51 protein-coding genes (2 of these 51 cut by a window edge) are annotated in these 57,671 nt (G+C 36.3%); 18 read left to right on the plus strand and 33 right to left on the minus strand.

Annotation, left to right across the window (positions count from 1 at the left end):
• Positions 1-531: the 5' portion of an ABC transporter ATP-binding protein gene (locus FNW21_RS05720; protein ID WP_144255782.1), read on the minus strand. The gene continues 147 nt to the left of window position 1, outside the view; the window shows 531 of its 678 coding nt (coding positions 1-531); the start codon lies at positions 529-531; its stop codon lies off the left edge, out of view.
• Positions 532-697: 166 nt separating this feature from the next.
• On the opposite strand from FNW21_RS05720, the gene msrA reads away from it, so the two are divergent.
• Together msrA and FNW21_RS05730 are read left to right on the plus strand one after the other, a co-directional pair.
• Positions 698-1,246 (plus strand): peptide-methionine (S)-S-oxide reductase MsrA, encoded by a 549-nt coding sequence (msrA, locus tag FNW21_RS05725; protein ID WP_144255783.1) that lies wholly within the window; start codon positions 698-700, stop codon positions 1,244-1,246.
• A 41-nt stretch (positions 1,247-1,287) separates the two neighbouring features.
• Positions 1,288-1,590, plus strand: coding sequence for a hypothetical protein (locus FNW21_RS05730; RefSeq protein WP_144255784.1), 303 nt, complete (start codon positions 1,288-1,290; stop codon positions 1,588-1,590).
• A gap of 4 nt (positions 1,591-1,594) precedes the next feature.
• Here FNW21_RS05730 and FNW21_RS05735 read toward each other — a convergent pair whose 3' ends face one another.
• The 6 genes from FNW21_RS05735 to FNW21_RS05760 all read right to left on the minus strand — a co-directional run bounded on the left by FNW21_RS05735 (position 1,595) and on the right by FNW21_RS05760 (position 6,421).
• Positions 1,595-1,900: a DUF6787 family protein gene (locus FNW21_RS05735; protein ID WP_144255785.1), complete on the minus strand. Its 306-nt coding sequence runs from the start codon at positions 1,898-1,900 to the stop codon at positions 1,595-1,597.
• Between the two features lie 31 nt (positions 1,901-1,931).
• On the minus strand, positions 1,932-2,360 hold the full coding sequence (locus FNW21_RS05740) for a DUF6146 family protein (RefSeq protein WP_144255786.1): 429 nt from the start codon (positions 2,358-2,360) through the stop codon (positions 1,932-1,934).
• A gap of 79 nt (positions 2,361-2,439) precedes the next feature.
• A complete protein-coding gene (locus FNW21_RS05745) occupies positions 2,440-2,997 on the minus strand; it encodes a DUF937 domain-containing protein (protein ID WP_144255787.1) in 558 nt (185 codons plus the stop codon).
• 102 nt (positions 2,998-3,099) lie between these two features.
• The gene (locus tag FNW21_RS05750) at positions 3,100-4,050 is read right to left on the minus strand and encodes a D-2-hydroxyacid dehydrogenase (protein ID WP_144255788.1); all 951 of its coding nucleotides are present in this window, start codon (positions 4,048-4,050) and stop codon (positions 3,100-3,102) included.
• A 117-nt stretch (positions 4,051-4,167) separates the two neighbouring features.
• Complete coding sequence (serC, locus tag FNW21_RS05755) at positions 4,168-5,238, minus strand: 3-phosphoserine/phosphohydroxythreonine transaminase (RefSeq protein ID WP_144255789.1); 1,071 nt, start codon at positions 5,236-5,238, stop codon at positions 4,168-4,170.
• A 91-nt stretch (positions 5,239-5,329) separates the two neighbouring features.
• On the minus strand, positions 5,330-6,421 hold the full coding sequence (locus FNW21_RS05760) for an acyl-CoA reductase (RefSeq protein WP_144255790.1): 1,092 nt from the start codon (positions 6,419-6,421) through the stop codon (positions 5,330-5,332).
• Between the two features lie 129 nt (positions 6,422-6,550).
• Here FNW21_RS05760 and FNW21_RS05765 point away from each other — a divergent pair, with 129 nt between their 5' ends.
• Positions 6,551-6,901 (plus strand): 4Fe-4S dicluster domain-containing protein, encoded by a 351-nt coding sequence (locus FNW21_RS05765; protein WP_144255791.1) that lies wholly within the window; start codon positions 6,551-6,553, stop codon positions 6,899-6,901.
• Positions 6,902-7,134: 233 nt separating this feature from the next.
• On the opposite strand, the gene FNW21_RS05770 is transcribed toward FNW21_RS05765, so the two are convergent.
• Complete coding sequence (locus tag FNW21_RS05770; RefSeq protein ID WP_185963892.1) at positions 7,135-7,416, minus strand: DUF2752 domain-containing protein; 282 nt, start codon at positions 7,414-7,416, stop codon at positions 7,135-7,137.
• 158 nt (positions 7,417-7,574) lie between these two features.
• Here FNW21_RS05770 and FNW21_RS05775 point away from each other — a divergent pair, with 158 nt between their 5' ends.
• Positions 7,575-7,760 (plus strand): hypothetical protein, encoded by a 186-nt coding sequence (locus FNW21_RS05775; RefSeq protein ID WP_144255792.1) that lies wholly within the window; start codon positions 7,575-7,577, stop codon positions 7,758-7,760.
• Complete coding sequence (locus FNW21_RS05780; RefSeq protein WP_144255901.1) at positions 7,750-8,298, plus strand: Smr/MutS family protein; 549 nt, start codon at positions 7,750-7,752, stop codon at positions 8,296-8,298. Before FNW21_RS05775 ends, FNW21_RS05780 begins: the two co-directional genes overlap by 11 nt.
• 75 nt (positions 8,299-8,373) lie before the next feature.
• Here the strand turns inward: FNW21_RS05780 and FNW21_RS05785 are convergent, their stop codons facing one another.
• Complete coding sequence (locus FNW21_RS05785; RefSeq protein WP_144255793.1) at positions 8,374-9,318, minus strand: hypothetical protein; 945 nt, start codon at positions 9,316-9,318, stop codon at positions 8,374-8,376.
• Positions 9,319-9,486: 168 nt separating this feature from the next.
• Here FNW21_RS05785 and FNW21_RS05790 point away from each other — a divergent pair, with 168 nt between their 5' ends.
• Both FNW21_RS05790 and FNW21_RS05795 read left to right on the plus strand, forming a co-directional pair.
• Positions 9,487-10,407 carry an EamA family transporter gene (locus tag FNW21_RS05790; protein ID WP_144255794.1) on the plus strand — a complete coding sequence of 307 codons (921 nt, stop codon included), beginning with the start codon at positions 9,487-9,489 and terminating at the stop codon, positions 10,405-10,407.
• Between the two features lie 9 nt (positions 10,408-10,416).
• Positions 10,417-11,538 (plus strand): cysteine desulfurase family protein, encoded by a 1,122-nt coding sequence (locus FNW21_RS05795; RefSeq protein ID WP_144255795.1) that lies wholly within the window; start codon positions 10,417-10,419, stop codon positions 11,536-11,538.
• A gap of 61 nt (positions 11,539-11,599) precedes the next feature.
• Here the strand turns inward: FNW21_RS05795 and cysK are convergent, their stop codons facing one another.
• Entirely contained in the window at positions 11,600-12,514 is a 915-nt protein-coding gene (gene cysK, locus FNW21_RS05800; RefSeq protein WP_144255796.1) for a cysteine synthase A, read from the minus strand.
• A 153-nt stretch (positions 12,515-12,667) separates the two neighbouring features.
• Between cysK and FNW21_RS05805 the strand changes: the two genes are divergently transcribed.
• Both FNW21_RS05805 and FNW21_RS05810 read left to right on the plus strand, forming a co-directional pair.
• Positions 12,668-12,988: a type II toxin-antitoxin system HigB family toxin gene (locus FNW21_RS05805; protein ID WP_144255797.1), complete on the plus strand. Its 321-nt coding sequence runs from the start codon at positions 12,668-12,670 to the stop codon at positions 12,986-12,988.
• An 11-nt stretch (positions 12,989-12,999) separates the two neighbouring features.
• Positions 13,000-13,350, plus strand: coding sequence for a helix-turn-helix domain-containing protein (locus FNW21_RS05810; protein ID WP_221932050.1), 351 nt, complete (start codon positions 13,000-13,002; stop codon positions 13,348-13,350).
• A gap of 177 nt (positions 13,351-13,527) precedes the next feature.
• Here the strand turns inward: FNW21_RS05810 and lpdA are convergent, their stop codons facing one another.
• The 3 genes from lpdA to truA form a co-directional block, all read right to left on the minus strand.
• The gene (gene lpdA / locus FNW21_RS05815; RefSeq protein WP_144255799.1) at positions 13,528-14,916 is read right to left on the minus strand and encodes a dihydrolipoyl dehydrogenase; all 1,389 of its coding nucleotides are present in this window, start codon (positions 14,914-14,916) and stop codon (positions 13,528-13,530) included.
• A gap of 162 nt (positions 14,917-15,078) precedes the next feature.
• Positions 15,079-16,833: an ABC transporter ATP-binding protein gene (locus tag FNW21_RS05820; RefSeq protein WP_144255800.1), complete on the minus strand. Its 1,755-nt coding sequence runs from the start codon at positions 16,831-16,833 to the stop codon at positions 15,079-15,081.
• A 26-nt stretch (positions 16,834-16,859) separates the two neighbouring features.
• Entirely contained in the window at positions 16,860-17,609 is a 750-nt protein-coding gene (truA, locus tag FNW21_RS05825) for a tRNA pseudouridine(38-40) synthase TruA (RefSeq protein WP_144255801.1), read from the minus strand.
• 412 nt (positions 17,610-18,021) lie between these two features.
• On the opposite strand from truA, the gene FNW21_RS05830 reads away from it, so the two are divergent.
• Positions 18,022-18,513: a metallophosphoesterase family protein gene (locus FNW21_RS05830; RefSeq protein WP_144255802.1), complete on the plus strand. Its 492-nt coding sequence runs from the start codon at positions 18,022-18,024 to the stop codon at positions 18,511-18,513.
• A 3-nt stretch (positions 18,514-18,516) separates the two neighbouring features.
• Here FNW21_RS05830 and FNW21_RS05835 read toward each other — a convergent pair whose 3' ends face one another.
• The 3 genes from FNW21_RS05835 to FNW21_RS05845 form a co-directional block, all read right to left on the minus strand.
• Positions 18,517-20,208 (minus strand): tetratricopeptide repeat-containing sensor histidine kinase, encoded by a 1,692-nt coding sequence (locus tag FNW21_RS05835; protein WP_144255803.1) that lies wholly within the window; start codon positions 20,206-20,208, stop codon positions 18,517-18,519.
• A 17-nt stretch (positions 20,209-20,225) separates the two neighbouring features.
• Entirely contained in the window at positions 20,226-20,885 is a 660-nt protein-coding gene (locus tag FNW21_RS05840) for a response regulator transcription factor (protein WP_144255804.1), read from the minus strand.
• 172 nt (positions 20,886-21,057) lie between these two features.
• A complete protein-coding gene (locus FNW21_RS05845; protein ID WP_144255902.1) occupies positions 21,058-21,471 on the minus strand; it encodes a DUF4293 family protein in 414 nt (137 codons plus the stop codon).
• Positions 21,472-21,650: 179 nt separating this feature from the next.
• On the opposite strand from FNW21_RS05845, the gene rho reads away from it, so the two are divergent.
• Entirely contained in the window at positions 21,651-23,402 is a 1,752-nt protein-coding gene (gene rho / locus FNW21_RS05850) for a transcription termination factor Rho (RefSeq protein WP_144255805.1), read from the plus strand.
• Between the two features lie 78 nt (positions 23,403-23,480).
• Here rho and FNW21_RS05855 read toward each other — a convergent pair whose 3' ends face one another.
• The 3 genes from FNW21_RS05855 to FNW21_RS05865 all read right to left on the minus strand — a co-directional run bounded on the left by FNW21_RS05855 (position 23,481) and on the right by FNW21_RS05865 (position 27,073).
• On the minus strand, positions 23,481-25,142 hold the full coding sequence (locus FNW21_RS05855) for an MFS transporter (protein WP_144255806.1): 1,662 nt from the start codon (positions 25,140-25,142) through the stop codon (positions 23,481-23,483).
• A 190-nt stretch (positions 25,143-25,332) separates the two neighbouring features.
• Positions 25,333-26,040: a LytR/AlgR family response regulator transcription factor gene (locus tag FNW21_RS05860; protein ID WP_144255807.1), complete on the minus strand. Its 708-nt coding sequence runs from the start codon at positions 26,038-26,040 to the stop codon at positions 25,333-25,335.
• Positions 26,030-27,073: a sensor histidine kinase gene (locus tag FNW21_RS05865; protein WP_144255808.1), complete on the minus strand. Its 1,044-nt coding sequence runs from the start codon at positions 27,071-27,073 to the stop codon at positions 26,030-26,032. Before FNW21_RS05865 ends, FNW21_RS05860 begins: the two co-directional genes overlap by 11 nt.
• Positions 27,074-27,363: 290 nt before the next feature.
• Here FNW21_RS05865 and FNW21_RS05870 point away from each other — a divergent pair, with 290 nt between their 5' ends.
• The 5 genes from FNW21_RS05870 (at position 27,364) to FNW21_RS05890 (ending at position 37,441) form a co-directional block, all read left to right on the plus strand.
• A complete protein-coding gene (locus FNW21_RS05870) occupies positions 27,364-30,393 on the plus strand; it encodes a SusC/RagA family TonB-linked outer membrane protein (RefSeq protein WP_144255809.1) in 3,030 nt (1,009 codons plus the stop codon).
• Between the two features lie 10 nt (positions 30,394-30,403).
• Positions 30,404-31,984, plus strand: coding sequence for a RagB/SusD family nutrient uptake outer membrane protein (locus FNW21_RS05875; RefSeq protein ID WP_144255810.1), 1,581 nt, complete (start codon positions 30,404-30,406; stop codon positions 31,982-31,984).
• A 205-nt stretch (positions 31,985-32,189) separates the two neighbouring features.
• Complete coding sequence (gene nagB, locus FNW21_RS05880; protein ID WP_144255811.1) at positions 32,190-34,127, plus strand: glucosamine-6-phosphate deaminase; 1,938 nt, start codon at positions 32,190-32,192, stop codon at positions 34,125-34,127.
• A gap of 124 nt (positions 34,128-34,251) precedes the next feature.
• Positions 34,252-36,318, plus strand: a complete 2,067-nt coding sequence (locus FNW21_RS05885; RefSeq protein ID WP_144255812.1) for a beta-N-acetylhexosaminidase — start codon at positions 34,252-34,254, stop codon at positions 36,316-36,318.
• Positions 36,319-36,595: 277 nt separating this feature from the next.
• Positions 36,596-37,441, plus strand: a complete 846-nt coding sequence (locus FNW21_RS05890; RefSeq protein ID WP_144255813.1) for an NAD(P)H-hydrate dehydratase — start codon at positions 36,596-36,598, stop codon at positions 37,439-37,441.
• 159 nt (positions 37,442-37,600) lie between these two features.
• Here the strand turns inward: FNW21_RS05890 and thrC are convergent, their stop codons facing one another.
• The 6 genes from thrC to thrA form a co-directional block, all read right to left on the minus strand.
• Positions 37,601-38,890: a threonine synthase gene (gene thrC, locus FNW21_RS05895; RefSeq protein ID WP_144255814.1), complete on the minus strand. Its 1,290-nt coding sequence runs from the start codon at positions 38,888-38,890 to the stop codon at positions 37,601-37,603.
• Positions 38,891-38,973: 83 nt separating this feature from the next.
• Positions 38,974-39,273 (minus strand): type II toxin-antitoxin system RelE/ParE family toxin, encoded by a 300-nt coding sequence (locus tag FNW21_RS05900; protein WP_144255815.1) that lies wholly within the window; start codon positions 39,271-39,273, stop codon positions 38,974-38,976.
• Complete coding sequence (locus FNW21_RS05905) at positions 39,266-39,514, minus strand: type II toxin-antitoxin system ParD family antitoxin (protein WP_144255816.1); 249 nt, start codon at positions 39,512-39,514, stop codon at positions 39,266-39,268. Before FNW21_RS05905 ends, FNW21_RS05900 begins: the two co-directional genes overlap by 8 nt.
• Positions 39,515-39,608: 94 nt before the next feature.
• Positions 39,609-39,878 carry a hypothetical protein gene (locus FNW21_RS05910; protein ID WP_144255817.1) on the minus strand — a complete coding sequence of 90 codons (270 nt, stop codon included), beginning with the start codon at positions 39,876-39,878 and terminating at the stop codon, positions 39,609-39,611.
• A 5-nt stretch (positions 39,879-39,883) separates the two neighbouring features.
• The gene (locus tag FNW21_RS05915; protein WP_144255818.1) at positions 39,884-40,804 is read right to left on the minus strand and encodes a homoserine kinase; all 921 of its coding nucleotides are present in this window, start codon (positions 40,802-40,804) and stop codon (positions 39,884-39,886) included.
• A 59-nt stretch (positions 40,805-40,863) separates the two neighbouring features.
• The gene (gene thrA, locus FNW21_RS05920; RefSeq protein ID WP_144255819.1) at positions 40,864-43,311 is read right to left on the minus strand and encodes a bifunctional aspartate kinase/homoserine dehydrogenase I; all 2,448 of its coding nucleotides are present in this window, start codon (positions 43,309-43,311) and stop codon (positions 40,864-40,866) included.
• A gap of 648 nt (positions 43,312-43,959) precedes the next feature.
• On the opposite strand from thrA, the gene hutH reads away from it, so the two are divergent.
• Entirely contained in the window at positions 43,960-45,462 is a 1,503-nt protein-coding gene (hutH, locus tag FNW21_RS05925; protein ID WP_144255820.1) for a histidine ammonia-lyase, read from the plus strand.
• A 129-nt stretch (positions 45,463-45,591) separates the two neighbouring features.
• Here hutH and FNW21_RS05930 read toward each other — a convergent pair whose 3' ends face one another.
• From FNW21_RS05930 to FNW21_RS05955, 6 genes are all read right to left on the minus strand, one after another.
• A complete protein-coding gene (locus FNW21_RS05930) occupies positions 45,592-46,326 on the minus strand; it encodes a head GIN domain-containing protein (protein ID WP_144255821.1) in 735 nt (244 codons plus the stop codon).
• Positions 46,327-46,393: 67 nt separating this feature from the next.
• Complete coding sequence (locus tag FNW21_RS05935) at positions 46,394-47,455, minus strand: hypothetical protein (protein WP_144255822.1); 1,062 nt, start codon at positions 47,453-47,455, stop codon at positions 46,394-46,396.
• Positions 47,439-47,978, minus strand: coding sequence for an anti-sigma factor (locus FNW21_RS05940; protein WP_144255823.1), 540 nt, complete (start codon positions 47,976-47,978; stop codon positions 47,439-47,441). Before FNW21_RS05940 ends, FNW21_RS05935 begins: the two co-directional genes overlap by 17 nt.
• Positions 47,975-48,529, minus strand: coding sequence for an RNA polymerase sigma factor (locus FNW21_RS05945; RefSeq protein ID WP_144255824.1), 555 nt, complete (start codon positions 48,527-48,529; stop codon positions 47,975-47,977). The genes FNW21_RS05940 and FNW21_RS05945 overlap by 4 nt, the downstream gene beginning before the upstream one ends.
• A 662-nt stretch (positions 48,530-49,191) precedes the next feature.
• A complete protein-coding gene (locus tag FNW21_RS05950; protein WP_144255825.1) occupies positions 49,192-50,559 on the minus strand; it encodes a RagB/SusD family nutrient uptake outer membrane protein in 1,368 nt (455 codons plus the stop codon).
• Positions 50,560-50,570: 11 nt separating this feature from the next.
• A complete protein-coding gene (locus tag FNW21_RS05955; protein ID WP_144255826.1) occupies positions 50,571-53,558 on the minus strand; it encodes a SusC/RagA family TonB-linked outer membrane protein in 2,988 nt (995 codons plus the stop codon).
• A gap of 442 nt (positions 53,559-54,000) precedes the next feature.
• Here FNW21_RS05955 and cobA point away from each other — a divergent pair, with 442 nt between their 5' ends.
• Positions 54,001-54,777 carry a uroporphyrinogen-III C-methyltransferase gene (gene cobA / locus FNW21_RS05960; RefSeq protein ID WP_144255827.1) on the plus strand — a complete coding sequence of 259 codons (777 nt, stop codon included), beginning with the start codon at positions 54,001-54,003 and terminating at the stop codon, positions 54,775-54,777.
• 274 nt (positions 54,778-55,051) lie between these two features.
• Here the strand turns inward: cobA and FNW21_RS05965 are convergent, their stop codons facing one another.
• Together FNW21_RS05965 and FNW21_RS05970 are read right to left on the minus strand one after the other, a co-directional pair.
• Positions 55,052-56,482, minus strand: a complete 1,431-nt coding sequence (locus FNW21_RS05965; RefSeq protein WP_144255828.1) for a rubredoxin — start codon at positions 56,480-56,482, stop codon at positions 55,052-55,054.
• Between the two features lie 56 nt (positions 56,483-56,538).
• Positions 56,539-57,671, minus strand: partial view of a nitrate reductase gene (locus tag FNW21_RS05970; protein ID WP_144255829.1) — the 3' portion only. The gene runs 2,380 nt beyond the window's last position; the window shows 1,133 of its 3,513 coding nt (coding positions 2,381-3,513); its start codon lies off the right edge, out of view — the gene reads right to left on this strand; the stop codon is at positions 56,539-56,541.

Below are 57,671 nucleotides of genomic sequence, written 5' to 3' on the forward strand. Positions count from 1 at the left end.
TTCGGCTGAATGGGTGTCTAAATTCCCAGAAGGCTCATCGGCAAAAATAATATCGGGCTTGTTGATCAAGGCTCTTGCTACGGCAACTCGTTGTTGTTCTCCACCAGAAAGTTCGTTTGGTTTGTGGTTTATTCGATGCGAAAGCCCAAGGTATTCTAATAATTTTTTGGCTTCATTTTCGGTTTCCAATGGTTTTTTGCCAGCAATGTAAGCGGGAATACACACGTTTTCCAGAGCGGTAAATTCAGGTAAAAGTTGATGAAACTGAAAAATAAAGCCTAAATTTAAATTTCTAAATTTAGACAATGTTTTGTCATTCATTTTTAAAACATCTTGTCCATTGATAGTCAAACAAGATTCGTTTTCTATAGTGGGTTGGTCTAATGTTCCCAGAATTTGCAACAAAGTAGTTTTGCCAGCACCCGAAGCGCCTACAATCGAGACGATTTCTCCTTTTTGAATGTGCAAATCAACTCCTTTTAGCACCTCAAGTTGATCGTAATATTTGTGTATGTTTTTGGCCTGTATCATTTAAAACTATTTTTACAAAGAAACAAAGATTCTCTTGATAATGAAATGGAACGCAGCATAATTTTGTAGAACAGACTATAAATTAAAGTTAATAAATAGCCAGTTCGATTATATTGAATAACTTTGAAAAAGAAAAATCCATTCTTTTTTCAAATACAAATAAAATATGAATGATACGCAAGAATTCGAAATAGCAACATTGGCAGGAGGCTGTTTTTGGTGTACCGAAGCTGTTTTTTTGGCCCTTGAAGGAGTACAATCAGTAACATCGGGTTACATTGGCGGCATGACAACCAGCCCAACCTATGCCGCAATTTGCAATGGTAATACGGGTCATGCCGAAGCGATTGAAATTGTATTTGATTCCTCATTAATTAGCTTCGAGGAGTTACTAGAAATCTTTTTTGCCACCCACGATTCCACGACTTTAAACCGACAAGGAAATGATGTTGGCACACAATACCGCAGCGAAATTTTTTGTCATAACGAAAGCCAAAAAGAAGTGGCAATGGCCTATATCGCTCTGTTGAATGACCAAAATGTATTTGGAAAAAAAGTGGTAACCAAGGTTTCGATGGCAAGTATTTTTTATCCTGCCGAAACTTATCACAGTAATTATTACCAATTAAATTCCTCACAAGCGTATTGTAGTTATATTATTACCCCAAAGATGAACAAACTAAAAAAAGTATTTTCCAGTAAGCTCAAAAAATAATTGGCATCAGTTTTGGTAAACCGTATCTAAAATTAAATACTATGGAAGTGGTACCTAACACAAAGCAACTTGATTATAATTCCATTAGAAACAAAAAGTTAATGCTAGGATTACTTTTGGACGGAATAGGAATGCTTTCATTCACAATCCCATTGATTGGTGAGTTTTCGGATGTGGTTTGGGCACCGCTTGCTGGTTTTTTGATGACTATGATGTATAATGGACGCGTAGGAAAAGTGGCTGGAGTTTTGACTTTTCTCGAAGAAATTATCCCTTTTACGGATGTGATTCCTTCCTTTACTTTGACTTGGTTTTATACTTATTGTATCAAGAAAAATGTGTAGAAATTTACTTTTTTTTAAACAAAAATCCAAATCCTTGGTTTTTCAATAGTCTTTTCTCAAAAGCCCAAAAAAATTCAAATTGACCAAATAAAAAACCTATTGCCACTAGTGCTATTTGATACAAAGGAAAAATAAGTAATAACCGAACGGGTGTGAACCAAAAACCCAAACTTTCATTTGTGATGCCAAGCCAAAAGCAAAGCGGTTTAGACAACCAAGCCGATGCTGAACCTGTAATCGCAAATACAAGTAGTATCATTGTAAGTTGATAATTCGAACTAATTCCCCAACGTTGCTTTAATTTGTTCATTTTTATTTATAATGATTACAAATATAAAAAATTATCTTGTGGGAACTGTACCAAAGAGTTTTTGTTTATTCGTATTTTGAAAATAAATCATGTAGTTGTAAATTAAGTAATTTACCTCATATCCATACCGAAGCATTGGATCATAATTAATAGTCATTTCGTACAAATTAGGATTATATAGTTGAGGCTGTAGCACCCGATTATTCCATTCGCTCACGTACAATTGATTTTTACTTTCTAAATAATTCAGGGAATGGTATTTTCTAGGATAGGCTCTAGAGTCGAGCCAAGAACTAAATCCAGCATCAATAATTATGACTTCGTAGTCCAAAGAATCGTTTGCAATCCTGATGGTATCCTTTGTAGCAATAGTTTTTGTGACCATTACAACCTCTGGTTTTGAGGTGGAGCAGGCGAGTAGCACACAGCCTATAAGGATGAGGTAAAAACTATTTTTCATAAAACACCGATTGAATTTTTAAACTAAAAAAAGTAAAGAGTCATTTATACAAATGACTCTTTACTTACTGTAAATGGTGTTATTTGCCAAATAAACTGCCTAAAAAACCACCAATACCACCGCTGCTTTTAGTAACTGCAAGTGCATCTTGTAAGTCTAGTTTGCCATCCGCATTTTGATCTAAACCAAATTGTGTTCCGTATTTAGAAATAGTATCCATCATTCCGGAAGCTTGTGTGCTGTTGCCTGCAATGGCTCCAATAATATCCGAGATTTGAAAACTATCATTCGGATCATTGGCTTTATTCATCAAGCCGCCTAGTATTTTTGGTATCATACTTGCCGCCACTCCCGAAGCAGCTTCGCTACTCAATCCAAATTTTTCGCCCAGGCTACCCGTCAATTCTTGGGTAATTTGCTGTACTGCAGGATGGGACGAATCGTGAGCATTGTTGCCTTGCAGCAAACCCGCTAATTGTTCTATTCCGCCTTCGGAAGCCATTTTTTGCAAACTCGAAAAGATAGAACTACTGGTTTCGTCTACCACTGCTTGGTTGTGTTCGTTAGGAATTGAGGCATTGTTGACAACGGCATCATTGCCAAATTGCTGTGCTAATTGGGTTAATTGTTCAAACATAAGGGCTTTAGGGTTAAAATTAGACATCAAATTTAATTAAAAAAAAAGGGAATTTAGTAAACGATTTTACTAAATTCCCTTAAAATTTTTAAAATAAATGGACTATCCTAAAATCCCAATAATTTGAGAAGCTAGTTCTGTACCTATTCTATCTTGAGCTTCATCCGTAGCAGCACCAATATGTGGTGTCAACGAAATTTTAGCATGCATTAAAATTCTCATTTCTGGTTTTGGTTCGCTTTCAAAAACGTCTAAACCTGCAAAACCAACTTTACCACTATCCAAAGCATCGATTAAAGCAATTTCATCAATAACGCCACCACGAGCACAGTTTACAATACCTACACCATTTTTCATAGTTTCTAATTCTTTGGCACCTATAATGTAACCGTCTTGAGCAGGTACGTGTAAGGTGATAAAATCAGCTTCTTGAAACAAAGATTCTAATGATTGTGATACGATAGTAGTAGTAATGGATTGTCCGTCAAAAAACACCACTTTTACATCTACTTGTGGGATATAACTATCCGCAGCAATCACTTTCATTCCTAATCCAAGCGCCATTTTTGCTGTGGCTTGACCGATACGGCCTATACCAACAATACCAAGCGTTTTTCCTCTTAATTCGGTTCCGTTAGCGTAGGCTTTTTTCAAACCATCAAAGTTCGAATCCCCTTCTAATGGCATATTTCTATTGGAATCATGCAAGAAACGAACACCAGAAAATAAATGTCCAAAAACCAATTCCGCCACCGATTCTGATGAGGAAGCAGGCGTATTAATTACTTGAATTCCTTTGCTTTTGGCATATTCTACATCAATATTATCCATACCTACACCGCCACGACCAATAATTTTTAGTCCCGGGCACGCATCAATAATATCCTTACGAACTTTGGTCGCACTACGCACTAGAACTACGCTTACGTTATTTTCGTTTACAAAATTGGCCACTTGTTCTTGTGCTACTTTGGTAGTAATCACTTCATATCCGCCTTTTTCTAGAGCTAGAATTCCACTTTTAGAAATTCCGTCGTTTGCTAATACTTTCATTCTTTTTTTTATTTAAAGATTGAATGATTTAAAAATTTAAAGATTCAATCTGGATTATTTAGTATTTGGATTAAAAATTGATTTTTTCAAATCGTTTAATCTTTCAATATTTTAATTTTAAATTGCTTTCTCCAAAGCTTGCATAACATCAACCAATACCTGCACACTTTCTAACGGAAGTGCGTTGTACATAGACGCTCTATAACCACCTACAGAACGGTGTCCTGGCAATCCTGAAATTCCTGCCGCTTTCCATAGGGCATCAAATATTGGTGCGTGTGCTTCGTCATTTAACAAGAACGTAGCATTCATATTAGATCGATCTTCCATCACTGAAGCACCTTTGAACAAAGGATTTCTATCTATTTCTGTGTAAAGCAATTCAGCTTTGGCATTGTTTATTTTCTCGATAGCAGCAATTCCGCCAAGGTTTTTTAACCATTGTAATGTCAACAATGAGGCATACACTGGGAAAACAGGTGGTGTATTGTACATACTTTCGGCTTTGATATGTTTGGCATAATCCAACATACTTGGAATTACACGTCCGTTTTTACCAAGAATTTCTTCTTTGATAACCACTAATGTAGTTCCTGCAGGGCCCATATTTTTTTGAGCACCAGCATAAATAATATCAAATTTAGAAAAATCCAATACTCTTGAAAAAATGTCTGAACTCATATCGCATACAATTGGCATATCAAGTGCTGGAAATTCCTTCATTTGAGTACCAAAAATAGTATTGTTGCTCGTACAGTGAAAGTAATCAGCATCGCTAGGTACTTCATATCCTTTTGGAATATGATTGTAATTAGATTCTTTTGAAGAGGCTACAATAACGGTATCGCCAAAAAATTTAGCTTCTTTTATAGCGGCACTTGCCCATGTTCCTGTGTCTAGATAAGCGGCTTTACCACCTTCTCTCATCAAATTATAAGGAGCCATCAAAAATTCTAAACTAGCGCCGCCAGCTAGAAAAAGTGCTTGGTATCCTTTGCCTTCTAATCCTAAAAGTTCAATTGCTAATGCTCTTGCTTCGTCCATAACAGCAACAAAATCTTTGCTTCTGTGCGATATTTCCAAAATAGACAATCCCGAATCATTAAAATTCAAAATGGCTTGTGCTGATTTTTCAAAAACTTCTTGTGGTAAAATACAAGGGCCTGCGCTGTAGTTGTGTTTTTTCATGGTGTAGTTGGTGTACAAAATTTTAAAAGTGCAAATTTCGGCAATAGGACTTTAAAAAGCGTTAAATAATTCGAAATAATTACACAACTTTTTACTTTATTGTTATTAAAAAACGAATTGTATCCACGTTATCGGCGTAATCCCCTAATTTAGGCTGTTGGGTTTGTCCAAAAGGAATACTGTTTTCGACAAGGTTATTACTTACAATACATTGAATTTGTTCGCCTTCGGATTGTAATCGGGTTTGCAAATCGGGCAGGTTTTCATAAAATTCATAAAATACACTCGAAATGGGTGAACCATAGCTGGCATCTTCTTTTAGGGTCAAAAAACCATTGTCTAATAATTTGAAATTACTCATCAAGAAAACCGCTTTGTTGTAATCGTAATTATTAGCATATTTTTCATAATGAATCACGTCTTGGTACTTGAAAATAGCTTCAAAAAAAGGCACAAAGGAATAGCCTTTTGGTACAAAAATTTTGGAAACATTGCGGCATCCTAAACCAAAATACCGAAATATATCTTCGCCCAATGCAGCTAATTGTTCCGTAGTTTCCTGACCGTTTAATACCGCTATTGAATTCCTGTTTTTCCTGATAATACTGGGTTTGTCTTTGAAATAATAGTCAAAATAACGGGCGCTATTGTTGCTGCCTGTTGCAATAACGGCATCAAAATTTTCGAGTTTTCCCTCGACAAAAGTAATTTTATTAGCAAATTTAGGCTCGATTGCAATGATACATTTGGATAAAAAAGGCAATAAATGCTGGTCATTTGAGGATGTTTTTACCAATACATTGTGTCCCGCAATTAAAACCGACAAAAAATCATGAAACCCTACTAATGGAATATTTCCAGCAAGAATCAAGGCTATATTTTTGGGCTGAACGGCACTTAAATCGTAAGCTCCTACCCATTGATTCAAGTTATCCTCTGTTAATGCTTCTGACCAAGATTGAACAGAAAAATAGACTTGCTCGGGCGTGTACCAGCCGTTATGTGATTGGGATAAATGGATTAGATTTTGGAATTCTTCAAAAAACACTTGAGACAAAGTCGGATTGAGCGGTCCTAAATCATTTTCTACAATATCCTTTTTTTTAATCGTATCCTTTTCCGAAAATTGACTTAAAAATTTCCCTAACTCAATAAAAGCATTTTTTTTAGTATCTAATGTCATAATGTTTGTTTATGAAATGTTTTGATTGTAATTTTGCACAAAAATAAGCTTTAATTAGTTATAAGTCAAAAGTGAATGCGCAAGCGTAGCCACTTCTAACGGGTAACTTCTAACATCTAACCTAAAAACATGGCAATTATAATAACCGATGAATGCATCAATTGTGGTGCATGTGAACCAGAATGTCCAAATACTGCAATTTATGAAGGTGCCGATGACTGGAGGTATAAAGATGGAACGAAATTAAAAGGAAAAGTGATTTTACCTGATGGTACCGAAGTAGATTCAGACGCTGCACAAACGCCAGTTTCGGATGAAGTGTATTACATTGTTCCAGGTAAATGTACCGAGTGTAAAGGATTTCATGACGAGCCACAATGTGCTGCCGTATGTCCTGTTGACTGTTGTATTCCGGATGAAAATCATGTAGAATCTGAAGAAACATTGTTGAATAGACAAGCATTTTTACATAACGAATAGTCAATAAAACTGTTTGAAATATTAAAAAATTTCAATTAGACTTTCCCAAAAATGAAATCTAATTGCTACTAAATTGGAATAGTAATGAGCTCGATATTCTATCGGGCTCTTTTTTTTATACTGTTTGATTCTTGTATCTAGTTGATTCAAATCAAACTTTTGATTCTAAACTTTTACAACTCCTACTATTTTATAAACAGTATTGGTCTGATTCTATGTAAAAGGCGATGATTTTATAAAAAATGTTTGAAAGCGTACCCCGCAATCATAAAAATCCCATTGGTAATTCCGGTTGCCAAAAGCAATTTTTTTGTGAAGGTACTTTTGTCAAATACATACCAAGCTAGTGTCACAAAGAATAAAAGACTGCTGTAAATTGCAGGATACATTTGAAAAGCAGCTGCAAAATCACCTTTTATAACCAGTACAAAAGCGCGCTGAAAACCACAGCCCAAACACTCCACACCAAAGAGGGTTTTGCTCAAACAAGGAAGCAGGTATGGGTCGAAATTCATGGCTTTTATTTTTTACAATTTTACAAAAAAATAAGACACATTTTGACGATAATGTATTTGATTGTGAATTAAAGAAAAATGTTTTTCAGGAACAGTTTGAAAAATAGTGGAAGGCAATTATTTTATTTCATTACTTTTGAAATCTGAAAACCATACAAATGAAAAAAATACTAATTCCAGTTATGATTGCCGCTATTTTGGTTGCGCTTTATGAGCAATCTAAAACAACTAAAAATGTGTATGTCATGTGTGTTGCTATCGTCATTTTTATGTACGGTATGATGCGGTTGAGTAGTAAAACACCAAGTAAAAATCAAGATAAACAAGACGATGATGTTGTATAAAGGAGATAAAGTTTCGGTGCTGGATGAGGCTATAAATGGCGTTGTACTTTCGGTCAAAGACACGCAAGTAACGATAGAAACCGAGGATGGATTTACAATGGCTTTTGCTGCCAATGAGCTGATCAAAGTAAACAACACCAGTAATTTAATGGATACTATTAGAAGAATAGATGTTGATAAAATTACCAAAGAAAAAGAAGAACCCAAACCAAGAAGCTTTGTAAAAGAACGCAAGGAAAAGTATGAAACTTCGGCTCCTGAATTCGATTTACACATCGAAAAATTGGTGGCTAACAAACGAGGTATGTCAAATTATGATATTCTAACCTTACAGTCAGAAACGGCCAAACGGCATATTGAATTTGCCATAAAAAACCGCATTCCAAAAATCGTATTTATACACGGAGTGGGCGAAGGGGTGCTAAAATCAGAACTTGATTTTTTATTGGGTCGTTATGATAACGTGGTTTTTCAAGATGGAAATTATCAAAAATATGGTCAAGGAGCAACAGAAGTATACATTAAACAAAATAAATAGCAAAAGTCAGTAAAAAAAAGCGGTACTTAAAATAAGATTTATTTTAAGTACCGCTTTTTTTTGGAGTCAAATGACTTAATTGGTTGTCAATAATTCGCCAAAAGCAAAAGTATCTCCTAGCAGAAAATCATCGGTTCCATTTTTGAATTTTACTTTTTTGAGTACAATAGTATGTTTAAATCCGTTTGCATTTGTAGTGGTGGTCACTTCTATAATACCACTTACATCAGTCACGCCAGCGGCAGCAACCCACTCTTCGCTAACAGTAGGCAACAATGGAATTGTTGTTCCACAAAAATAACTAGGTGTCAAGATTCCATTAGTGTACAAGCGGTAAATGAGCTTGTTTACCGTTGCGCCAATAATTCCTTTTCGCGGACTGTCGAGTGGTGTAATTTCGTTTTTGATTAAATTGGGATCAATGGCTAGTGTCAATGCCTCGCTATTATTGTAGTTATAGACTTCTTTTGAGGTGCTACATTGTTCTAAAGTAGTATCGAAACCAAAAGCCAAAGCCGAAATGGTTGTTTTGTAATCACCAAATGGGAATGTTTCATACACTTGATTGCCAGTGCTTTTTGCAAAAGTAATGTTAGCAAAACTAATGGCGTGATTGTAACCTGTAATTCGGGTACTATTTGTGGTGGTATTGGTTGTTTTTATAGCTGTGGTATTGATTTTAATGGTGCCAGCACTGGCTGTCCATTGATCGATAACACTTGGAGTTGCGGGCGGAATGGTTTCGCAAATGTTGTCTGCAGCTACCGCACCACTATAAAAACGGTAAACTACACGATTGCTGGTGCTAATAAAGACTTCTTGAGAATTGGTTTTGTTTTCAAATGTCGTTGTGGGAATATCTATAATAAGAGATTCCTTATCATTCAATTTGTAAATGAGTCCGTTGCTACAAGAAGTAACTTCCGCTTTATCAAAATTAATGGTGTCTAGAATTAAATTTCCATCATCGCAACCGTTTACTATTAACGCCAAAAGCAATACACTTAACAATCGTTTCATTCTTATACTATTTTAAGCAAAAATAGAATTTTTAATTCGTTTCAAAAGCATTCCTTTTCAAAATCAGCCCAAGCATGGCTATATTTATGCTTTTTTTAGGTTTTAGATTCCAATCTAGTGGCTTAAAAAAGGCTAATTGAGTACATTTGTACCGATTTATTATTCAAAATGAAAGGCAAAAAATATTATTTAGCCGCTTTCTCGGCATTCTTTATTTGGGGATTTTTTAGCTTGGCTTTAAAACCGTTATCGGGTTATCCCTCGGTAACTATTTTATTTTATCGGGTGTTTTTTAGTGTTTTTTTGATGTCGTTCATCAACATTATTTTTAGGCGAAAAGTACTTTTAACCAATTGGAATTACTTTAAAATTCTAGCACCCGAACGAAAAAAAAGTGTTTTTTTCCTGACTTTAGGCGGGAGTTGTATTCTGGCTTCTAATTGGTTTATTTTTATTTATGTTGTCAATCACGTGAGTGTTAAGGCGGGATCTTTGGCGTATTTAATATGTCCTATTTTGACCACTGTTTTGGCTTTTTTTATTTTAAAAGAAAAGTTAAGTTCTTGGCAATGGTTGGCTGTAAGTATCAGTGCTTTTAGTTGTATCTTGTTGTCACTCCATGATTTTCATGATATTTTTTACAGCTTGGTGGTAGCCGCATCGTATGCGTTGTATTTGGTCAGTCAGCGTAAAAATCATGAACTAGACAAGTTTTTAGTACTCAATATCCAATTGTTGTTTATCGCGGCAATACTGCTTCCGTTTTACCCAAACTACAGTGGAGCGATACCTACTGCGGGATTGTTCTACATTTGCTTGTCGTGTATTGTGGTTTTTTTTACCATCATTCCTTTGTTTTTAAATTTATATGCGCTCAAAGGAATCAACTCATCATCGGTAGGAATTTTAATGTATATCAATCCAATAATTAATTTTTCATTGGCAATTTTTCATTTTAACGAAAAAGTAACGCTACTCCAAATTGGATCTTATTTCTTAATTTTAATCTCGATTATTATATTCAATAAAAAACTAATTTTTTTGGATAAAACCAAAATTGCTTCGCCTAAAATCGCCGATTCTAAATAAAATAGCAACATGAAAAAAGTATATCTTGATAACGCATCGACAACTCAAATCCGTCCTGAAGTACTGGAAACAATGACCGATGTTTTGGCAAATGAGTATGGAAATCCCTCCTCAACGCACAGTTTGGGGCGACAAGCCAAAAGCGTTTTGGAACTTTCCAGAAAAAGTATTGCCAAAGCATTGCACTGTACTGCGCCGGAAATAATTTTCACGTCTTGCGGCACCGAAGCCAATAACTGGATCCTTCGATCTGCGGTTAAGGATTTGAAAATTGATCATATTATTACGAGTAAAATTGAGCATCATGCTGTTTTGCATACGGTTTTGGCATTGCAAAAAGAGTACGGAATTCAAGTTGATTATGTTGCTTTAAAACCTAATGGGACTATCGATAAAACGGATTTAGTCGCCTTGCTTTCGCAGGAAAAGAAAACGTTAGTGAGTTTGATGCACCTTAATAACGAAACAGGAACGCTGCTAGATATTGCTGGTGTTGCGGTCATTTGCAAGGAGCACAATGCCTTATTTCATTCGGATACGGTGCAATCTATTGGTAAAATGGGGCTGAATTTAGAGTTGGTATCCGTTGATTTTATAGTCGCAAGTGCGCATAAATTTCATGGGCCAAAGGGAATTGGCTTTGCCTTTGTTCGAAAAAATTCAGGATTGCAACCCTTGTTTTATGGTGGCGAACAAGAAAAAGGCTTGCGTGCCGGAACCGAGCCAGTCCATCAAATTGCGGGGATGGCAAAAGCATTAACAATTTCATACGCTAATTTAGAGGAAGAAACGACTTTGATTTCAGGGCTAAAGCAGTATTGTATCGAGCAGTTGCAGCTTCATTTTTTAGATATAAAAATAAACGGAGCCGATGCTTTTAATACTATTTTGAATGTTCAATTGCCTTTTTCAGAGGATAAAACGGCAATGCTTTTGTTTCATTTGGATATGAAAGGCATTGCAGTTTCTAGAGGTAGCGCTTGCCAGTCGGGGAGTAGTAAACCCTCGCATGTTTTGGCCGAAATACTTTCTGACGCAGATTTGAAAAAACCTAGTTTGCGCATTTCTTTTAGCCATTACAATACCAAAGCCGATATTGATTGGTTGGTCGAAAGTTTGAAAACCATGTAATAAAAAAATCCATCTTTACGAGATAAAGACGGATTTTTAATTTTTTGAAATACTAATTTTTTTATTCAAAAAGACCTTCGATGCTTAAATAGCGTTCGCCAGTATCGTAACAAAAAGTAAGTACTTTGGAATCACTAGGAATTTCCAAAAGCTTTTTTGCGACAGCAGCAAGCGATGCCCCCGAGGAAATACCCAGAAGAATTCCTTCCTCTTTGGCTGCTCTTTGTGTGTACTCAAAAGCTTCTTCTTTGCTAACTTTGATTACGCCATCAAGCACATTAGTATGTAAGTTAGTAGGTATAAAACCAGCACCAATGCCTTGAATAGGGTGGGGTGCAGGCGAACCTCCGCTTAATACAGGCGATGCTTCTGGCTCAACGGCAAAAACTTTTAGATTCGGGAATTGGGCTTTCAAAATCTCGGCGCAACCAGTAATGTGTCCGCCAGTTCCAACGCCAGTGATCAAATAATCCAAACCATCAGGGAATGCCGTTATGATTTCTTGGGCAGTAGTTGTTTTGTGAATTTCGATATTGGCTGGATTTTCAAACTGTAATGGAGACCACGCATTAGGAATTTCGAGAGTCAATTCTTTCGCTTTCTCGATAGCACCTTTCATTCCTTTTTCGCGAGGTGTCAAGACAAATTCGGCGCCATAAATAGACATTAATCGGCGTCTTTCTACAGACATGGATTCTGGCATAACCAATATCAAACGGTAGCCTTTTACGGCCGCCACCATGGCTAATCCAATACCAGTGTTGCCAGAGGTAGCCTCTATAATAGTGCTGTTTTTTTGCAACAATCCTTTTTGCTCGGCATCGTCAATCATTGCCAATGCAATTCTATCCTTAATGCTAGCACCTGGATTGGCTCTTTCTAGTTTTATCCAAACGTTTTTGTTAGCTCCAAATAGTTTGTTGATTTTTACGTGTGGCGTTTGACCAATCGTTTCTAATATATTGTTGTATAGCATCTTGATGAAAGTTTTATATTGCTAGTAAATGTAGTTCAGAATTGGGAATTTACAAAAAGAAAGGGTGTTAATAATTTTTTAAAAATTTGGATTTTTATAAAACATACAATTACAATAGTTTGCAAATTGAAAACTTTCGTGTATTTTTGTCAAATGAAAATCTTGGTAAAGAAAACAATTTTATTTTACGTCGAAAAATATCCAATTGCCAAAACGCCATTGTTGATTTGGTGTATAGAATTCTCAAAGTTAGATTTTCATAATTTTAATGAACTCAAACGTGTTTATGGCAATGCAAGTATTGTAAACAGCGAAAGAGTTGTTTTTGATATCAAAGGAAATGATTTTCAACTAGTGGTTTCCATGAATTTCTTGCAAGCTGCATGTTATGTAATCTGGTTTGGAACACACAAAGAATATGATAAGATCAATATAGAGACGGTTGTTTTTGATACCGAAATTTTAAACTATTAATAATGAACCCTATGAACTGGAAAGTATTGAAAACCGACGATGACTACAATAAAGCAGCTATGCGATTAATGGAAATATTCCACGCACAACTAAACACACCCGAAAGTGAGGAGTTGGATTTATTACTCGTTTTAGTAAAGGATTATGATGATAAACAGTATCAATTACCTGAATTGGACGTTTTGGAGGTAATAAAATACAAAATGCAGGAATTGGGTATGAAATCCAAAGACCTGGAACCTATAATTGGGAGCAAAGGACATGTTTCCGCCATTCTTTCTGGCAAGCGCGAAATCACGTTGAAAATGGCACAAAAACTAAAGCGTTATTTTAGTATTCCTGCGGAAGTTTTTTTGGGTTAGGGGTAGGAGGAATGTAGTTTTTGATGTATTAGTTATTTATAAAAACTGAAATTTGTAACTGAATTAAATATAGCTTATTTATACTGCAAAAAAAATAATTTCAAAACAAAAAAAATCCGCTTTGCTTTCACAAAACGGATTTCTATATAATCTAAAATTTTTATTCTAATCAGCAATCTACAAGTGAATCACTTCGCCATACGCATCAGCCACAGCTTCCATAACCGCTTCACTCATAGTTGGGTGTGGGTGGATTGATTTAAGGATTTCGTGACCAGTAGTTTCTAGTTTACGAGCTACAACTGCTTCGGCAATCATATCCGTAACACCAGCGCCTATCATGTGACAACCCAACCATTCGCCGTATTTGGCATCAAAAATTACTTTCACAAAGCCATCAGGAGTTCCAGAAGCTTTGGCTTTTCCAGAAGCAGAGAATGGGAATTTACCAATTTTTAAGTCGTATCCTTTTTCTCTAGCTTGTTTTTCGGTTAATCCTACCGAGGCAATTTCTGGAGTGGCATAAGTACAACCAGGAACATTTCCGTAATCAATAGGTTCTACGTGCAATCCTGCAATTTTCTCTACACAATTAATCCCTTCGGCAGAGGCTACGTGAGCCAAGGCTTGTCCAGGAGTTACATCCCCAATGGCGTAATATCCAGGAATATTGGTTTGGTTGTAGGCATTGACCAAAATTTTATCTCTATCGGTGGCGATTCCTACTTCTTCTAACCCTATGTTTTCAATGTTGGTTTTAATCCCAACTGCCGAAAGTAAAATATCAGCTTCCAAGATTTCCTCTCCTTTGGCTGTTTTTACATATGCTTTTACACCAGCACCTGTAGTATCAATTTTTTCTACAGACGAGTTGGTCATAATTTTGACACCTGCTTTTTTCATAGAACGTTCCATTTGTTTCGAAATGTCTTCGTCTTCAACGGGAACAATATTAGGCATGAATTCTACAATTGTTACATCCGTTCCCATGGAGTTATAAAAGTGTGCAAACTCTACTCCAATTGCTCCCGAACCTACAATTATCATTGATTTAGGTTGAGTAGGCAAGGTCATAGCTTGGCGGTATCCTATTACTTTTACGCCATCTTGTGGCAAGTTAGGCAATTCACGAGAGCGAGCTCCTGTGGCAATGATGATGTGGTCTGCGCTGTATTCGGTAGTTTTTCCTTCTTTATCTGTAACGTCTACTTTTTTGGCTGGTTTTAATTTTCCAAAACCATCAATAACGTCGATTTTATTTTTTTTCATCAAGAATTGCACTCCTTTACTCATTCCCTCGGCAACACCACGACTGCGTTGTACTACTGCTGGAAAATCTTTATCGAAAGAGGAAACGGTCAATCCATAATCCGAAGCATGTTTTAAATAATCAAAAACTTGGGCTGATTTCAACAATGCTTTTGTAGGGATACACCCCCAGTTCAAACACACACCCCCTAAATTTTCTTTCTCAATAACGGCTACTTTAAAACCCAATTGTGAGGCTCTAATTGCAGTAACATATCCTCCTGGACCACTTCCTAAAACTATAATATCGTATTTCATTTTTCGTGTTTATTTAATTAGTATGTTAAATTATCAAAAAAGACAATTCAATAGTGCGTTATTTATTCGGTTGCAAAAATAAGGATTTATTCTGTTTTAAGAAAGTATCCTAGTATCAAAAAAAGGCGCCTTCTTTTTTTATTTTGTTTAAAATGGAACAAATCAATTTGCAACCAAAAACTGGGAGTCGTATAAGTTTTTATAATACCCTTGTTCTCGATTGATTAATTCCTGATGCGTGCCTTGTTCTACAATCAATCCTTTATCCATAACTACAATTTTATCAGCATTGACAATGGTTGCCAGTCGATGTGCAATAACAATCGAGGTACGTCCTTTGGTAATGGTTTCGGTAGCGCGTTGCATCAATTCCTCGGAATAGGTATCGATTGAGGAGGTGGCTTCGTCCAGAATTAAAATACTGGGATTGCTAACATATGCTCGCAAAAAAGCAATTAATTGGCGTTGCCCAGAGGATAACATGACGCCCCGTTCTTTGACATCAAAGTCATAATTATCAGGTAAACTCATTATAAAATTATGAACTCCTATTTTTTTGGCTGCTGCCAAAACGTGCTCGCGAGTTATCTTTGGATTATGAAGGGTAATGTTGTGAAAAATGGTATCGGCAAATAGGAAAACATCTTGCAAGACGACAGCAATTTGCAGGCGCAAGGAACTTAAAGTGTAATTTTCGATGTTGTGGTTGTCTATGAATATCGAACCGCTATTGATTTCGTAAAAACGATTTAACAAATTAATAATCGTTGATTTTCCTGCTCCTGTAGCACCAACAATGGCTACTGTTTGTCCTGCTTTTACATCTAAATCGATTCCTTTTATAACTTCCTCTTCGGGAATATAGCCAAACCGAACACCTTCAAAACGGATATCTCCTTTAAAAACAGGAGCTGTAATTGTTCCTGTATCTTGAATTTGGTCTTGGGTGTCCAGAATATCAAAAACCCGATTAGCAGCAATCATCCCTAGTTGCATTTCGTTGAATTTATCGGCAATTTGACGCAATGGATTGAACAACATACCAATAAACATGGTATAGGAAAATAAATCGCCAAAAGTGGTGAAATGGTCTCCGTTCAAAATTTTTATACCGCCATACAATACAATAAAACCAAGGGTTAAGGAGGAAATAATATCGGCAATTGGAAAGAAAATGGAATTGTAAAGAATGGTTTTTATCCACGCCCGATTGTGCTTGTCATTGATGTCTTTGAATTTTTCGTATTCCGTATCTTCTCTGTGGAATAATTGAACGATTTTCATGCCCGTAACGCGTTCTTGTACAAAACTATTCATATTGGCAATTTGGGTGCGCACTTCCTCAAAAGCGACTTGCATTTTCTTTTGAAAAACCCGAGTAAAAAATACTAATATAGGCATGGAAACAATTACAATCCAAGTGAGTCTCCAGTTCATATAAAACATAAATAAAAGGACAACGAGCATTTTCATCAAGTCGCTAATAATCATGAATAAACCTTGACTAAAAATACGGGCGATGGCCTCAATATCCGAAACGCAGCGGGTTACCACTTGACCCACAGGAACCAAATCAAAATATTTCATCCGGAAGGATAACAAATGATGAAATAATTTTATCCGGATGTCTTTTACAATATCTTGTCCGAGCCAATTGGCCCAAAAAACAAAATAAAATTGCGAAAATACTTCGCACAACAATACAATTCCCATGATGCTAACATAGTGCAAAAGTCCCAATTGGTCTTGCGTTTTGATATAGCCATCAACGGTTTCTTTGAGCAAATACGGACGTAAAGCGGCAAAAATAGATAGCGAAATCGCAAAAATAATCACACCATTAAACCGCCATTGATAGGGTTTGGTGTATTTTAAAATCCGTTTGAATAATCGAGTGTCAAATGCTTTTGCTTTCATTATAGAATTTCAGATTTTAGCTTTTTTTACAAATAATCATAATCAATTTGGGTCAAATACAAACCGTGAGCAGGAACCGAAAATCCAGCTTTGTCTCGGTTTTTATTTATAATAATTTCGTTGAAATCAGCTACGGTGATTTTGTGTAACCCAACGTTTATAAGGGTGCCCACAATGGCGCGAACCATATTGCGCAGGAAACGATTAGCCGAAATGGTAAATACAATTTGCGTATTTTCTTGATTGTTAGTACCTCGAGTCCAATGTGCTTTGAAAATAGTACAATCAAAAGTGTTGACATCGGTATTTACTTTCGAAAAACATTGAAAATCAATATGATTAAACAATATTTGAGACGCTTCATTCATCAAATCCAAATCTAGTTTTTGATGAAAATACCAGCTTCCGTCTTGCAAAAAAGCGTCTTTAAAAGTATTGATGTGGTATTCGTAGGTGCGTTTCTGGGCATCAAAACGAGCATGCGCATCATCATGAACGGGAATGATTGCATAGACCACCACGTCTTTGGTCAAATAGGAATTGAGTTTGTGAACTAAAGTTGGACTGTTTATTAGGGTCTCAAAATCAAAATGGGCATACATTTCTTTGGCGTGAACACCAGTATCTGTGCGTCCTGCACCCATAATAGTAATGTCCGTATTCAACACAACTGATAGCGCCTTGTTCAACGTTTCCTGAACAGACGATGCGTTGGGTTGGTATTGCCATCCGTGATAATGGGTTCCGTTGTATGCTAGTTTTATAAAATACCTCAAGATTAGATTTCAGAATTTAGATTTACTTCGTCAGTTTGCTATCGCTCGTGTCAGATTTCAGATTATTCTGAAAAAAGTCAAATTACACATTTTGAATGGCAAATTTACAAAGAATGTTTGTCGTTTGAAACTAGATCTGTTTTAAAGTTGCCATAAATTAAATAACAATCATCGTATAATGTAGTGTTTTAAAAATCAGACAAAATGAAGTAACAAATTGACTTTGAGCTATTATTGACAATGTTGCTTCTTTTGACTTTACGACTTTTAAACTTTCGACTTACTTATATCATAAATCTAAATTCTAAAATTGCCAATTTTCCATCTTAAATAATAACTTTGCGACTTGGAGTCTTTGAGGCAAAAAACAAGCCGTAAACTTTGTAAATTAGTGCCTTTGTGGCGATACAACATGAAAAAAATACTTTTGCTTTCGGATACGCACAGTCATATTGATGAGACTATTTTGAAATATGTCGCTTGGGCTGATGAGGTCTGGCATGCGGGCGATATTGGCGATTTGGTAGTGACAGATTCCATAAAAGCATTGAAGCCTTTGCGTTGCGTTTATGGCAATATCGATGATGCTAAAGCCCGAATGGAATTCCCCCTACACAACCGGTTTGTTTGCGAGGATGTTGCTGTTTGGATCACACATATTGGTGGGTATCCCGGAAAATACAACCCAAATATTAAGGAGGAAATGCGATTGAATCCACCAAAATTGTTCATTTGTGGGCATTCGCATATTCTAAAAGTACTATTTGACAAAACGCATAATTTCTTGCACATGAATCCGGGTGCGGCAGGAAAAAGTGGTTTTCATCAAGTGCGAACCATGTTGCGCTTTGTGGTGGAAGGGGATAAAATAAAGGATCTTGAAATTATTGAAATAAAAAAATAACGCTTATATATCGTTTATTGGAATTAGTAATTCGACAGTTGTTCCGTAATTTATTTTTGAAATCACACTAAACTCACCCTCCATATTTTTTATTCTTGCCCGAACTTGGTTGAGTCCAAAACCTTCAACGACATGAAATTTTTTAGTATCAAAACCTTTGCCGTTATCGGTTATGATAATGTGTAATTTAGCCCCTTTTTCGTCGATGCGACAAATGGATTTACTGGCTTTACTGTGTTTGATAATGTTGTTTAACAGTTCCGAGATGATGAAATAAACTTTCATTTCTAACTTTTCGGGATATCGTTTTTTAATGGGGATTGAATTATGGAACTCAAAGGTTATTCTTGAATTCGAGTTTTTTTCGCATAAATCATCCAAGGCAAATAACAGCCCAAAACGCACCAAAAGCGCTGGCATTAATTCATGGGATAAATCGCGTATTTTGAGATGCGCTTCGGATAAAATATATTTTGTTTTTAGGATTTCTTCGCTTGGAGTATGGCTGGAGGAGGTAAAAACATTTAAGTGTAAGCCCGCCGAGGATAGTAAAGCACTTATATTGTCGTGCAAAAAAGCTGCTATTTTTTTTCGCTCCAATTCTTGTCCGTCTATCGAGGCGTTTATGATATTTTGCTGGATTTTACTTTGTATATCCTTGATTTTATTTTTTTGTTTGAGCTGTTTATTTTGTGTAAAAAAGTAAAAAAGCACAAAAAGGGTCAACAATAAACTAATGACAACGATTACAATTTTTTTGTTTCGGGATTGCTCTTCTAGGAGTACGTGCTGTTTGGTTTTGTAATCGGTTGCTATTTTGTCGATGTCTCTTTTGTATTCATCAATTTGGAGATTGATGCCCGCCACATTGGTTTTTTTTAGTTTTTCTTCGGTATTGAGCGCATCGGTTATGGTGTTGTAGGCGTTCAAACAGGTATAGGCGTATTTGAAATTTCCAGTTTTAAACAATAATTTCGAATATTCTTGATACGTATAGGAGAGGTCTGATTTTTCATTTCCTTTGTTTCCTAATTCTATGGCTTTTTCAAAATAAAAGACAGCCTTTTTAGTCTCATTTTTATAGCTATAATACATGCCATTGAGCATATTTAAAGCCACAATTGTCGATTCACCTCCATAATTTTGATGGTGTTTATTGATAAAATTTAGATAGGGTAATCCATTTTGAAACTCACCAATATCAAAATAAGCCCATGTAATATTAAGTTTGGTAAAGACCATTTGACTGGAATCCTTCATTTCCCTGCTGTAGCCCAATGATTTTTTATAGTAGTAAATTCCTTTTTCGTATTGCTTTTTGTCAAAACAATAAATATTGCCTAAATTGTTGTTAATCCAGTTTTTAAGTATTGTATTATTTGTTTTATTGGCGTACAAAAGCCCTTTTTTATAAAAATAAAAAGCTTTGTCAAATTCGGCCAATTCATCAAAATTGGCGGCAATGGTATTGTAGCAGGAAGCGATTCCATTATTATCTTTTGCAGCAATAGCATATTTTAGGGCTAATCGGGATTCGAGTAATGATTTTTCAAAATTTCCAGCTTTCATGTTCGCATTGGCGTTGTGAGCAAGTTGGGTAATTTCGTTTTTAGTAAGCGTGTTTTTTTGAGCAATGCTTTGATTGGTTGCTAAACTTATAAAAAGCAGTATTATAAGGACTTGAATGTTGGACATCGCTACTTAAAAACGGTTTAGGGTTTCAATAAATTATTTTTCAAAGCATATTTGACAATACTAATCGAGTTTTTGGCACCTATTTTTTTCATGATATTTTTGCGATGGGATTCTACAGTATTCATGCTAATGTAGAGTTTATCACTAATTTCTTTTCCGCTGTATTCTAACGAAATTAGGATTATAATTTCGATTTCTCGATCTGATAATTGTATTTTCGATTTCTTTTTCTCGCTGGTTAATTTGGCTATATTTTTGGTGGCATTTTGAAATAATTTCTCTCGAATATTTTCACAAAAATACTCTTGGCCATGCCAAACAACTTGTATGGCTTCGATGATGTTTTCGCCAGCACATTGCTTGGTCAAATAACCACTAGCACCTAGTTTCATAACTTCATTAACGAGTTTTAAATCATCATAACTGGATAAAATAATGACTTTGCAGGGAAAGCCTTTTTGAGCAAATTCTTTGAGTACCTCGATACCATCTTTTTCAGGCATACTAATGTCTAAAACAAGAATTTCGGCGGCATTGTGGGTTACTTCGTCATAAATGGTACTTCCGTTTAAGGAGGTACCTACAACTTCAAAATGTGAAATTGTTTTCAGCAAATTTTCAATACCATCAATTAAAATTTGATGGTCATCTGCCAAATGGATTTTAATAGGATTCATAGGTTTATTTGGGGGATAACTATTTTCAAATTTATAAAAAATAATTCAGTATTTATAAGATTTTTTTTATTCTAAAAAAGAAAAAAGCCTAAATCGCTTCTTTTCAGGACACAAAAAAACCCGAACTGTTACATTCGGGTTTCCTTCGCACAAAAAAATTAAGTTTATAGGTTTATCTCAATCTGTCCACAGATTTTACAAGATCCTCATCCTTCTTGATGGCTTTATTAGCTAAAACTAATAACACGATAGCCAAGATAGGTAGAAACATCCCAATACCTTTCTCCGAAACTGTAGTTGTTCCTCCAGATAGATTTAGTGAACGATATACAAACAATCCTAATAAAATTAAATTTAATATCATATTCAATCTGCCTAAAACAAATTGATTTTGTCTTTTTTTAAACGAAATAATACTCAATAATGACAATGTAGTGCTCAAACCAAACAAAACAACATAGGTTTGATCAAACATAAAAAAAAAGTCTTTACCGTTTTTGAGCACCCACAAAGGGAAAATAAAAGGTAAAACTAAAGTCACTACCAACGCAAGAAGTAAATATATAGTTTGAATTCGCTGTATCATTTTTCTAATTTCTTTTACAAAAATATATTTTCTTTTCAATAAATACTATTGTATGATTGAATTTTATTTGTATTATTGCATAACAATACCGTAAGCACTTCATACTGCGGTTCATTCAAAAAAAAGTACCATCTATCTTTTCATTATTTCTCCCAATTAATTAAACTAATCGAATATTCATGTTTGATATTTCTGCATTAAAAGAATTGAAGCTTTCTGAACTTCAAGAAATAGCTAAAACAGCTAAAACCATAAAATTTAACGGTGTAAAAAAAGAGACCTTGATTAGTCTTATTTTAGAACATCAAACCACAACAACTAGTTCGACTCCAGACACTAATAATGAGGTAAAGTCCGACGATAATAAACCTAAAAGAGCCCGAATTGTTCCTGTAAAAAAAGCAAGTATTGCTAAAAACACACCTGCTGATTTATTTGCAAAAGAAGCAATTGAGTTACCTGAAACTATTGTAAATCCTGAAATTGTCGTTGTTGAAAAACAGGAAACGGAAGTTGAAATTAAAAATATCCCCGAAAAGAAAGTAGGTAAAATTATAAAATTTAATAAATCAGCTTACGAGAAAAAGGTAGCCTTGCAAAAGGAAAAAGAAGCCAATAAAGAAGCCACTGTTGATGCCGAAATAGCGACTGAACTTGATGCTACTCCAGCTACCGAAGTGCCAGAAAGTCCCGCACCTGCACCAGTAAAGAAAGTAAATCCCAACCAGCTGAACAAACAAAATCAGAATGGTGTAGGGAATCAAAATCCAAATTTTAAGAATAAAAAAAATAATTTTGCCGCCTCGGATTTTGAATTTGACGGTATAATAGAAAGTGAAGGCGTACTCGAAATGATGCCGGATGGCTATGGTTTCTTGCGTTCTTCGGATTATAATTATTTGGCTTCGCCAGATGATATTTATTTGTCGACCTCACAAATTAGATTGTTCGGACTCAAAACTGGTGATACCGTAAAAGGGGTGGTGCGACCTCCAAAAGAGGGAGAGAAATTTTTCCCGTTGGTACGCGTTTTAAAAATAAATGGTCACGATCCTCAAGTAGTTCGGGATCGGGTATCTTTTGAGCATTTAACACCCGTTTTTCCATCCGAAAAATTCAAATTAGCCGAAAAAGGAAGTTCCATTTCCACCCGAATTATCGATTTGTTTTCGCCTATAGGCAAAGGACAGCGCGGTATGATTGTAGCCCAACCCAAAACGGGGAAAACCATGCTACTCAAAGAGATTGCTAATGCCATTGCGGCCAATCATCCCGAGGTGTATTTGATTGTTTTGTTGATCGATGAGCGTCCAGAGGAAGTTACCGATATGCAACGAAGCGTGCGTGGAGAAGTAATTGCATCGACCTTTGATAGAGAACCGCAAGAACACGTAAAAATTGCCAATATTGTTCTCGAAAAAGCCAAGCGATTGGTCGAATGTGGGCATGATGTGGTCATTCTTTTAGACTCGATTACCCGTTTAGCAAGAGCCTATAATACCGTTCAACCCGCTTCTGGGAAAGTATTGAGTGGTGGTGTTGATGCCAATGCGTTACAAAAACCAAAACGCTTTTTTGGAGCGGCACGTAATGTAGAAAATGGAGGTTCTTTAAGTATTATCGCCACTGCATTGACCGAAACAGGCTCTAAAATGGACGAAGTAATCTTTGAAGAATTCAAAGGAACTGGAAATATGGAATTGCAATTGGATCGTAAAATTGCCAATAAACGTATTTTTCCAGCCATAGATTTAACCTCATCAAGCACCCGTAGAGATGATATGTTACTAGATAAACAAACCCTGCATCGCATGTGGATTATGCGAAAATACCTTTCGGATATGAATCCTATCGAAGCGATGGATTTTATAAACGATCGTTTCAAGAAAACTAGAAACAACGAAGAGTTTTTAATATCAATGAATGATTAAAAAAACCAGAATACTTTATAAAAAAAAGCGATTTTCAATAACTGAAAATCGCTTTTTTTATAAAGTTAATCTAGATTATTAGTGACCACCACCAACTTCTATATCATGACCAATTCCTTGTTTTTGCAAAATAGCAATTACTTTCCAACCGTAAAAAGCAATAAAGGCAAAACACAATACAGGAATAAAATACGAAGTGTGAATACCAACAATATCAGCTAATTTTCCTTGAAGTGGAGGAATAATACCACCACCTAAAATCATCATTACCAAAAATGCAGATCCTTGAGAAGTATATTTTCCTAATCCTGCAATGGCTAATGAGAAAATACAAGGCCACATAATACTTAAGAATAATCCACCGCTCATAAATGCAAAAATAGCAATTGTTCCAGTAGTGAATAAACCAATTAGCATAGCAGTCATACCCATAAAACCGAAAATCATTAACGTTCTTGACGGTTGGTCTTTTCCTAAAAAGAAACCAGCTACTTGGAATAATATCACAAATGCATAAGCATATAGTGGTGTTATATCTTGTCCCGAAATTGCATTAGCAGCCAAGACTACTCCAAAAGCTACATACGGGATTACAATCAATAAAATCTTTTTAAGTTGTGATGAAGGATTGAAAACAGAAATGGCTCCAGCCCAACGACCAATCATTAAACTTCCCCAATACATGGACATGTATGGTGCTAATCCTGGGCCAATAATAGAACCAAAATCAGGCGTTTTTAATAATTCCCCAAGATTACTACCTATAGTTACTTCGACACCCACATATGCGAAAAGGGCTAACATTCCTAAAACCAATTGTGGGTATTTCATAGCTCCCCAACCTTCTGGGTTTTTTTGTGCCGTTGTATTGGCAAACAATAATCCAATCACAACTACTAATAACGTAGAAATAGTTAATGACAATCCTAAATAATCTTTCTCTTTATTTTCGATAAAACGAGTGATAAATTCAGGATCTTCGTAACGAGAAAATATGTAAGCAAAAATAGCTACCAAAATTATAGTAATTGTTATTAGGGTTTTCAAGGCTTTATTCGCAGTTTCGAATGAAGAATCACTTTTTCCAGAAGGTAATTTTTTGGAAAAATGAAATAATGCTGCCGCCAATAAAAATAAACCACCAACAAACACATAAAGAATTCTCATGGAATCCAAAGAATCTGGTTTTTGAGCAAATTCTTCGATGCTAACGCCAGAGATTACGCCAAATAAAGCATAAGAAACCACGATTGGTCCTATTGTAGTTCCAAATGAATTCACGCCACCAGCAAGATTTAGTCTACTGGATGCGCTATGGGGTTCTCCTAATGATGCTGCAAAAGGCTGTGCCGAAGTTTGTTGCAACGAAAATCCTAAAGCAACTATAAACAAGGCACCAAGAATGAACAAGTAACTTCCTTGTGTTACCGCTACTATCATTAATACGGCACCAAAAGTACTAATTGACAATCCGTATATAATTCCTTTTTTAAATCCCCAACCGTTCAATATGTCTTTTTTTGCAATGCTGCTAAAAATAAAAAGAAGTATTGCACCTATATAATATGCGCCATAAAATGCAAAATCGATTAGTTGACTTTGAAATTGGTCTAGGCCAAATTTTGCTTTACAAAATGGGATAAAAACACCATTTGATGCTCCAATAAATCCCCAAAAGAAGAATACGGTAATTAATGTGTAAAGAGCCGAATTATTCGACTTAACTTGTTCTGAATTCATAATTTTTTTTGGTTTTTTTTAATTAATTATTTCTTTTTTTGCTGCAAGACTGTAAATATATTTCTTAAGTAAACTAAAAAAAAATATTTTGCTATAAAACTGTTAACTTTTATACAAACAGCACAATTTATCCAACAAAGGGCATTTTTGTTGCTATTTTGATTGTAATTTGGGGTATTTTACACAAAGATTATTCTAGGATTTTGCTTTTTACTTCCTTGCTATAATTGCGACCAATGGGAATGGTATGGGATAAAATTTGAATTCGATTGCCTTCAATTGTTTTTATTTTATCAACTGCAATGGTGTAGGATTTATGAATTCTCAAAAAACGATCTTGAGGCAACTCCTCGGTTAAGGAAGTGAGTGATTTGTGGGTAATATAGGTTTTGTCTGCAGTGATTATTTTTATGTATTCTTTCATTCCTTCTACAAAAAGAATTTCATCAATAGTTATTTTGACCATTTTTTTATCGACTTTAATAAAAATATGCGGTTCAATACGGTGGTTTTCAACTTTGATGTTGTTTTTTAAATTGAATTCGGAGGAGATTTTGGTGATACATTTTATAAATCGAGGTAGCGGAATGGGTTTGACCAAATAATCTAAAACATCCAAATCATAACTTTCGGCGGCAAATTCTCTAAAAGCGGTGGTTATAATTATTTTGGCTTTATTATCCGTTTCAATGAGTTTAATTAGTTCGAAACCCGTCATTAATGGCATGTTAATGTCAAGAAAAATGGCATCGACAGTCGTGTTATTAATGAATTCCAAAGCTTCTAACGAGTTGTAAAAAGTACCAATAATTTCAAAATCTGGAAAATTATTAAAATAATTGACCAAGACTTTTACTGCAAGCGGCTCATCATCAATCAATACGCACTTAATCTTCATTTTGTATCGGTATTTGTAAACGAATAATGTAGTAATTGAACTTTATTTTGTGTTCTAGCGAATATTTATTTCTGAAAATTAATTTCAACCGCTTTTTTGTATTGGTTAAACCAATTCCTTTTTTGGCATTTAGATTTTGTGAAATTACAAAATTATTTAGGATTTCAAAATGCAAAGTGGTATCGTCAATAATTTTGCAATTGATTTTTATTTTGAGATTGTTGTTATTAATGCCCCCATGTTTGAACGCATTTTCTAGAAGTGAAATGAATAATAAGGGAGGAACTTTTACATCTTCCATATTCGATTCTAGATTTATGGTTACATCCACGTGCTCGAAACGGAGTTTTTCGATGGCAATATAATTTTGGATGTAATTGATTTCTTTTAGCAAAGGCACAAACTTTACGCCTTCAATATCGTACAAGACATATTCCATTAAGTGGGATAATTTTATTATTGCATCTGGCACTTTATCCGAGGATTCTAATGAAAGTGCGTATAAATTATTCAAGGTATTAAAGAAAAAATGCGGTTGAATTTGTGTTTTTAAATACTTGAGTTTGATCTTGTATTGGTTTTCTCTCAAGGCTCGGTTGCGATCTCTTTCTTTGAGCCACGTTAGGGTTAAATAAATCGAGGATGCCATAGCGAGTACGTACAATTCGCCAATGCAAACGGCAATAACATGATTGGTTTCAAAGGGTTGGTAATCTCTATTGGCTTCGGGCCAAATGTTTTTGGAAATGATAAAATAGGTGAGTCCCGTTTTCAAAATATAAATGACTCCAAGGCTAATCAATAACGAAAACGAATACTTGTAATATTTAGATTGTAATACATACCGAGGTACCAGTATAAAAAGGTTGAAATAAACCAGCGGAATATGCAACGCAAATTCAATTAAATTCGATTTAAACGAATAGTTGTAATCATTGAAATACGCACCCCAACGCAAAAAATTTAATAAAAAATAAATTCCCCAAAACCAAAAATGGTTTTTAAGTTTAATATCAAATTTCATTTCTTTCATTTTCTAGACTACTTTTTTGAGGATATACTATTTTGTTATTCTAAAAATTAGGGCTTTATAAACAGGATGCAACTTTAAACAATTTATCAGTAAAAAACACTTTTTTTTGAATAAAATTTCATAAAAAGCTTTAAACGCTTTAAAATAAAATCAAGAAAACGTTTTCGTAAAACGTATTATTGAACGTATTGTGTCGTTGGTTTAAAAAAAAGAACTGTTGGTTTAAATAATTTTTTTACCACTTGCTATCCTTATACATTTACACCATAACTAACAAAAAACATTTCAATATGAAACAAATTTTCTTAATCGCAATGATTATTTTTACTACGCAAGTTTCCTTTGCGCAAGTAAAAACCGTCAAAGGAGTTGTAACCGATGCAATTGGTGCGCCCTTACCATCGGCCAATGTTCAAGTAAAAGGAGAGTCAAACGGTACCACAACCGATTTTGACGGGGCTTTTACCATTCAAGTAAGTGAAGGCAAAACCCTTGAAGTATCTTATTTAGGTTACGAAACCAAAAGTGTAGTTGTAGGCGATGCCAATACCATCAAAGTACAACTTAAGGAATCTGCATCGACTGCATTGACCGAAGTCGTAGTAACATCGCTTGGAATCAAGAAAACCAGAAAATCATTGACTTATGCCGCTCAAGAACTGAAAGGCGAGGAATTGATTCGAGTAAAAGATGCCAACATTATCAACACCATTGCGGGCAAAATTGCGGGTGTAGCCGTTACCAAAAGTGCAGGGGGAACGGGTGGTTCGACTAAAGTGGTTATTCGCGGGAACTCCTCGGTGAGTAACAACCAACCACTTTATGTAATTGATGGTATTCCGTTGTTTAACGGAACTTCGGGGCAACCTAACAATGCGTTTGGCGATACCGCTGGGGGAAATAGAGATGGTGGCGATGTTGTTTCACTCATTAATCCAGATGATTATGAGGGAATGACGGTTCTTAAAGGTGCTGCAGCATCTGTATTATATGGTTCTCAAGGTGCAAATGGAGTTATTTTACTTTCTTCGAAAAAAGCTAGAGAAGGAAAATCAAACTTAAAAGCATCCTCGGTGACCACATTCGAAACGGCAGCTTATTTGCCAAAATTCCAAAATGAATATGTAGCAGTTGCTGGCGGCGAAGAAACTTGGGGTGCCAAAGGAGCTTCGAATGATCATGTAAAAGATTTTTTTGATACAGGAAATACACAAATCACTTCCTTGGCATTCTCATCGGCATCAGCTATTGCTTCGACTACTTTATCGTATGCCAATACTTCTGGTTCTGGAATTATCCCGGGCAATAGCATCAAGAAAAATAATTTTGGTATTCGACAAACGGCTAAATTTTTTGATGATAAATTAAACGTAGCTGCCAATGCAAATTATACCACTCAAACCATCAATAACAAACCCGTTAACGGATTGTATTTTAATCCTTTGACAGGTGTTTACTTGATGCCAAGAGGAAATGATTTTAACCAATATAAGGACAATTTCGAAGTTTTTGACCCAACTAGAAACATGATGGTGCAAAACTGGATGACCAATAGAGACATTCTTCAAAATCCTTTTTGGGGCATTAATAGAAATAAATCAGAGGATACGAATCAGTTTTTTAATGGTTCAATTGCTTTAGATTACAAAGTAAATAGCTGGTTAACTCTTGCTTCAAGATACAGCTACAACCGCGTTGAAAGTGGTTTTGACAAAAAAATCTACGCCACCACACAAGGAACATTATCTCACACAAACGGGAGGTATATAAACGTGAATACGTTAAGCACCCAACGGTATGGCGATTTTATTGCTACTATTAATACGCAATTCAATCAAGATTTTAGTTTCAATGCTAATGTGGGAACGAGCATTACCAATACATTGGGCAACCAACGCACGACGCTTGATTCAGGAATTGGAGGAGGATTGCAAATTGCAAACTGGTTTACGCTAGGAAACTTTGTGAACAATGCTGGAAATATACAAACTACGGATTCCGCCAAAGAAGTGCAATCTGTTTTTGCCGCCACTACCTTTGGTTACAAGGACAGATTATTCTTGGATGTTGCCGCTAGAAACGATTGGTCTTCTACATTGGTAAATACTAAAAACGCTGGTTTCTTTTATCCATCAGTAGGTTTAACGGCTATTATTAGCGAAATGACAACTTTGCCAGAATTTATTAATTACGGAAAAGTTCGAGCTACTTATGCCCAAGTAGGGAACGATATATTTTCTTTTGTAACCGTTCCAGCATACGGATTTACAGCCGAAGGGAATAAACCACCCGTAGCTGCACCAAGACCTGGATCGTCATTGCGACCAGAATTAAAATCAGAGGTTGAGATTGGTACCGAATGGAAAATGTTCAACAACCGATTGGGATTTGAATTGTCCTATTACAATTCAGAAACGAAACATCAATATTTACAAATTTTGGCTCCTTTGACCAATCCACTTGGCGTGAAGTATTATGGAATCAATGCGGGAAGCATCAAAAATGTAGGTTTTGAAGCTGTTGTGACTGGGAAAATTATAAAATCAGATAAATTCTCATGGGACGCCACAGTAAACTATTCTAAAAATAAAAATACAGTACAAGAAATTCCAACGGATTTAGGAGGAAAAGTAATTTTGACCGAAGCAGGAGTGAATAACTACCGTTATGTTTTAGAACAAGGAAAACCTTTTGGAGTTATCGAAGGCGTAAATATCAAGAAAGATGCGCAAGGTAGAGTATTGCTAAATGCAGATGGAACAATTCAAAAAACAGGTTTTGAAGAAGTAGGAAATGCCAATCCTGATTTTATGTTAGGATTTTCAAACACCTTTAAATTGGGTTCTTTCTTTGCCAATGTGCTTATTGATGCCCGTTTTGGTGGAGATGTAATGAGTTTAACCGAAGCCGTAAATGACGAATTTGGCGTATCAAAAGCAACTGGCGATGCTAGAAACGCTGGTGGTGTAGCCATCAATGCCGTATATCCTAATGGAACCGCATATTCTGGAAAATACCCAGCCGAAAGTTATTACAAACAAACCGGTGGTAGAGCTGGAGCAACAGGCGAATATGTGTACAGTGCAACCAATGTAAGCTTGAGAGAAATTGCTGTAGGCTATACTTTTAGTACCAAAAAACTACCTTTTATTCAAGCAGCAAGCTTGTCATTAATCGCTAGAAATTTAGGTTTTATTTACAAAGACGCTCCGTTTGATCCTAATATTTCATTGAGTACAGGCGAAGGTTTACAAGGTATTGATGTCTACGGAATGCCATCTACAAGAAGTATCGGTCTAAATTTAAACGTAACTTTCTAATCAAAAAATCATGAAATTAAATACTATAAAAAGAACAGCAATTTGTGTTTCCTTACTCGCCGCAGTAAGCTGTACAAGCAATTTTGAAGACATAAATACCAACCCAAATGGTATTACTCCTGAACTATACGAACAAGATTTTAACCACATCAAAGGGTCGTTTGCTCCCATGTTCAACAACATTCTGGTACTCACTCCCGAATGGAAATACCAAGTACAACAAGGTTTGCAAGGTGATATTTGGTCTGGATATATGGCCACTGGAACCGCTTTTAGAGGCGGTACTAACAATACCACTTATGATTTAGTCGATGGTTGGAATGGTTTTGCGTGGGGTGCAGCTTATGGCGATGTTATGTTTAACGCCTACAATGTGGAGCAAAAAGCCAAAGGAAAATACGATCAGTTTTATGCCTTGTCTTTGATTCTAAAAGTCGAAGGAATGCACCGTGTAACCGATACTTATGGGCCAATTGTGTATTCTAAATTTGGAACTACAGATGCAACAATTCCGTACGATTCACAAGACGAAGTCTACAATCAAATGTTCAAAGAATTGGATTTGGCTGTAGCCGAATTAACCAAAAGAGTCGATGCCAACGAAACCTCCACATTTGTAACAACCGACCTTTCGGCATACAAAGGCGATTATAAGCAATGGGTAAAATTTGCTAATTCCTTGCGTTTGCGTCTAGCAATGCGTATCGTGAAAAAAAATCCAACGTTAGCCAAAACAGAAGCAGAGAAAGCAATAGCACAAAAATTTGGCGTCATGACGACCAACAATGATATTTTCAAAGTCGTGTCGCCTACTTACACCAATCCCATTGCTACCATCAGCAATGCTTGGGGCGATGTGCGCATGTCTGCTGATATGGAATCCATTATGGGTGGCTATGCGGATCCTAGATTAGCCGTTTTCTTTAGTCCATCGGTTCAATTTCCGGGACAATATAAAGGAGTGCGTACTGGAATCGAAATCGCTGCCAAAGCGGATCACGTTGATTTTTCGGGAATTGGAGCTATTGTTAATTCTAAAGAAATTGTCCTTATGAACACTGCCGAAGTCTATCTTTTGAGAGCCGAAGGAGCTTTGAGAGGCTGGAATATGGGCGGCACCGCTCAAAGTTTATACGAGTTAGGAATTACAACTTCCTTTGCGCAACACGGCGTTTCGGGCGTAGCAACCTACATTACGGATAATGTAAAAACAGCCAAAGCCTACGTAGATCCTAATTTCCCTGCCAATAATGGTGCTGCAGTCAACAATGTTACCGTAGCTTGGGATGCCGCTGCCGCAAATGAAGTAAAATTGCAAAAAATCATTACTCAAAAATGGATTGCTGGTTTCCCAGAAGGACAAGAAGCCTGGTCAGAATACAGACGAACAGGTTATCCTAAATTGTTTCTAGTACTTAAAAACACCAGTGGCGGAAAAATCGATTCTAATTTAGGCGTTCGAAGAGTCAATTTTGTACAATCCGAAAAAGACGGTAATCCCGGTGGTGTTGCCACAGGAGTTACTAAACTAGGAGGTGCGGACACCGGAGGAACGAGACTTTGGTGGGATACTACTGGAGCTAATTTCTAATAAAAGAAAGTGTTAGAAAATTAAAAAGGTATAAGTAATAGGGCGTTCACTTTTAAAGCAATTGTAAATAAAAAAAAGAACATAAACCACTGATTGTGTTACTATTGCTTATTTTGACTTTACGACATTTAAACTTTCGACTTACTTGCTTATACCTTTTTTAAAAAATGCATACCTTTATAAATAAGTATTAAAACAAAATAAAATGAAAAGTGCTTTAGAGATAAAACCTGACATTAGTTACAAGAGTGCCGGAAAATTTGAAGAAACTAGATTCGAAAAAATTCATAACGAAATTTTCAAAAATTCAGCCGAAGCTTCTATTATTGTAGCCCAAGAAATCGTACAATTAATTCAAGCCAAACAAGCCAAAAACAAAACTTGTGTACTAGGTTTAGCTACGGGTTCGTCGCCTATAAAAGTCTACGAAGAATTAGTCCGTATGCACAAAGAAGAAGGGTTGAGCTTTGCCAATGTGGTTACTTTTAATCTGGATGAGTATTATCCTATGACCCGAGAAAACCATCAGAGTTACCATTATTTTATGCACCAGCATCTTTTCAACCACATTGATATTCTTCCAGAAAACGTAAACATTCCAGACGGAACCATTGCCATCGAGGATTTAAACCAGTATTGCATTGATTACGAAATGAATATTAAAAATGCAGGAGGACTTGATTTTCAACTCCTCGGAATTGGTAGAACGGGGCACGTTGGTTTTAACGAACCGGGTTCGCACATAAATTCTGGAACTCGAATTATTACCTTGGATCACATTACCAAAGTCGATGCGTCATCGGATTTTAATGGTATTGATAACGTTCCCAAAAGAGCGATTACAATGGGTGTTTCTACCATTTTGCGATCCAAAAGAATTGTATTAATGGCGTGGGGACAAAACAAAGCCGAGATTATTAAACGCACTATTCAAGGCGATATCAGCTCCGAAATTCCTGCTACTTTTTTGCAAAATCATACCAATGCTACTTTTGTTTTAGATCAATCTGCGGCTTCAGAATTAACGCGTTTCAAAACACCTTGGCTCGTGGACGAATGCATTTGGACACCTGAACTCAAGAGTAAAGCCATCGTTTGGTTGTGCCAAAGTACGAATCAATCTATTTTGAAATTAACAGACCGCGATTACAACAATAACGGAATGTCCGATCTTCTAGCCCAAGAAGGTTCTGCTTATGATTTGAATATCAATATGTTCAATGTTTTGCAGCATACCATTACAGGATGGCCGGGAGGAAAACCCAATACCGATGATTCGAACAGACCAGAACGAGCAAATCCTGCCAAGAAAAGAATCATACTTTTTAGTCCACATCCTGATGATGATGTGATTTCTATGGGTGGCACTTTTTCTAAATTAATAAAACAAGGTCACGAAGTTCATGTGGTTTATCAAACCTCTGGTAACATAGCTGTTACAGATGATGAAGCTTTGAAATTTGCCGAAGTTTGCAATGATTTTGTGGGCGAAGACAACTCCAAAATCAACTTTTTATCGGTTATTGATTTTATAAATAACAAAGAAACGAATCAAGCAGATTCCCCCGAAGTACGAAAATTAAAAGGCTTAATACGACGACGAGAGTCGTATGCAGCTACGCGATATATTGGTTTAAAGGACGAAAATACTCATTTTCTAGACATGCCTTTTTACGAAACAGGACACGTCAAGAAAAACCCGCTAGGTCAAGCCGACATTGATTGTGTTGCTGCGGTTATTGCCAAAATAAAACCACATCAAGTATTTGCAGCCGGAGATCTCGCTGATCCGCACGGCACGCATGAGGTGTGTTTGAATGCTATTTTTGCAGCTATGAAAGCCCTAAAATCGGAATCGTACATGAACGATTGCTGGCTCTGGCTCTACCGTGGCGCTTGGCACGAATGGGATATTCACGAAATTGACATGGCGGTTCCATTAAGTCCAGATGAGGTTATGTTGAAGCGTCACGCCATTTTATACCATCAATCTCAAAAAGATAGAGTCATGTTTCAGGGCAATGATTCCCGAGAATTTTGGGTGCGTGCCGAAGACCGAAATAAAAATACAGCAAAATTGTATGACAATCTCGGTCTAGCCGAATATGAAGCCATCGAAGCCTTCAAACGTTTTGAGTATTAATTTTGATTTCAGATTCTAGAGTCCTTGAAAAACAGCATTTTTTTTAGGTACCATCACAAAATCTGAAATCAAAAATCGTTAATCCGAAATCAAAATCCTTCCTCACTTTGCACCTTTATTTTTTATGAAATATATCGTTCTCCTTTTATTTGTTGGTTTTTTTGCCAATGGACAACCAGCTACCGAGTCTTTAAATCTAATGCCTTGGCCTCAAAAAATAGAGGTAAAGTCGGGTGTTTTTACTTTGGATAAAAAATTTAAAGTAACGATAACGGGTATGCCTAATGCTAGGATTTTTGCTGCAATAACTCGTTTTTTAAGTCGATTAGATGGTAGAACGGGATTGTTTCTAGAACAAGGATTGATAACCAAATTAAATGAAGCACCAACCGCACAATTGCAAATCAATTGTTTACGAGAAGGAAAAATAGGCTTGTACGAAGACGAAAGTTACCATTTAGATATTCAACAAAACAACATCAACCTCACTGCAACGACTGATTTAGGCGCTATGCACGGTCTAGAAACTTTGCTGCAATTGTTGCAAAATAACAGTACCTCCTTCTATTTTCCAGCAGTAACAATTAGCGATATGCCTAGATTTACTTGGCGTGGTTTAATGATTGATGCAGCTAGACATTTTCAGCCCATTGCTGTTATTAAACGGAATCTCGATGCCATGGCGGCGGTAAAAATGAACGTTTTTCACTGGCATTTAGTCGATGATCAAGGATGGAGAATCGAAATGAAAAACCATCCCAAATTAACGAAACTCGCCTCTGATGGGCTTTTTTATACCCAAGAGGAAATTAAAAATATTGTAAAATATGCCGGCGATAGAGGCATTCTTGTTGTACCAGAAATTGACATTCCCGGTCACGCCACGGCCATACTTACGGCTTATCCCGAAATTGGGAGCAAAGCGGTACAACTGAATGTAAATTCGGGTAAAAAGAAACAATTATTTACCCAGCTTCAATCCTATGAATTAGAGCGAAATTCAGGAATTTTTACGCCTACATTAGACCCTTCTAATCCCAAAACATATCAATTGTTGAGCGAAATTTTTGATGCCGTTTGTCCACTATTTTCGGGAATGTACTTTCACATTGGTGGCGACGAAAACGAAGGAAAGGATTGGGATGCGAATCCAAAAATCCAAGATTTCAAGAAGCAGCACAACTTGGCGAATAATCATGAATTACAAACGTATTTCACGATGCAACTCCTGCCAATGCTCAAAAAACACCACAAAGTAGTAATGGGTTGGGAAGAAATAATGACCAAAAACATGTCTAAAGAGGCCATAATTCACTCTTGGAAAGGCGAAAACGAAGGACTTGCTAAAGGAAGTTCCTTAATAGCAGCTGCCAAAAACGGCTACAAAACCGTACTTTCTAATGGGTATTATATCGATTTGATGCAGTCCGTTGAAGACCATTATAAAAACGACCCAATTCCCGAAAACACGCTCCTAACACCCGAAGAAAAAGCCCGGATTCTAGGAGGTGAAGCCACCATGTGGAGCGAACTGGTAACGGCTACAACAATTGATTCTAGGATTTGGCCCAGAACGGCCGCCATTGCCGAAAGACTTTGGTCAGATCAAAAAATAACAGATTTAGCAAGCTTACGCCAAAGATTGAAAACGGTATCGTTTCGTTTGGAAGAGCTTGGAATTACCCACATTAGAAACAAAGAAGTCTTGTTGCGAAACATAAGTAACAATCAAAAAACAACTGCTTTGGAGGATTTTTCGAATATTTGTGAACCCTTAAAAATCTATTCTCGAAATACCGATGGAACCGAATATAAAACCTATTCCCCATTGACTTTATTTGCCGATGCATGTACGCCCGATGCACCCGATGCGCTCGAATTTGACGCCGCAGTAACTCATTATTTGAATAACAAAACCCCAGAAAATGAAACTGTTGTTACTAATTTCTTGAAAAAATGGATACAAACCAACACCGATTTATTGGCTTTAAGCCAAAACGCACCTTTGCTGCAACCGCTCTTACCACTCTCCAAAAGTGTGAGCGAAACAGCCCAAGTATTGCTATTGAAAATTGAAAAAAAGGAAACTATTTCAGCTGATAAAGCGCAAGAATTGATACTACAATGTCTGTCAAAAGACCACGCCGATGTAGAGTTGGCGGTATGCAATAGCTTAAAAAAGTTATTTTAAGCAATGTAAAATTCAAATAAAATTGGTTTTTTTAAAGTTGAGTTTGGTTATTTATCTTTTACTGTTTTTTATTTTGAATTGCTGTTGTTTTAAGGTGAAACAATAGGCTTAACCTGGTAATTCGTTACCAGGTTTTTTTTATATCAACATTCTATTGTTGTTGATACCCATACTTTTTGAAATAGTGCTAAAAAACACTTTTAGTTGGGAGATATAAACCAGTAAAGTCAGTATTGCAACGGTACTTTTTTGTACATTTAGAAGAAAAAACGAACTAATGCCAACACCAATAATCGTTGCAAAAATCGAAATCCTCAAACGCTACAAACCCATAGCCCCGAATACTCACAAAGGGATTCAAGGGCATGCTTTGTTAATTGGAGGTAGTTATGGCAAAATAGGTGCGATGGTGCTAGGTTCTAAAGCAGCTTTGAAAACAGGTTGCGGACTCGTTACGGTTTTTGTGCCAAAATGTGGGTACGAAATCCTTCAAACCACTAATCCCGAAGTAATGGTTTTAACCGATGTTCAGGAAAAGTACATTTCCAAAATTGAGTACGATTTCACTCCAAAAGCCATTGGAATAGGATCTGGAATGGGGCAGGAAATAATAACCCAAAATGCACTTCACGCTTTTTTAATTGCTAACGAAATACCTTTAGTCATTGATGCCGATGCGCTCAATATTTTATCCCAAAACAAAGGATGGATTTCGATATTGCCCACTAAAACGATTTTTACACCACATCCAAAAGAATTAGAGCGACTCATTGGGAAATGGAATTCCAATAGAGAAAAATTCGAAAAAACAATTGCTTTCTCCAAGTTGCATCAACTGATAATTGTGATGAAAGATGCGCCAACATTCATCATTAATGGTGATACGATTTATGAAAACACAACGGGAAACGCAGCTTTGGCTACGGCCGGAACTGGCGATGTACTCACGGGAATGATTACGAGTTTGCTTGCGCAATCCTACGAACCCATTGATGCAGCCATTCTTGGCGTTTACCTCCACGGATTAACTGCCGATATCGCTCTGCCCGAAACTGGTTATCAGTCGTTTATCGCTTCGGATGTGATTTCGAATATTGGAAAGGCGTATTTGAGTTTGGGGTAAATTTATGAACCATATAAGTCATATAAGGTCATTTAAGTTGGATTAGATATATAAAATCCGTGTTCATCCGTTTCATCTGTGTAATCCGTAGCCAATTATAAACAAAAAAACCGCAAATACACAAATTATAAAATCTGCGGCTAATTTTTTTTATGAATATTATCCCAAAAACGCTTTCAATTCCTGGTACGTTTTGATTTTTAGGCTTACTTTTTCTTTATTCAACACGCTTTCAATTTGTGTGGGAATAGGTAATTTTATGTTCAAAGCTGGTTCCACCACATCCAAGAATTTGATAGGATGAGCGGTTTCTAGAAAAATTCCAATCGCGTTTGGGTGATTTTGCAGTTCTTTTTTCAAGCCTAAATAACCCACTGCGCCATGCGGTTCGGCGATATAACCATCGGTTTTGTAGATGGATTGCATGGCTTCCAAAGTATCGGCATCGGTGTAAGAAAATGAAGAAAAATCTTTTTTGAATAGCTCCAAATCGTTATTGTACATTTCCTGAATTCGGATAAAATTACTTGGATTTCCTACGTCCATAGCATTAGAAATAGTCGCTTTAGATGGTTTTGGATCGTAATTTCCATTTTCCATAAATCGTGGTACGGTATCGTTTACATTGGTTGAAGCTACAAAATGTTCGATGGGCAAACCTAATTTCTTGGCAATAATTCCAGCGCAGATATTTCCAAAATTCCCACTCGGACACGAAAAAACCAACGGTTTGTTTTGTGATTTCAATTGTTTGTATGCAAAGAAAAAGTAGAACATTTGCGGCAACCAACGCGCAATATTTATCGAGTTGGCCGAAGTTAAGTTATGGTGTGACAGACTTTCGTCCAAAAAAGCTTTTTTGACCATATCTTGACAATCGTCAAAAACACCATCAATTTCCAATGCTTTGATGTTTTGTCCTAAAGTGGTCAATTGCCTTTCTTGAATATCGCTCACTTTCCCAGAAGGGTACAAAATCACGACTTCGACACCTTTTACGCCAAGGAATCCACTCGCAACGGCACCTCCTGTATCACCAGAAGTGGCAACCAAAACGGTATTTTTATTGTCTTTTTTGTCTTTGTTGAAATAGCCTAAACAACGCGACATAAAACGTGCTCCCACATCCTTAAACGCCATGGTTGGCCCGTGATACAATTCCAAAGCATAAATTCCGTCCTCGACTTTTACCGTTGGGAATTCAAAACACAAGGTTTCGGCAATGATTTCTTTTAATATTTCGGTTGGAATTTCGTCGCCCACAAATTGCTGAATAGCTTCAAAAGCGATTTCGGCATTGGGTAACTTTTCGATATTCTCGAAAAATTCGGGAGCTAATGGCGTGATGGATTCTGGAAAATACAATCCTCTATCGGTGGCTAATCCTTGTATTACGGCTTCTTCAAAAGAAACTTTTGGGGCTTTGTGGTTTAAACTGTAGTATTTCATTTCTAAATTTTAGATTTTAGATTTTAGATTTTAGATTTTTTAGCAATTTGCTTTACATCTGAATTCATAAATCTTCAATAGTTTTATTCTTGTATTTTATTTTTTAAATCCATTTTGGAATGCAAAAATCGAATGATTTCTATTTTATCCTCATTTACATTGCTGTAAAAAATGATATGTTGTCCTGATTTAAATCCAAAAATTTCCTTGTTTATTTCTTTGTAGCTTCTGCCAAAAAATTGGTTTTGGGCTAATTTTTGACAATCGGCTAACAACTCATAATAATACTTATCCGCTTGATCTTCTGACCAAATTTCGAATGTGTAGTCCCAAATTTCGGATAAATCTTCAACAGCCTTGTTAGTAAGATGAAATTTAGGCATCTCTTTTTTTAGCTTTTAAAGATTCTAAATGTTGTTTGGGATTGAAATTTTCTGCAATTCCACTTTCTATTCCGTCGCTAATTGCTTTTTTAAGAGCCGTTATTTTGTTTTCTTCCTCTTCTAACATTCTCAAACCGGCTCGAATCACTTCGCTTGCATTTTTAAATCTCCCTTCGGAAATTCGACCATCGACAAAATTTTCAAAATAGTCGCCTAAAGAAACGGATGTGTTGCGTCCCATATCTGTGTGTTTTTTGTAAAGTTACCAAAAATAGGTAACTTGTTAAAACTTTTTTTTGGATTAAAAAAATAGAGTTTTGTTGGTAGAAGTTTTTTTATTCTATTTCTAAATCAGTTTTTTTAATCCACAATGAGTTTTTAATTGGATTGTGGTTTTCAACTTTGAATTCGTCTAAATTTTTGTCAAATAATATTAAAACTCTTCCATTATCATTTTCTCGTTCATCAATTACTTTTCCTTTTTCGCCAATCAATTTCCAGTAATTTTCATTCTCATTAATGCTTTTTTTAGGTCTTACTGTTCCTAAAAATGATTTTAGTTTTATTGGAGTGTTTTTTTCTATTTTTTTATTATAAAATCGCATAGCAACTACATCACACTCACCCCATCCGCATTCACTTTCGAAACGTGAATTTCATACGGCAAATTGATTTCGTCATACACGGCACTCATGGCTTTGGCAATTTTTTCGGCGGTTTCCTTTCCTTTGCTCAAGGCAAAAATCGAAGGGCCAGAACCGGATATTCCAGAACCTAAAGCTCCGTTTTCGTAAGCTGTTTTTTTGATTAAATCGAAGCCAGGAATCAACATGCTACGAATGGGTTCGATGATTTCGTCATGCAGGGAACGCCCAATCAACTCATAATCATTCGTGTACAATCCTGCGACCAATCCGCCTACATTGGCCCATTGCGTGATAGCACTTTTTAGAGAAACGGTTTGTTTCAACACCGAGCGCGCATCCGAAGTTTTCAACTCAATTTGAGGATGAACCACGGTAGCATACAATTCGGATGGGCTGTCAATTTTAATAATGTCCAACGGATTCGAACTTCTAACCAAAGTAAAACCGCCCAATAGGCAAGGAGCAACGTTATCCGCATGAGCGTTTCCGCTGGCTAATTTTTCGCCTTGCATGGCAAATTTCACTAACTCTTTTCGGGTAAAAGGTTGTCCTAATAATTCATTGATTCCAAAAACAGCTCCTGCCGAGCTAGCCGCACTACTCCCAATACCGCTTCCGGCTTTGATGTGTTTGTAGATTTCGATTTCAAACCCGAATTCGGTTTCTATTTCTGCTAGCATCGCCAAAGCCGCCACACCAGCTACATTGTTTTCGGTTTCCATTGGCAAATTGGCACCCACAATTTTAGTAATCTGAACGCCCTTCACATCCGTTTTCCGAATAATCATTTCGTCGCCAGCAGTTGCCAAACAAAGTCCCAAAACGTCAAATCCACAGGAAAGATTAGCGATGGTGGCTGGGCAAAATAGTTTTATTTCTGTCATAATTTATTGTTTTTGTAGAGACGTTGCATTGCAATGTCTGTACGCTACGATACGCATCATTATATATTTCCAATTCGAATCACATCGGCAAAAATTCCTGATGCGGTAACTGCTGCACCAGCCCCAGCCCCTTTAATCATTAACGGTTGCTCTACATATCGATCCGTGAAGAACAAAACGATATTGTCTTTTCCTTCTAGGTTGTAAAACGGATGCTCTTTTGGAATAAATCGCAACCCAACATTGGCTATGCCCTTTTCGAATTGGGCAACGTATTTCAAACGAGAATTACTTGCCAAAGCTTCTTTGTAAATGGCTTCAAAATGTGCCGCATTTTTAGTTAAAGATTCAAAAAAGGCTTCGTTTGAAGTTGTAGCCAAACATTCGGCTGGCATAAAGGATTCGTTGGCAATGGCGTCAATTTCCATGTGATACCCACTTTCTCGTATTAGAATTAGGATTTTTCTAGCTACATCTATGCCGCTCAAATCAATCTTTGGATCGGGCTCGGTAAATCCTTGTACTCCCGCTTCTTTCACCACATCATGAAACGAATTATTTTCGTCAAAATTATTGAAAATAAAGTTCAAACTTCCAGATAAAACCGCTTGTATTTTGTGTACTTTATCGCCAGAAGCAATTAAGTTTTTTACGGTATCAATAATAGGCAATCCTGCTCCCACATTGGTTTCAAATAGGAAAGGTGCATTGTATTGTCTAGATAAGTTTTTTAGGTTTTTGTAATTGTCATAGTTAGAGGAACAAGCGATTTTGTTGCAGGTAACCACGGCTATGTTTTGTTTTAAATACTGCTCATAGGTTCTAGAAACACCTTCGTTTGCGGTAATATCTACAAAAATACTGTTGCGTAAATTGAGTGCTTTTACTCGGGTTATGAATTCGTCTTGATTAGCAACTTCTCCCGTTTCAAGGGCAAACTGCCACTCTTTTAAAGCGATTCCATCCTCATCAAAATACATTTTTCTAGAATTGGATATAGCAATAACCCGTACGTTTATTTTTAAGTTCTCTTTTAAAAATTTTTTCTGTTGGTGAATTTGCTCGATGAATTTCTCGCCCACATTTCCCACACCCATTACAAATAAGTTGAGTTGTTTTGTGTTCTCTTCAAAGAAGTTTTCGTGTAGTGTATTGAGTGCTTTCTTGACATCTCTCACATTGATAACCGCCGAGATATTTCGCTCCGATGCACCTTGAGCAATAGCACGAATATTTACATTATTCTTACCCAAAGTGCTAAACATTCGTCCGCTTAAACCTTGGTGATTTTTCATATTTTCGCCCACTAGAGCAATGATGCAAAGGTTTTTTTCGACAATACACGGGTCAATTTTGTTTTGCGAAATCTCAACTGCAAAAGCTTTATTGATGGCAATTTCCGCCGCTTCGGCATCAGCGTTTAAAATTCCAATACAAATTGAATGCTCTGATGAGGCTTGTGTGATAAAAATAACATTGATAGTACCAATTGACAATACTTCGAAAAGTCGTTTTGACGAACCAGAAACACCAATCATTCCTGGGCCTTCGAGAGTAATTAAAGTAATGTTATCGATATGGCTAATTCCTTTTACAGGATTCGCATTGGAGGTCACTTGATTGGAAATAAAAGTCCCTGCAGCAGCTGGTTCAAAAGTGTTTTTGATTAAAATTGGAATATTTTTTCTCAAAACGGGCTGAATTGTAGGCGGGTACAAGACTTTGGCACCAAAATGCGATAACTCCATTGCTTCTTGGTAGGAAATAGTTGCAATAGGCTGGGCTTGTTTGACTAATTTTGGATTGGCAGTATACATCCCGTTTACATCCGTCCAAATTTCTAATTCCGTTGCGTTTACTGCACCAGCGAGTATAGCAGCGGTATAATCTGATCCGCCACGACCTAAAGTAGTACTAATTCCGTCTTGAGACATGGCAATAAAACCAGGCATAACAACTATTGAGGCGTTATTTGTTGAAAAATAAGTTGCAATTAAATCATTGGTAAGGTCAAAATTAACAACCGCTTTCCCGAAATTGTTATTGGTTTTTATGAGTTCACGGCTGTCTTTATAGCTGCTGTTTTGTACTTTTTGTTTAAAAGCTTCGCCAATAATGAAGGACGATAATAATTCGCCAAAACTCAAAATAGTATCCGCAGTTCTGGGGGACAATTCGCCTAATAAATAGCAACCATCCAAAAGCGTTTCGAGGTGATTGATAATGCGTTTTACATGACTTAATAAACCGCTTTGTTCGCTTACAGGAATTAATTGTTTTAAGGTATCGAGGTGTTTTTTCTCAATTTCTAGAACAATATCTTTGTAGGTTTCATCGCTAGATGCTGCTTTTGAGGCGGCAACTTGCAACAAATCGGTTACTTTGCTTAAGGCCGAAACCACAACGATTACTTGGTCTTGTGCTGCTTTCTGGATAACGATATCAAGAACTAATTTTATATTTTCGGCATTGGCTACTGATGTTCCACCAAATTTTAATACTTTCATTTTGTTGTTTTTTATTTTAAAATGCAATGCTTTTATGCCCCCAAGAACCTTCTTTCTTTATAAAAAGAGGCTGGAATAAATTGGATTATATGTAAAAGTGTATACCCCTAAAGGGTAGTTGTAGTGGTTGTAGTAGTAAAAATAAGCACACCGTCAACTCTGTTTAGAGTTGTCATTGTAAGAGGATGATATGTGTTGCTATATTTTACCATTTTGATTTTTCAAAAATACATTTTTTTATAAAAAATAAAATCGGTATTTCTTTTTTTGCGAATATTTTAATTATTTGGATAAAAATAGGTTTTTATTGGTTGTTTATTTCTTGATACCCGATTTTTTTGATAGTATTCTTATTTTTGAATTAAAAAGTGATGCGGTAACTACTCGTCTTTGTTTTTTAAAATTGGTTTTTAACGATTTAATTGGATCATTATTTAGTATTTGGCAGTTTATGAAATTCAATTTCGATGGGTTTGTCCCCAATAAAGGCGTTCTAAAATAGTCTTTTTTTTTTAGCTAAAAAAGCCTTGTTTTTTTGCATGAATGGTACTGTTTTTGGGGTTTTTATTCAAAACTTTAAAGTATTGCTAAAATAAGTTGTTTTTTAATATTGATTTATTGAATTTTGACGCCTAAACGATTCTTAAAATGGATACTACACATTACATAAGCACGCAATTGCTTACTTTAGAAACTGTACAAGAAATAATTACCTATAATAAAACCATAGCCCTATCCGAAGAAGCCAAAGTAAATATCCAAAAGTGTAGGGATTTTTTGGACAAAAAAATGGCATCGAACTCGGAACCCATTTACGGAATCAATACCGGTTTTGGGTCGTTGTGTAATGTCAAAATTTCGAATGAGAATTTGTCTAAATTACAAGAAAATTTAGTAAAATCACACTCTTGTGGAACGGGTGACGAAGTCCCAAATGCAGTTGTAAAACTCATGTTGTTGCTCAAAATACAGTCCTTAAGCTACGGACATTCCGGCATACAATTGCAAACGGTAGAGCGGCTTGTTGCCTTTTATAACAATGATATTTTGCCTATTGTTTACACACAAGGTTCGCTAGGCGCATCCGGTGATTTGGCACCATTAGCCCATTTATCGCTACCGTTATTGGGGGAAGGCGAAGTTTTTTTTGAGGGTAAAAAAGTGCATTCTAGCGAAATATTAAAACGCTTTGACTGGCAACCCATCGTTTTGCAATCCAAGGAAGGTTTGGCATTATTAAATGGAACGCAGTTCATGAGTGCTTATGGAGCTCATATTATGATGAGAGCCTCAAAATTCATGTACTTGGCGGACTTAATAGGGGCTATTTCATTAGAAGGTTTTGATGGTCGGATTGAACCCTTTCATGAATTGATTCATTATATACGTCCCCACAAAGGGCAAATAGTAACGGCAAATCGCGTGAAAGGTTTTCTGGAAGGAAGCGAAATCATCGAGCAACCCAAAACGCACGTTCAAGATCCGTACTCGTTCCGCTGCATTCCTCAAGTTCATGGTGCTTCTAAAGATGCCGTTGAGTATGTAAAAAAAGTATTCAAAATCGAAATCAACTCGGTTACGGACAATCCAAATATTTTTATCGAAAGTGACCAAATTATTTCTGGCGGCAATTTTCATGGGCAACCGTTGGCGTTGGCATTAGACTTTTTAGCAATTGCCTTATCCGAAATGGGCAGTATTTCCGAGCGTAGAACCTATCAATTAATATCGGGATTACGTAATCTTCCTGCTTTTTTAGTCGATAATCCGGGCCTTAATTCGGGTTTGATGATTCCGCAATATACCGCTGCGAGTATTGCCAGTCAAAACAAACAATTGGCAACACCCTCCAGCATTGATAGTATTGTGTCGAGCAATGGTCAGGAAGATCATGTGAGTATGGGTGCAAATGGTGCTACAAAAGCCTTGAAAGTCATGGAAAATGTGGAACGAATTTTGGCCATTGAATTGATGAATGCTTCGCAAGCTATTGAGTATAGACGTCCGTTGCAGTCGAGCGATTTTATTGAGTTGTTTCTAAAATCCTACCGAGAGGAGGTACCTTTGGTAAAAGAAGATCGAATCTTGCATTATGACATCGAAAAAACGATTCTTTTCATGAGCAGTTTTCAAATAGAAAGCGATTTATAATTTAGAGGCATGCGTTGTTTTAGCAGGCTTTTAAGTTGTATTAGATATAGAAATTTGCATAAAAAAACCACTTCGCAAGAGTGGTTTTTTTTATGTGAACATGGGTAACTAAAAATAAATAACCTTGTATTATCCTTTTGAAATGGTACCAGAACCACTGACTTTTGTGTCTTTTGTTTTTGGATCTCCCTTGTATTGAATATCACCTGATCCAGAAACTCTTGCTTTTAAGTTATCGGTACAAAAAACGGTGCAGTCACCAGAACCAGAAATAGACAAATTCACATTTTTGGCTTTGCAATTTGAGGCGTTAATATCGCCTGAACCGCTTACAGCTGTGGTCAAGTTATCCGTATTTCCTTTTAGAACGACATCGCCAGAACCGCTCAAGGAGAGTTCGGTTTCGGTGGCATCGAGGTCTAAATCCATATCGCCTGAACCAGAAAGTTGTACAACAAAACGGCTCGTTTTAATCGTGTTTTTGCTACTTACATCGCCAGAACCTGTAAGCGAAATTTTATTCAATGTTTCAAAAGGAACCGTAATTCTTATGGAGTTTCGACCGCTGGAATGGAAACTACTGTTTTTATCAGTGTAGATTTTTAGGGTGTTTCCATCGACTTCAATTTTTATGAGTGGCAACAAATTCGATTCGCCTTCTAGGGTAATTTTGCCCTCGGTTCCTGCGACCAAATCCACGTCAAAAAAACCTACAATCGCAATTTCATCATAGGATGCGGTCGTTCTTGTTTCGGTGGTATTTTGACCATTTCCTTTTATTTTATCTTTTGAACCCCATTGCGCTTGGGCAAAAGTGGTTGCTGAAAGTGCGCAACAAACTAAAAACAACATTGATTTTTTCATCTTTTTAAAATTTTAAATTAGTACTATTCTTGATTTTTGAAATTGAAATTGATTTTTGAAATTGAAATTAATTTTTGCGCAGTACGACATTGCCATAATCCGAAACAATTGTCATTTTGTTCACACCTTTTTTCTTGTAAAAGCCATTGTATTTTTTGGAATTATTGGTTTCGGCTTTGGAACTGATTTCTAAATCCGAATCGTATTTAAAATCAGCATAGCGCACACTCACATCAAAATCAAAGGCATAATTGCTTTGAAAACCAATATTCAGGCCTGAATATCCGGATACAATGGTCACATCATTCGCCCTTGATTGAATGGCACCAATGGCTACATCGCTGTATCTAGTAACCAATTTGAGTTGGTTCATTACCGTACCAATCTTTATGGAGAGGTAATTTCCTGTTGCGTCAAGGGAGTTTACCGTGGCGAGTTTAATAGCGCCATATTTACTGATTATCTTGACATCGCCACTGTTGGCAATGACCACATCCGTATAATCCGAGACTAAATCTAGTTTATCGACTTCGTCAATGGTGAGTCCGGAATAGCGCGAAAGTACGTTGCCGTATTTCATATAGGCAATACTCGAGGCAGAGCAATACTCCATTTGAATCGCATTTCTAGAATTGTACAATTTTCCAAGGGTAATTTTTCCGTATTTGCAAGTAATATCGGTACTCCCAAACAAGTCACTTGTACTGATATTTCCGTATTTATTAAGGAGTTTTACGCTGCCGTTTTTAGGGATTTTTACGCTATAATTGATCTCGAAACTGTTGTTTTTTCCGTTGTTCTTTGTGTTTGAATTTTCGATAATCGTTTTGGCACTTACCCAACCTTTTAGGGCGTTAATGTCTACCGTAATATCGTCAATCCGCTGGTTTACCCAGTTTTCTTTGTCGCCACTTACCTTGATTTGAATGTTAAATTCGATCTTGTCCTCATCCCAAGTGGAGACTAAAATCGTTCCATAGGAATTGTCAATGGTGAGTCCTGCATCAGGATTTACAAAGTATGCTTTTTGAATGTTTTTTTGTTTGACAAAGGTATAATCAGTAGCAGTTGAAAAACTAGAAAGCGGAATTAAAAGCAATAATAGCAGTAGGTTACATTGTTTTTTCATCGGAAATCAGTGTTAGTTTTTCATTATCTTCTATGCGTTGCAATACGTTTTGCAAAAAAGAAATTCGGGTTTGTAAGTTGCTAATCATGGCATAAATTAGCTGTTTGCTTTCGCCATTGGTTTCTAATTCTTGCAAAATTTTGGTGTAATCAGCGTCTAGGGTTTTCATTTGTTTGAGTGCATCGCCTATTATCTTTTCGTTTTCGGGCGATTTTTTTTCTTTTATTTTGTCTAGTTCTTTGGCAATCAAAACCGAAAAAATCGAATCGGTTTGTTTGGTTTCTTTCGAAGCAAATTTTAGATCATTTGGTTTCACTGCCGAATTATAAAACATAGAAATCCCTACAAATAGCACTATCGATGCTGCAATTGCTAGTGAAACAAGGTATTTCTGGTTGAATTTCTTTTTGGCGTTAAGCTTATTCAAAAATCGGTTTTCATGGTTGTTTTCCATTTCTTGAATGTCCCATTGGGTATCGTATTTTTTGAATAGTATTTCTAATTTTTCATTTTCATCTTTCATAGCTCTTGTAATTTTTTTCGTAAACTGTCTTTTGCTCTGCTCAAAGTCGTCCTGCAATTTGAGTAGCTTATATTTAGAATTTCGCTAATTTCTTCTTGGTCGTAGCCTTCTATAAAAAACAAGGTCAAAACGGTGCTGTAATTGTTTTTTAAGGATTGAATGGCATCCAGAATTTGTTTTACTTTCAATTGGGTAAAATCAATTTCGTCCACAAAGTTAGTTTCTGGAGTTTCTATTTTGTAAAGGGTTTTTTCAAAATCTTCCTGTTGTATTTTATTGTTTTTTTTGTAAAAATCAATGCTGGTGTTCACAATTATTCGTTTCAACCAAGCACCAAAGGCGACTTCATTCCTGTAATCTTCAATTTTTATAAATGCTTTCAGAAATCCTTCTTGTATAACATCTTCGGCAAAATGTTCGTCTTTCACAATCCGGTAGGCTACGTTGTACATTGCTTTGCAATAGCGGTTGTAGACTTCAAATTGTGCTTTCTGATTTTTTTGCTTGCAGCTTGCAATTAATTCTTCTATATTTTGATTGGTGACACTCAAACAGTTTGTTGTGATTTATAGTAAAGACTGGGTTTGTTTTGGTTTGTTACACTTTAGTAAAAATAGGCAACCATTTTTGTTTTTTAATGGGTTTGAGGGAATAAATATAGGAGGATTTTTAGGGTAAAAGTGTTGTGTTGATTTTACCGCAAAGGCGCAAAGGTTTGTTTTGGGTTTTACCACAAAGGCGCAAAGTTTTGTTTTGGGTTTTACCGCAAAGTTCGCAAAGTGTTGTGTTGATTTTACCGCAAAGGCGCAAAGTTTTGTTTTGGATTTTACCGCAAAGGCGCAAAGTTTTGTTTTGGGTTTTACCGCAAAGTTCGCAAAGGTTTGTTTTGGATTTTACCGCAAAGTTCGCAAAGTGTTGTGTTGGATTTTACTGCAAAGTTCGCAAAGTGTTGTGTTGATTTTACCGCAAAGTTCGCAAAATTTTTGGTATATAATTAACAATTAACGTATTATGTCGTGTTTTAAAAATTAGACAAAATGAAGTAATAGATTGATCTTGAACTATTATTGACAATATTGCTTCTTTTGACTTTAGGACTTTTAAACTTTCGACTTACTTAGTATATTGCGTTTACTACATGATTTTTTGGTAAACAAAAAAAACCATCCCGTTTAAAGGATGGTTTTATGAAAAAGTGTTTTTTTTATTTGGATTAATAGCCTTCGTTTTGACTAATTTTTGAGTTTGTATCCGTTTCTCTTAAAGGTATTGGGAATACCAATCGGTCAGAATCCCAAGGTAAAGTAGCGGTTACTGATCCTTTGGTTCTTTTGATATCGTGGATTCTAAATCCTTCCATACCCAATTCCAATTCTCGTTCTCGTAAAATTTGAGCCAAGGTAACGGATTCGAAATTAGCAGCATTGGCGCGGGTTCTCAAGGTGTTTATATCTTCGAGTGGTGTGGCTCCAATGGCTGTTCCTGCTTGAAAGTTCGCTTCGGATCTAATGAGGTACATTTCGCCAAGACGAATGATGCCTACATCTCCAAATTCACTTTTGAATTTAGACGACAATCTTCTATCATTATCGGGGTTGATGTAGTTAAAGTTGCGTCTGTCATCATTAGGATCCGAAAATTTATTGAGATACGTTGTTCTAATTTCGATATCACCACCACGACCTCCATTATCCTCTGAAGCATAATGATTATTGGCTTGATTGTCTCCCGTTTGTTTTGTGATTTGGATTACAAAAATATCTTCAATTTGATTGGAATCGTGGTTAAAAGCATCGGCATATTTAGGTGATAATGCTGTTCCACTGTTTTCAATCACATCATTAGCAGCATCTCTCGCCGCTGTATAATTGCTTTGTTGTAGATAAACTCTGGCTAGCAATGCTTTGGCCGCATATTTATTAGCATAAAAACCATTGTCCGCAGGCAAATCTGTATAGGCTTTGTTTAAACCTGCTATAACTACTGCATATACTTCGTCAACAGTGCTTCTTTCAAGTGCTAAATCCGAATTGAAATCCGAGATTGCCTTTGGTCTAATTACCACACCAAGTTGGGTATTGGCTTTGCCCGCTTCGTATGGTTTTGCAAAAAAGCGAACCAAATCAAAATAGGCCAATGATTTCAAGAAAGTTGCCTCGGCAATCATGGTTTTTTGTTTTTCGGAATCGGCAACTTTACTAATGTTTTCGATAACCGTGTTACATGCATTGATCATTTCGTAATTGGTAGCCCAGATTTGTTGCACAATTCCGTTGCTTACCACTAGGGATTTATTATACATTTGTCTAAAATCAGCAAAGGTACCTCTCCACCTTAAATCCGTGGTGCTGGTGCTTCCTGTTTGTCCCATTAAATCGCCAGCAACTAGAATACGACCACCATAAATGTCACCATCGGCAGCAATGGCATAGGCGCCCGTTAGTACATTCGATACTCCTTCTTCGGTGCTTAAAGTGATGGTTGCATCCTCTCTTTGTTTAGGATCTATCTCTAATTGGTTATCACAACTTGCAAAAAAAACTGCTAGAATCGTGAATAAAATTAATTTATTTGATTTCATTTTTTTACTTTTTAAAAATTAATATTTACTCCTAAAGCAATAGTTCGGGCTGGTGGAGCAGAATAAAACTCTTCTCCAATTCCGGTATCATCTCTTCTAGCTTCTGGATCGTAACCGGTATAGTTTGTAAACGTTAGCAAGTTTACTCCCGTACCGTAAATGCGCACACTGGTCATGCCTAAATCTTTTACCGCTTTGCTTGGCAAGGTGTATCCTATTGTTAGGTTGCGTAAACGTACAAAATCAGCTTTGTCTAGAAATCTCGTTGAGGCACTAGTTCCGTTACCTCCATACAATCGTGCTTGAGGAACATTAGTAATATCACCAGGTTTTTGCCAACGATTTAACTGATCTGCGGTTTGATTATCAAAATAATCGGCTGCTACCGATTGGTAAATTCCAGCCGAGTTATAAATGCTTGCTCCCCATTCTCCTTGAAAAGTAAACGATAAATCTATTCCTTTGTAACTTACGGTGTTGGTTAATCCTGTCATTAAAGTAGGGAAAGGATTTCCAGCAATGACTCTTTCGGCTTCGCTATAATCATTGGTTGTTGATCTATCAATTGTTCCGTCAGCTTTTTTACTGTTTTTATAATACAAAGCATCGCCGTTGATTGGGTTAACACCTGCATATTCTTGTAAATAGAATGAGGAAACATTTTCGCCAACTCTATTGATTGTGAAAGTAGTAATGATGTCCGAATTGTTATTTGGTAAGGATACTACTTCGGTATTATTGGTTGTAATGTTAAAACTCGTATTCCATTTGAAGTTTTCGGTAGCAATATTTGTCGTATTTAGTGTAAATTCAAAACCGCTACTTTCTATTTTTCCAATGTTTTTATTGATTGTGGTTGCACCCGAGCTTAAGGCCAATGGCACTTCAAACAACAAGCCGTCTGTATTTTTCTTGTAATAATCGGCTTCAATGTTTATCCTGTCAAAAAAGCCAACTTCAAGACCATAATCAATTTGAGTTGATTTTTCCCAAGTTAAATTTGGGTTGCCTGCTTGGTCAAAGGAAAGACCTGTTTTTAAATTATAAGAGTTTGGTTTGTACAATTGGCGCGAAGCAAAGTTTCCTAGTTCCGCATTTCCTAATTTACCCCAACTTCCTTTAAATTTCAAGAACGAAACGATTTTATTGTCTTTCAAGAATCCTTCTTCGGATACAATCCATCCTGCAGAAAATGCTGGAAAAGTACCAAACCTGTTGTTTTTACCAAAACGGGAAGAACCATCTCTACGAATACTTGCTTTGAAGATGTATTTGTTATCATAGGAATAATTCAATCGACCAAATTGCGAAACAAACGTATAATCGGTTTCGTTACCTGCACCGCCATTTACCTCGGCACCACCATCAATAGTATGAAATCCGTCATTTGGAAAATAAATACTAGTAACCTCTTGATACCTGCGGTTGTATTTGTTGAACTCCATACCAGCTACTGCATTAATGGTGTGCTTTTCGCCAAATGTTTTATCAAAACTTAAATAGTTACTGTAAATATAGTTTTCGATATTTACCGAGCTAGCAAATACATCACCATCTGTGGATTGAAAAGGCGTGTTTCTACCGTTCCAATTGTCCTCTGTTTGCGACATTAAATCGTAAGCAAAATCAGAATTTACTTTTAAAGAAGGAATTATTTTTAATTCGCCATAGACTTTACCCGTAATTCTACGCACTAATGTTTTCCAAAACGAATTGTCAATTGCCAATAAATAGTTCGCATACAAGGTGTTTGGGTTTGCTGTTCCATCTGCTAAACGAATAGGGGATAGTGGGGATTGCGCCACAGCTTGTAATGGTGTGGTAAAGGAGTTATCATCCTGAACACGGTCTATTTGAGATCTAGAAAAACTCAAATTCATGCCTACATTAAAACGATCAGAAACTTTATGAGAAACATTGGTTCTTGCTGTTACTCGTTCTAAAGCATTACTGTTGATGATACCTGTGGTATTGTTGTAAGCACCTGCAAAGAAATATTTAGTATTGGCATCGCCTCCAGAAACTGCAAAATCAGCATCGGTATTAAAACCATCTTGAAAAGCGGTGTCTTGCCAATCCGAATCTATTTCCCCTTTTCTCCAGTCCGTTCCTTGTGCCAAGAAATCAAAAATACCTTCGGCTTCGGCTGCATCGCCAGTTCCGTTGATAGAAGCTTCGGTAAAAAGTGCTACATATTGCTTTGCATTTAACCATTTTCGTTTGTGAGTAGCTTGACTTACCCCTTGTGATAGGTTGATAGAGAACGTTCCTTTCCCTTCTTTCCCTTTCTTGGTGGTAATAATTACAACACCATTTGCACCACGAGCACCATAAATAGCTGCAGACGAGGCATCTTTCAATACATCAATCGACTCAATCTCATTGGTACTCAAGGTCAATAATGGATTTGTTGGTGCGCCATTACTAGACTCATTTGAAGTAATCAAAGGAATTCCGTCCAATACATATAAAGGTTCTTTACCCGCACTTATACTTGCAGCACCACGCACACGAATGCTAATGCCGCCTTCGACTTTTCCATTCGTTTGTGTAATTTGAACCCCAGCTAGTTTCCCTACCAAGGCATTTTGAACAGAGGAAACAGGAATTTGCTGAATGTCTTTGGCAGTAACCCGTGCAATGTTATCTGTTAATTTTTTCTTGCTTTGGGTTCCGTATCCTACTACAACAACGGCTTCTAGTTGATTCGAAGCATCTTTTAATTGAATAGTCATCGTAACACTTGCTGGAACTTCTACAGTGTTCATGCCAATAAAACTGATAACCAAAGTTTGTTTTGGAGCTACTTTGATTTTAAAATTACCATCAAAGTCCGTTTGGGTACTTTCTTTGGTTCCTTTGGCAATAATGTTGGCACCTGGAATAGGAATTCCTCCTTGATCGGTAACTTTACCCGTTACCGTTATTTCTTGAGCTACCGCAATTTGCACAAATAAGGCAAATACGAGACCCAAAAAATGCTTAAAATTAATTTTCATTTTTGGATTATTTAAGATTAGTTGCTTCAAATATCATAATAAAATGTTAACAAATAAAAATTATTATCATAAAAAATAACAATAATTTAAGTTTTTGTTAATAATGTACTTTTTAATGCCTAATTATTAATTATTGGTAATTAAAAGCGGTCATTTAAGGCATTTGTATTTTTTCTTTTTAGTTGCGTATTAAAGAGTATTTGACTTTTTTTAGGTTAAATTTGCCCTGTTTTTGTATTTAAAATGCTAATAGTGTTCCTATTGAATTTACCAACGCCTTTTTTATTTGGTTTTAGAAAAAGAAGTTGGCTTTATTCTTTTAATGTGTTTTAAATCAGGTTTTAATACTATTTAGCTATTGTATGTTAAAGTGTTAAAAACCAAAAAATAAGTATTTGTACTTAATTAAAATAAGTATATTTGAAAAATAAATTTGTTACACATGAAAAAGCATTCTAATCCTTTGTTAACTATAGTTGGAGCTGGCCCTGGCGATATAGAACTTATTACTTTAAAAGCAATAAAATCCCTTGAAAGTGCAGCTGTTGTCTTGTATGATGCGCTTGTAAACGAAGCTTTATTAGCCTATGCGCCTCAAGCTGAAATTATTTTTGTTGGAAAACGCTTTGGTTGCCATGCTTACAGTCAAGATCAAATTAATGAATTAATCGTTACTATGGCAGTCCGTTCAGGGCATGTAGTTCGGCTTAAAGGTGGCGATCCATTTATTTTTGGTCGCGGAAGTGAAGAAATCGCTTTTGCCGAAAAGCACGGCATACCATCCTTTATTGTTCCCGGTATTTCCTCTGTAATGGGGGTTCCCGCTATGAGTGGTATTAGCTTGACACAACGCGGTATTGCCGAGAGTTTCTGGGTGATTACTGGTACCACATCGGATCATAAATTGTCTAAAGATGTTGCCTTGGCTTCCCAATCATCGGCCACAGTTGTGCTCTTGATGGGGATGAATAAGCTGGACGAAATTGTGGCAATTTATCAAAAAAACCGTACCGATGATTTGCCTGTTGCCATTATTCAAAACGGGACAAAAAGCAATGAGAAAAAAGTAATTGGCAACATAAGTTCCATCGCTGCATTGGTAGCGACTCATCAATTGTCATCACCTGCTATTATAATTATTGGCGAAGTGGTAAATAATGCCTCTAAACTAGCTTCTTTTACCAGCGAGGCCTTGTCAATGCCGGAATCGTCATTGTAAATTACGAACTATTATTTGTTGCTATTACCAAAGCTAATTTAGCTGTATTAGCAATCTTTGGCTTAATTCAAAGGATATTAGTAAGTCGAAAGTTTTAATTTCGTAAAGTCAAAATAAGCACTATAATAGTTCAAAATCAATCTATTACTCCATGTTGTCTAATTTTTAAAACACGTCATCAAACGATGAATGTTACTTAAATGCAGATTTTTTTTGGGAAATAAAAATAAAAAAAAACGGATTAGAGATGCCTATTTCTAATCCGTTTTTTAGTTTATGCTAGTACTTTTTCGAGTAGTACAAAATTGCTTTTGGGTGCTTCACATAGCGAGCAACAATACCCTTCGGGGAGATCATTGAACAAAACACCTTTTTCGATTCCTTGGGAAGGATCTCCATATTCTGGGTTGTAAATGGTCATGCACTCTTGGCATTGGTGCATTTCTTGAATTGTTTTTTCTTTCTTGGCACTTACGGTATTGATTTCTAAAACCGAATTACCCAGTTCTTCAAAATATTTTCTACTCAACTCAATCAAGATGGTTGGAAGTTCTAATTTGTCTACATCTTGTGCGTGAACAATGTATTCTTTGGTATTGGGATCAAAGTTTTTAGCATACAAAATATTGTATGTATCTCGTATTTTTATGGATTCAAGTTCTTTGGGCGATTCATTTTTTTCGACTACAATCGAGGTGAAATAATGTCCTTCACGGTTGTATTCGGATAGCCCAAAAGTGAGTCCGTAAGTACTAATATCAAATTGATCAAGTGTTCGAACTAAAAATGTTTTTAGGTTTAATGCCCATTCCATGGCAACGGGTAAGTGCCAATTGAGTTCCAAAAGTGAGTGGCGTACATTAATTCCTTTTTTGCCCAAAAATTTCTCCCAATCAAGTTTTCGTTCTTTTGGAATTCCTTTTACAATGAACGATTTCCAAGGTGTGATGCATATTTTACCAATTTTGCAATCAAAACACAGCTCACACATTTCTTTCAAAAAGTCCAAATCATACAAGTTATTTCGCCAGTACAATCCCAACCAATATTGATCAATTCCCAACTTATTCATTCCCTCATAATACGGGAAAGGGTAAAACGGAATGCTTAAGGATTTATCAATAGTACGGTTGTTGGTGTCTAATTTTTCGCTAACCAATTGAAAAATCATCTCGGCAGATTGGGGTTCTTCAATTAAGGTTTTTTCTATTTCATAATAGACTTTGGCCACGTCCCAACTGTATACTAGCACAGGATAAAGCTCCATTTTATCCCATTTTGGGAGTCTAATGTACACAAACCAATAGTCCTCGTGATGCGAAGCGATAAAGTTAATGTGACCTGTAAACAAAGGAACGAGTTGTTGTTTTGGATCAGTAATATTGACTTTTAGTTTGGGTTGCTCTTTAAATTGTTCCAATACATACAGGAATTTATTTCCGGTAAGCCAAGGCGTATTTCTAAAAATATCAGTCGATACATACGATGAAACGATATTGTTGCCGCTTTTTTCGTCAGGATAAACAAAATGATGCTTGCCCATCTTGTCTTTTTTTACAGGTCTAAAACCTTTAGAAAAGATGATGTCTTGGCGGGAACCAAACGAAATTGATTTTTGACCTTGTTCCAGTCCCATGTTTACAATTTCTCGTAATTCACCTGGCGATAGTACGCCACCTTTGACTATTAATCGTGTTAAATCCATTTTAAAAGTTTAAAAGTTCAAAAGTTTAAAGTTCACGCTCTAAACTAAAAAAAAGCCTATTTGTATTTTGATAAAATCTCTTTTACTTCGGTTTTGCAACTTCCGCAACCTAATCCAGCTCCAGTTGTTTTACACAATTCGGTAAAATTAGTCACACCGCTTTTGATAGATTCCTCAATATTTCCGCTGCCTACTTGGCTACAAGAACAAACAAGTCGGCCCAAAACAGGTTTGGCTTCGGAGTTGCCTCTTAATAAGGTATTCCTTTTGTCCGAAAGTTCTATTTTGCTTTCGATCATAGTTTTGAATTCGGCAAATTCGTTTTTATCGCCCATCAAAATGGCTCCCACGAGTAAGTCATTTTTCACGACACACTTCTTGTAATAGCGTTTTCCTAAATCCGAAAAAACAATTTCTTCATACGAATCGTCATTTTCGGGAATTTCGATTTCTCCAATACTGCATAAATTAATATCTTCTAATTTAAGGATGTTCATCAAAACCGAGCCTTTGTAGTAACTGCTAATATCGCCAGCCATAAAGTTAGCCAAAATATCCGCTTGTTCCTCCGCAGCCGATGTAATTCCGAATAACATATTATTGAATTCGGCTATTTCGCCAATGGCAAAAATATTGGGTTTAGAGGTTTGTAAATACTGGTTTACTTTTACCCCACGACCACAAGATAATCCGGCATCTTTAGCAATTTTAATATTCGGAATTGTTCCAATAGTGTATACCACAGCATGTGCCGTTATGATTCGTCCACTTTTTAGAATAATTTCTATTTCGTTTGGATTTTCGGTGTCAAAAACGGTACTGACTTCGTTGTCAAAATAGATTTGAATGTCTCTTTGTTGTACTTCTTCGGCTAATAATTTACTCGAAATACGGTCTAGCTGGCGTTCCATCAACCTAGAGGCACGTTGTACAATTGTAATTTTTATGTTTTTATGTTTGAGTGCCGCAGCCAATTCTAAACCAAGTAATCCGCCACCTACAATGACAACGTGTTGCTCATTTGGTGGTAAACCCGTTTGATCCAAATAGTTTTTAAGGCCATCAGCATCGGCTTTTTTACGCATTGTAAATCGGCCTGGCAAATGCAATTGCGCATTTTCAGGAATAAACGGCCCGCTTCCTGTGGCTAGAATCAAGGCATCAAAAGTGTGTTTTTGTCCCGTACTAT

The organism is Flavobacterium restrictum (assembly GCF_007097245.1).
Lineage (GTDB): Bacteria > Bacteroidota > Bacteroidia > Flavobacteriales > Flavobacteriaceae > Flavobacterium > Flavobacterium restrictum.

Bases quoted from the DNA above. Each gene is read 5' to 3' on its own strand.
- msrA (WP_144255783.1), top strand. From the start codon at position 698: ATGAATGATACGCAAGAATTCGAAATAGCAACATTGGCAGGAGGCTGT.
- FNW21_RS05730 (WP_144255784.1), top strand. From the start codon at position 1,288: ATGGAAGTGGTACCTAACACAAAGCAACTTGATTATAATTCCATTAGA.
- FNW21_RS05735 (WP_144255785.1), bottom strand. From the start codon at position 1,900: ATGAACAAATTAAAGCAACGTTGGGGAATTAGTTCGAATTATCAACTT.
- FNW21_RS05740 (WP_144255786.1), bottom strand. From the start codon at position 2,360: ATGAAAAATAGTTTTTACCTCATCCTTATAGGCTGTGTGCTACTCGCC.
- FNW21_RS05745 (WP_144255787.1), bottom strand. From the start codon at position 2,997: ATGTTTGAACAATTAACCCAATTAGCACAGCAATTTGGCAATGATGCC.
- FNW21_RS05750 (WP_144255788.1), bottom strand. From the start codon at position 4,050: ATGAAAGTATTAGCAAACGACGGAATTTCTAAAAGTGGAATTCTAGCT.
- serC (WP_144255789.1), bottom strand. From the start codon at position 5,238: ATGAAAAAACACAACTACAGCGCAGGCCCTTGTATTTTACCACAAGAA.
- FNW21_RS05760 (WP_144255790.1), bottom strand. From the start codon at position 6,421: ATGACATTAGATACTAAAAAAAATGCTTTTATTGAGTTAGGGAAATTT.
- FNW21_RS05765 (WP_144255791.1), top strand. From the start codon at position 6,551: ATGGCAATTATAATAACCGATGAATGCATCAATTGTGGTGCATGTGAA.
- FNW21_RS05770 (WP_185963892.1), bottom strand. From the start codon at position 7,416: ATGAATTTCGACCCATACCTGCTTCCTTGTTTGAGCAAAACCCTCTTT.
- FNW21_RS05775 (WP_144255792.1), top strand. From the start codon at position 7,575: ATGAAAAAAATACTAATTCCAGTTATGATTGCCGCTATTTTGGTTGCG.
- FNW21_RS05780 (WP_144255901.1), top strand. From the start codon at position 7,750: ATGTTGTATAAAGGAGATAAAGTTTCGGTGCTGGATGAGGCTATAAAT.
- FNW21_RS05785 (WP_144255793.1), bottom strand. From the start codon at position 9,318: ATGAAACGATTGTTAAGTGTATTGCTTTTGGCGTTAATAGTAAACGGT.
- FNW21_RS05790 (WP_144255794.1), top strand. From the start codon at position 9,487: ATGAAAGGCAAAAAATATTATTTAGCCGCTTTCTCGGCATTCTTTATT.
- FNW21_RS05795 (WP_144255795.1), top strand. From the start codon at position 10,417: ATGAAAAAAGTATATCTTGATAACGCATCGACAACTCAAATCCGTCCT.
- cysK (WP_144255796.1), bottom strand. From the start codon at position 12,514: ATGCTATACAACAATATATTAGAAACGATTGGTCAAACGCCACACGTA.
- FNW21_RS05805 (WP_144255797.1), top strand. From the start codon at position 12,668: ATGAAAATCTTGGTAAAGAAAACAATTTTATTTTACGTCGAAAAATAT.
- FNW21_RS05810 (WP_221932050.1), top strand. From the start codon at position 13,000: ATGAACTGGAAAGTATTGAAAACCGACGATGACTACAATAAAGCAGCT.
- lpdA (WP_144255799.1), bottom strand. From the start codon at position 14,916: ATGAAATACGATATTATAGTTTTAGGAAGTGGTCCAGGAGGATATGTT.
- FNW21_RS05820 (WP_144255800.1), bottom strand. From the start codon at position 16,833: ATGAAAGCAAAAGCATTTGACACTCGATTATTCAAACGGATTTTAAAA.
- FNW21_RS05830 (WP_144255802.1), top strand. From the start codon at position 18,022: ATGAAAAAAATACTTTTGCTTTCGGATACGCACAGTCATATTGATGAG.
- FNW21_RS05835 (WP_144255803.1), bottom strand. From the start codon at position 20,208: ATGTCCAACATTCAAGTCCTTATAATACTGCTTTTTATAAGTTTAGCA.
- FNW21_RS05840 (WP_144255804.1), bottom strand. From the start codon at position 20,885: ATGAATCCTATTAAAATCCATTTGGCAGATGACCATCAAATTTTAATT.
- FNW21_RS05845 (WP_144255902.1), bottom strand. From the start codon at position 21,471: ATGATACAGCGAATTCAAACTATATATTTACTTCTTGCGTTGGTAGTG.
- rho (WP_144255805.1), top strand. From the start codon at position 21,651: ATGTTTGATATTTCTGCATTAAAAGAATTGAAGCTTTCTGAACTTCAA.
- FNW21_RS05855 (WP_144255806.1), bottom strand. From the start codon at position 25,142: ATGAATTCAGAACAAGTTAAGTCGAATAATTCGGCTCTTTACACATTA.
- FNW21_RS05860 (WP_144255807.1), bottom strand. From the start codon at position 26,040: ATGAAGATTAAGTGCGTATTGATTGATGATGAGCCGCTTGCAGTAAAA.
- FNW21_RS05865 (WP_144255808.1), bottom strand. From the start codon at position 27,073: ATGAAAGAAATGAAATTTGATATTAAACTTAAAAACCATTTTTGGTTT.
- FNW21_RS05870 (WP_144255809.1), top strand. From the start codon at position 27,364: ATGAAACAAATTTTCTTAATCGCAATGATTATTTTTACTACGCAAGTT.
- FNW21_RS05875 (WP_144255810.1), top strand. From the start codon at position 30,404: ATGAAATTAAATACTATAAAAAGAACAGCAATTTGTGTTTCCTTACTC.
- nagB (WP_144255811.1), top strand. From the start codon at position 32,190: ATGAAAAGTGCTTTAGAGATAAAACCTGACATTAGTTACAAGAGTGCC.
- FNW21_RS05885 (WP_144255812.1), top strand. From the start codon at position 34,252: ATGAAATATATCGTTCTCCTTTTATTTGTTGGTTTTTTTGCCAATGGA.
- FNW21_RS05890 (WP_144255813.1), top strand. From the start codon at position 36,596: ATGCCAACACCAATAATCGTTGCAAAAATCGAAATCCTCAAACGCTAC.
- thrC (WP_144255814.1), bottom strand. From the start codon at position 38,890: ATGAAATACTACAGTTTAAACCACAAAGCCCCAAAAGTTTCTTTTGAA.
- FNW21_RS05900 (WP_144255815.1), bottom strand. From the start codon at position 39,273: ATGCCTAAATTTCATCTTACTAACAAGGCTGTTGAAGATTTATCCGAA.
- FNW21_RS05905 (WP_144255816.1), bottom strand. From the start codon at position 39,514: ATGGGACGCAACACATCCGTTTCTTTAGGCGACTATTTTGAAAATTTT.
- FNW21_RS05910 (WP_144255817.1), bottom strand. From the start codon at position 39,878: ATGCGATTTTATAATAAAAAAATAGAAAAAAACACTCCAATAAAACTA.
- FNW21_RS05915 (WP_144255818.1), bottom strand. From the start codon at position 40,804: ATGACAGAAATAAAACTATTTTGCCCAGCCACCATCGCTAATCTTTCC.
- thrA (WP_144255819.1), bottom strand. From the start codon at position 43,311: ATGAAAGTATTAAAATTTGGTGGAACATCAGTAGCCAATGCCGAAAAT.
- hutH (WP_144255820.1), top strand. From the start codon at position 43,960: ATGGATACTACACATTACATAAGCACGCAATTGCTTACTTTAGAAACT.
- FNW21_RS05930 (WP_144255821.1), bottom strand. From the start codon at position 46,326: ATGAAAAAATCAATGTTGTTTTTAGTTTGTTGCGCACTTTCAGCAACC.
- FNW21_RS05935 (WP_144255822.1), bottom strand. From the start codon at position 47,455: ATGAAAAAACAATGTAACCTACTGCTATTATTGCTTTTAATTCCGCTT.
- FNW21_RS05940 (WP_144255823.1), bottom strand. From the start codon at position 47,978: ATGAAAGATGAAAATGAAAAATTAGAAATACTATTCAAAAAATACGAT.
- FNW21_RS05950 (WP_144255825.1), bottom strand. From the start codon at position 50,559: ATGAAATCAAATAAATTAATTTTATTCACGATTCTAGCAGTTTTTTTT.
- FNW21_RS05955 (WP_144255826.1), bottom strand. From the start codon at position 53,558: ATGAAAATTAATTTTAAGCATTTTTTGGGTCTCGTATTTGCCTTATTT.
- cobA (WP_144255827.1), top strand. From the start codon at position 54,001: ATGAAAAAGCATTCTAATCCTTTGTTAACTATAGTTGGAGCTGGCCCT.
- FNW21_RS05965 (WP_144255828.1), bottom strand. From the start codon at position 56,482: ATGGATTTAACACGATTAATAGTCAAAGGTGGCGTACTATCGCCAGGT.